At 69.9% G+C, this 55,338-nt stretch carries 56 protein-coding genes (1 of these 56 only partly in view); 31 read left to right on the forward strand and 25 right to left on the reverse strand.

The features are described 5' to 3' along the window. The first annotated feature begins 379 nt into the window (after positions 1 to 379). From ASG80_RS15215 to ASG80_RS15225, 3 genes are read left to right on the forward strand one after another with little or no spacing between them, the layout of a single operon-like run. Entirely contained in the window at positions 380 to 1,222 is an 843-nt protein-coding gene (locus ASG80_RS15215) for a DUF4253 domain-containing protein (RefSeq protein WP_056732210.1), read from the forward strand. Between the two features lie 42 nt (positions 1,223 to 1,264). Then, on the forward strand, positions 1,265 to 1,528 hold the full coding sequence (locus tag ASG80_RS15220) for a type II toxin-antitoxin system VapB family antitoxin (protein WP_056732211.1): 264 nt from the start codon (positions 1,265 to 1,267) through the stop codon (positions 1,526 to 1,528). Then, complete coding sequence (locus ASG80_RS15225) at positions 1,525 to 1,953, forward strand: type II toxin-antitoxin system VapC family toxin (protein ID WP_056732213.1); 429 nt, start codon at positions 1,525 to 1,527, stop codon at positions 1,951 to 1,953. Before ASG80_RS15220 ends, ASG80_RS15225 begins: the two co-directional genes overlap by 4 nt. Positions 1,954 to 1,979: 26 nt before the next feature. On the opposite strand, the gene ASG80_RS15230 is transcribed toward ASG80_RS15225, so the two are convergent. Then, positions 1,980 to 2,582 carry a DUF1697 domain-containing protein gene (locus ASG80_RS15230; RefSeq protein WP_056732214.1) on the reverse strand — a complete coding sequence of 201 codons (603 nt, stop codon included), beginning with the start codon at positions 2,580 to 2,582 and terminating at the stop codon, positions 1,980 to 1,982. A 321-nt stretch (positions 2,583 to 2,903) separates the two neighbouring features. On the opposite strand from ASG80_RS15230, the gene ppk2 reads away from it, so the two are divergent. Next, positions 2,904 to 3,719 (forward strand): polyphosphate kinase 2, encoded by an 816-nt coding sequence (gene ppk2 / locus ASG80_RS15235; RefSeq protein WP_235508350.1) that lies wholly within the window; start codon positions 2,904 to 2,906, stop codon positions 3,717 to 3,719. Positions 3,720 to 3,769: 50 nt separating this feature from the next. Here the strand turns inward: ppk2 and ASG80_RS15240 are convergent, their stop codons facing one another. After that, the gene (locus tag ASG80_RS15240) at positions 3,770 to 5,971 is read right to left on the reverse strand and encodes a S8 family serine peptidase (RefSeq protein ID WP_056732216.1); all 2,202 of its coding nucleotides are present in this window, start codon (positions 5,969 to 5,971) and stop codon (positions 3,770 to 3,772) included. A 267-nt stretch (positions 5,972 to 6,238) separates the two neighbouring features. On the opposite strand from ASG80_RS15240, the gene ASG80_RS15245 reads away from it, so the two are divergent. Then, positions 6,239 to 7,018: an alpha/beta fold hydrolase gene (locus ASG80_RS15245; RefSeq protein ID WP_056732221.1), complete on the forward strand. Its 780-nt coding sequence runs from the start codon at positions 6,239 to 6,241 to the stop codon at positions 7,016 to 7,018. A gap of 8 nt (positions 7,019 to 7,026) precedes the next feature. Here the strand turns inward: ASG80_RS15245 and ASG80_RS15250 are convergent, their stop codons facing one another. Then, positions 7,027 to 7,431: a hypothetical protein gene (locus tag ASG80_RS15250; protein WP_056732223.1), complete on the reverse strand. Its 405-nt coding sequence runs from the start codon at positions 7,429 to 7,431 to the stop codon at positions 7,027 to 7,029. Positions 7,432 to 7,970: 539 nt separating this feature from the next. Then, on the reverse strand, positions 7,971 to 9,110 hold the full coding sequence (locus ASG80_RS24165; protein WP_200952589.1) for a hypothetical protein: 1,140 nt from the start codon (positions 9,108 to 9,110) through the stop codon (positions 7,971 to 7,973). A gap of 310 nt (positions 9,111 to 9,420) precedes the next feature. On the opposite strand from ASG80_RS24165, the gene ASG80_RS15260 reads away from it, so the two are divergent. Continuing rightward, a complete protein-coding gene (locus tag ASG80_RS15260; RefSeq protein WP_056732225.1) occupies positions 9,421 to 9,876 on the forward strand; it encodes a hypothetical protein in 456 nt (151 codons plus the stop codon). Positions 9,877 to 9,898: 22 nt separating this feature from the next. Here ASG80_RS15260 and ASG80_RS15265 read toward each other — a convergent pair whose 3' ends face one another. After that, the gene (locus ASG80_RS15265; RefSeq protein WP_056732227.1) at positions 9,899 to 10,264 is read right to left on the reverse strand and encodes a helix-turn-helix domain-containing protein; all 366 of its coding nucleotides are present in this window, start codon (positions 10,262 to 10,264) and stop codon (positions 9,899 to 9,901) included. 100 nt (positions 10,265 to 10,364) lie between these two features. Here ASG80_RS15265 and ASG80_RS15270 point away from each other — a divergent pair, with 100 nt between their 5' ends. Continuing rightward, on the forward strand, positions 10,365 to 11,234 hold the full coding sequence (locus ASG80_RS15270) for an SDR family oxidoreductase (protein WP_056732229.1): 870 nt from the start codon (positions 10,365 to 10,367) through the stop codon (positions 11,232 to 11,234). Here ASG80_RS15270 and ASG80_RS15275 read toward each other — a convergent pair. Further along, positions 11,220 to 11,972, reverse strand: coding sequence for a DUF429 domain-containing protein (locus ASG80_RS15275; RefSeq protein WP_056732231.1), 753 nt, complete (start codon positions 11,970 to 11,972; stop codon positions 11,220 to 11,222). The genes ASG80_RS15270 and ASG80_RS15275 overlap by 15 nt on opposite strands. A 203-nt stretch (positions 11,973 to 12,175) precedes the next feature. On the opposite strand from ASG80_RS15275, the gene ASG80_RS15280 reads away from it, so the two are divergent. From ASG80_RS15280 to ASG80_RS15310, 7 genes are all read left to right on the forward strand, one after another. Beyond that, positions 12,176 to 12,448 carry a DUF86 domain-containing protein gene (locus tag ASG80_RS15280; RefSeq protein ID WP_235508351.1) on the forward strand — a complete coding sequence of 91 codons (273 nt, stop codon included), beginning with the start codon at positions 12,176 to 12,178 and terminating at the stop codon, positions 12,446 to 12,448. 109 nt (positions 12,449 to 12,557) lie between these two features. Beyond that, positions 12,558 to 13,973, forward strand: coding sequence for a hypothetical protein (locus ASG80_RS15285; protein WP_156401879.1), 1,416 nt, complete (start codon positions 12,558 to 12,560; stop codon positions 13,971 to 13,973). Between the two features lie 76 nt (positions 13,974 to 14,049). Continuing rightward, complete coding sequence (locus ASG80_RS15290) at positions 14,050 to 14,667, forward strand: nucleotidyltransferase domain-containing protein (protein WP_056732233.1); 618 nt, start codon at positions 14,050 to 14,052, stop codon at positions 14,665 to 14,667. Then, the gene (locus ASG80_RS15295) at positions 14,664 to 15,080 is read left to right on the forward strand and encodes a hypothetical protein (protein WP_156401880.1); all 417 of its coding nucleotides are present in this window, start codon (positions 14,664 to 14,666) and stop codon (positions 15,078 to 15,080) included. The genes ASG80_RS15290 and ASG80_RS15295 overlap by 4 nt, the downstream gene beginning before the upstream one ends. A gap of 76 nt (positions 15,081 to 15,156) precedes the next feature. Beyond that, positions 15,157 to 15,513, forward strand: coding sequence for a helix-turn-helix transcriptional regulator (locus ASG80_RS15300; RefSeq protein WP_056732235.1), 357 nt, complete (start codon positions 15,157 to 15,159; stop codon positions 15,511 to 15,513). Further along, positions 15,510 to 16,040 carry an SRPBCC domain-containing protein gene (locus ASG80_RS15305; RefSeq protein WP_056732238.1) on the forward strand — a complete coding sequence of 177 codons (531 nt, stop codon included), beginning with the start codon at positions 15,510 to 15,512 and terminating at the stop codon, positions 16,038 to 16,040. Before ASG80_RS15300 ends, ASG80_RS15305 begins: the two co-directional genes overlap by 4 nt. Positions 16,041 to 16,104: 64 nt before the next feature. Continuing rightward, positions 16,105 to 16,911: an alpha/beta fold hydrolase gene (locus tag ASG80_RS15310; RefSeq protein ID WP_056732242.1), complete on the forward strand. Its 807-nt coding sequence runs from the start codon at positions 16,105 to 16,107 to the stop codon at positions 16,909 to 16,911. Positions 16,912 to 16,975: 64 nt separating this feature from the next. Here ASG80_RS15310 and ASG80_RS15315 read toward each other — a convergent pair whose 3' ends face one another. After that, positions 16,976 to 17,659: a M23 family metallopeptidase gene (locus tag ASG80_RS15315; RefSeq protein WP_056732244.1), complete on the reverse strand. Its 684-nt coding sequence runs from the start codon at positions 17,657 to 17,659 to the stop codon at positions 16,976 to 16,978. Positions 17,660 to 17,746: 87 nt separating this feature from the next. On the opposite strand from ASG80_RS15315, the gene ASG80_RS15320 reads away from it, so the two are divergent. Further along, complete coding sequence (locus tag ASG80_RS15320) at positions 17,747 to 18,859, forward strand: epoxide hydrolase family protein (protein WP_056732246.1); 1,113 nt, start codon at positions 17,747 to 17,749, stop codon at positions 18,857 to 18,859. A 27-nt stretch (positions 18,860 to 18,886) separates the two neighbouring features. On the opposite strand, the gene ASG80_RS15325 is transcribed toward ASG80_RS15320, so the two are convergent. The 3 genes from ASG80_RS15325 to ASG80_RS15335 all read right to left on the reverse strand — a co-directional run bounded on the left by ASG80_RS15325 (position 18,887) and on the right by ASG80_RS15335 (position 21,018). Then, positions 18,887 to 19,324, reverse strand: a complete 438-nt coding sequence (locus tag ASG80_RS15325; protein ID WP_056732247.1) for a hypothetical protein — start codon at positions 19,322 to 19,324, stop codon at positions 18,887 to 18,889. After that, entirely contained in the window at positions 19,321 to 20,259 is a 939-nt protein-coding gene (locus ASG80_RS15330; RefSeq protein WP_056732248.1) for an NAD(P)-dependent oxidoreductase, read from the reverse strand. The genes ASG80_RS15325 and ASG80_RS15330 overlap by 4 nt, the downstream gene beginning before the upstream one ends. A 111-nt stretch (positions 20,260 to 20,370) precedes the next feature. Then, positions 20,371 to 21,018: an NADPH-dependent F420 reductase gene (locus ASG80_RS15335; protein ID WP_056732250.1), complete on the reverse strand. Its 648-nt coding sequence runs from the start codon at positions 21,016 to 21,018 to the stop codon at positions 20,371 to 20,373. 76 nt (positions 21,019 to 21,094) lie between these two features. On the opposite strand from ASG80_RS15335, the gene ASG80_RS15340 reads away from it, so the two are divergent. Further along, the gene (locus tag ASG80_RS15340) at positions 21,095 to 21,619 is read left to right on the forward strand and encodes a GNAT family N-acetyltransferase (protein WP_056732252.1); all 525 of its coding nucleotides are present in this window, start codon (positions 21,095 to 21,097) and stop codon (positions 21,617 to 21,619) included. Positions 21,620 to 21,629: 10 nt separating this feature from the next. Here ASG80_RS15340 and ASG80_RS15345 read toward each other — a convergent pair whose 3' ends face one another. After that, positions 21,630 to 22,208, reverse strand: a complete 579-nt coding sequence (locus ASG80_RS15345; RefSeq protein ID WP_056732254.1) for a TetR/AcrR family transcriptional regulator — start codon at positions 22,206 to 22,208, stop codon at positions 21,630 to 21,632. A 106-nt stretch (positions 22,209 to 22,314) separates the two neighbouring features. Between ASG80_RS15345 and ASG80_RS15350 the strand changes: the two genes are divergently transcribed. Together ASG80_RS15350 and ASG80_RS15355 are read left to right on the forward strand one after the other, a co-directional pair. Further along, entirely contained in the window at positions 22,315 to 23,508 is a 1,194-nt protein-coding gene (locus tag ASG80_RS15350; protein ID WP_056732256.1) for an FAD-dependent monooxygenase, read from the forward strand. A gap of 91 nt (positions 23,509 to 23,599) precedes the next feature. Further along, positions 23,600 to 24,139, forward strand: coding sequence for a PaaI family thioesterase (locus ASG80_RS15355; RefSeq protein WP_082590451.1), 540 nt, complete (start codon positions 23,600 to 23,602; stop codon positions 24,137 to 24,139). A 30-nt stretch (positions 24,140 to 24,169) separates the two neighbouring features. Here the strand turns inward: ASG80_RS15355 and ASG80_RS15360 are convergent, their stop codons facing one another. After that, a complete protein-coding gene (locus tag ASG80_RS15360) occupies positions 24,170 to 24,721 on the reverse strand; it encodes a dihydrofolate reductase family protein (protein WP_056732258.1) in 552 nt (183 codons plus the stop codon). A 207-nt stretch (positions 24,722 to 24,928) separates the two neighbouring features. On the opposite strand from ASG80_RS15360, the gene adhP reads away from it, so the two are divergent. Then, entirely contained in the window at positions 24,929 to 25,951 is a 1,023-nt protein-coding gene (adhP, locus tag ASG80_RS15365) for an alcohol dehydrogenase AdhP (RefSeq protein WP_056732260.1), read from the forward strand. 18 nt (positions 25,952 to 25,969) lie between these two features. Here adhP and ASG80_RS15370 read toward each other — a convergent pair whose 3' ends face one another. The 4 genes from ASG80_RS15370 to ASG80_RS24805 form a co-directional block, all read right to left on the reverse strand. Next, on the reverse strand, positions 25,970 to 26,929 hold the full coding sequence (locus tag ASG80_RS15370) for a DMT family transporter (RefSeq protein ID WP_056732262.1): 960 nt from the start codon (positions 26,927 to 26,929) through the stop codon (positions 25,970 to 25,972). Positions 26,930 to 27,080: 151 nt separating this feature from the next. Then, positions 27,081 to 28,079 (reverse strand): type I glyceraldehyde-3-phosphate dehydrogenase, encoded by a 999-nt coding sequence (gene gap / locus ASG80_RS15375; RefSeq protein ID WP_056732264.1) that lies wholly within the window; start codon positions 28,077 to 28,079, stop codon positions 27,081 to 27,083. Between the two features lie 98 nt (positions 28,080 to 28,177). Next, positions 28,178 to 28,357, reverse strand: coding sequence for a hypothetical protein (locus tag ASG80_RS15380; protein ID WP_162256640.1), 180 nt, complete (start codon positions 28,355 to 28,357; stop codon positions 28,178 to 28,180). 62 nt (positions 28,358 to 28,419) lie between these two features. Next, positions 28,420 to 29,376, reverse strand: coding sequence for a GlxA family transcriptional regulator (locus ASG80_RS24805; protein ID WP_056732268.1), 957 nt, complete (start codon positions 29,374 to 29,376; stop codon positions 28,420 to 28,422). 75 nt (positions 29,377 to 29,451) lie between these two features. Here ASG80_RS24805 and ASG80_RS15390 point away from each other — a divergent pair, with 75 nt between their 5' ends. From ASG80_RS15390 to ASG80_RS15415, 6 genes are all read left to right on the forward strand, one after another. Next, on the forward strand, positions 29,452 to 31,065 hold the full coding sequence (locus tag ASG80_RS15390; protein ID WP_056732270.1) for a LuxR family transcriptional regulator: 1,614 nt from the start codon (positions 29,452 to 29,454) through the stop codon (positions 31,063 to 31,065). A 136-nt stretch (positions 31,066 to 31,201) separates the two neighbouring features. Then, a complete protein-coding gene (locus ASG80_RS15395; protein WP_056732273.1) occupies positions 31,202 to 32,314 on the forward strand; it encodes an NAD(P)/FAD-dependent oxidoreductase in 1,113 nt (370 codons plus the stop codon). A 198-nt stretch (positions 32,315 to 32,512) separates the two neighbouring features. Next, positions 32,513 to 34,813 (forward strand): immune inhibitor A domain-containing protein, encoded by a 2,301-nt coding sequence (locus ASG80_RS15400; RefSeq protein ID WP_235508352.1) that lies wholly within the window; start codon positions 32,513 to 32,515, stop codon positions 34,811 to 34,813. A 125-nt stretch (positions 34,814 to 34,938) separates the two neighbouring features. After that, complete coding sequence (locus ASG80_RS15405; protein WP_056732277.1) at positions 34,939 to 36,918, forward strand: hypothetical protein; 1,980 nt, start codon at positions 34,939 to 34,941, stop codon at positions 36,916 to 36,918. Between the two features lie 149 nt (positions 36,919 to 37,067). Then, entirely contained in the window at positions 37,068 to 37,322 is a 255-nt protein-coding gene (locus tag ASG80_RS15410; RefSeq protein ID WP_056732278.1) for a hypothetical protein, read from the forward strand. A gap of 52 nt (positions 37,323 to 37,374) precedes the next feature. Beyond that, positions 37,375 to 38,403 carry an aldehyde reductase gene (locus ASG80_RS15415; RefSeq protein ID WP_056732280.1) on the forward strand — a complete coding sequence of 343 codons (1,029 nt, stop codon included), beginning with the start codon at positions 37,375 to 37,377 and terminating at the stop codon, positions 38,401 to 38,403. Positions 38,404 to 38,702: 299 nt separating this feature from the next. Here the strand turns inward: ASG80_RS15415 and ASG80_RS15420 are convergent, their stop codons facing one another. The 4 genes from ASG80_RS15420 to ASG80_RS15435 all read right to left on the reverse strand — a co-directional run bounded on the left by ASG80_RS15420 (position 38,703) and on the right by ASG80_RS15435 (position 43,847). Continuing rightward, positions 38,703 to 40,622, reverse strand: a complete 1,920-nt coding sequence (locus tag ASG80_RS15420) for a glycoside hydrolase family 127 protein (RefSeq protein ID WP_056732282.1) — start codon at positions 40,620 to 40,622, stop codon at positions 38,703 to 38,705. Positions 40,623 to 40,624: 2 nt separating this feature from the next. Beyond that, on the reverse strand, positions 40,625 to 41,551 hold the full coding sequence (locus ASG80_RS15425; protein WP_082590453.1) for a carbohydrate ABC transporter permease: 927 nt from the start codon (positions 41,549 to 41,551) through the stop codon (positions 40,625 to 40,627). Next, entirely contained in the window at positions 41,551 to 42,477 is a 927-nt protein-coding gene (locus ASG80_RS15430; RefSeq protein WP_056732284.1) for a carbohydrate ABC transporter permease, read from the reverse strand. Before ASG80_RS15430 ends, ASG80_RS15425 begins: the two co-directional genes overlap by 1 nt. Before the next feature lie 77 nt (positions 42,478 to 42,554). Beyond that, positions 42,555 to 43,847 (reverse strand): sugar ABC transporter substrate-binding protein, encoded by a 1,293-nt coding sequence (locus ASG80_RS15435; protein ID WP_056732286.1) that lies wholly within the window; start codon positions 43,845 to 43,847, stop codon positions 42,555 to 42,557. A gap of 171 nt (positions 43,848 to 44,018) precedes the next feature. Here ASG80_RS15435 and ASG80_RS15440 point away from each other — a divergent pair, with 171 nt between their 5' ends. Then, complete coding sequence (locus ASG80_RS15440; RefSeq protein ID WP_056732288.1) at positions 44,019 to 45,047, forward strand: LacI family DNA-binding transcriptional regulator; 1,029 nt, start codon at positions 44,019 to 44,021, stop codon at positions 45,045 to 45,047. Positions 45,048 to 45,063: 16 nt separating this feature from the next. On the opposite strand, the gene ASG80_RS15445 is transcribed toward ASG80_RS15440, so the two are convergent. Beyond that, positions 45,064 to 45,570 carry a nucleoside deaminase gene (locus tag ASG80_RS15445; RefSeq protein ID WP_056732290.1) on the reverse strand — a complete coding sequence of 169 codons (507 nt, stop codon included), beginning with the start codon at positions 45,568 to 45,570 and terminating at the stop codon, positions 45,064 to 45,066. Positions 45,571 to 45,770: 200 nt separating this feature from the next. On the opposite strand from ASG80_RS15445, the gene ASG80_RS15450 reads away from it, so the two are divergent. After that, positions 45,771 to 46,223, forward strand: coding sequence for a pyridoxamine 5'-phosphate oxidase family protein (locus tag ASG80_RS15450; RefSeq protein ID WP_056732292.1), 453 nt, complete (start codon positions 45,771 to 45,773; stop codon positions 46,221 to 46,223). Here the strand turns inward: ASG80_RS15450 and ASG80_RS15455 are convergent. Then, on the reverse strand, positions 46,210 to 47,919 hold the full coding sequence (locus ASG80_RS15455; RefSeq protein WP_156401883.1) for a DUF885 family protein: 1,710 nt from the start codon (positions 47,917 to 47,919) through the stop codon (positions 46,210 to 46,212). The two genes, ASG80_RS15450 and ASG80_RS15455, sit on opposite strands and share 14 nt — an antisense overlap. Before the next feature lie 99 nt (positions 47,920 to 48,018). Continuing rightward, entirely contained in the window at positions 48,019 to 48,456 is a 438-nt protein-coding gene (locus ASG80_RS15460) for an Hsp20/alpha crystallin family protein (protein ID WP_056732296.1), read from the reverse strand. A 218-nt stretch (positions 48,457 to 48,674) separates the two neighbouring features. On the opposite strand from ASG80_RS15460, the gene ASG80_RS15465 reads away from it, so the two are divergent. Then, the gene (locus ASG80_RS15465) at positions 48,675 to 49,325 is read left to right on the forward strand and encodes an NAD(P)H-binding protein (RefSeq protein ID WP_056732297.1); all 651 of its coding nucleotides are present in this window, start codon (positions 48,675 to 48,677) and stop codon (positions 49,323 to 49,325) included. A gap of 95 nt (positions 49,326 to 49,420) precedes the next feature. Continuing rightward, the gene (locus ASG80_RS15470; protein WP_056732299.1) at positions 49,421 to 50,449 is read left to right on the forward strand and encodes an aromatic acid exporter family protein; all 1,029 of its coding nucleotides are present in this window, start codon (positions 49,421 to 49,423) and stop codon (positions 50,447 to 50,449) included. An 84-nt stretch (positions 50,450 to 50,533) separates the two neighbouring features. Here ASG80_RS15470 and ASG80_RS15475 read toward each other — a convergent pair whose 3' ends face one another. Next, positions 50,534 to 51,034: a hypothetical protein gene (locus tag ASG80_RS15475; protein ID WP_056732301.1), complete on the reverse strand. Its 501-nt coding sequence runs from the start codon at positions 51,032 to 51,034 to the stop codon at positions 50,534 to 50,536. A gap of 511 nt (positions 51,035 to 51,545) precedes the next feature. Here ASG80_RS15475 and ASG80_RS15480 point away from each other — a divergent pair. After that, on the forward strand, positions 51,546 to 52,079 hold the full coding sequence (locus ASG80_RS15480) for a hypothetical protein (RefSeq protein ID WP_056732303.1): 534 nt from the start codon (positions 51,546 to 51,548) through the stop codon (positions 52,077 to 52,079). A gap of 141 nt (positions 52,080 to 52,220) precedes the next feature. Beyond that, on the forward strand, positions 52,221 to 55,220 hold the full coding sequence (locus ASG80_RS15485) for an aminotransferase (protein WP_056732305.1): 3,000 nt from the start codon (positions 52,221 to 52,223) through the stop codon (positions 55,218 to 55,220). A gap of 1 nt (position 55,221) precedes the next feature. Here the strand turns inward: ASG80_RS15485 and ASG80_RS15490 are convergent, their stop codons facing one another. After that, positions 55,222 to 55,338, reverse strand: partial view of a helix-turn-helix transcriptional regulator gene (locus ASG80_RS15490; RefSeq protein WP_082590537.1) — the end only. It continues 2,436 nt past the right edge of the window; 117 of the gene's 2,553 nt are visible here — the last part of the coding sequence; its start codon lies off the right edge, out of view; the stop codon is at positions 55,222 to 55,224.

Here is a 55,338-nt window from a genome sequence, read left to right on the forward strand (position 1 = left end):
CCCCCCGTCGGGAGGCTAACGCGCCCCACGGACACGGGCAGGACATGCGATGGAAAGCGACAATACGCTCTTTCACGATTCGCGATGGTGCATGCGTTCTGCATGCCACCTAACAGATCGACAGTCATCCATCTAACAGATGGACGATGTTCCATCCTGTGGATGGACGAAACGGAAACTCTCGCTCCTCTGATGGTTCGATTGGACAGGGGCGAGATCGACATCGCGCCCCTTTACTTGGCATTCGGTTCTGAGCCGGCGGGACCTGTCCCCAAGGGCACGCGGAATTCGCGAACCATCCCCAACTGGCGCGCTTCCAGACTCCCGCGACGACGCGTCGCGTAGCTTCCCCTTCACACACGGAACGGGGAAGGCCAGCATGATGTACCGACCGCACTACGAACGCCTCACGGATCCGGTAGACGTCGGAAGCGCCGACCGACCAGGGGAATTTCCGCCAGATGACGAGACGGTCGATGTGGCCGGCGTCGAGCTTCCGCCCGGCAGGTCGCGTTACTACACCCGCGACGGGACGACGACCGGCATCCGACTGGGATGGGAGACTGCCGAACCGATCGACGATGCATACCGGGTCTGGCTCTCACTCGTACGTGTCTTCTCGACTACTGGCCTCTGGCCTGTCGTCGGGCGTCTCGGCTATGGAACAGCCCGTCCTTGGGAGCAACACCATCATTGGAAGCGAGAGACCGCCCAAGACCGACCGAACACGATCGAGCGGGTTCTGGCCGAGGCCTGGGACGGCCAGGCGTGGTGCGATGCCCGAACCGGAGCGCGGCTTCCGGAGACCCGGCCGCCCTTCGGTGGACTGGCGCCGGGAACGGCGGAGACGGGCACCAATCTGTTTCCATCGACGGATGCCTGGTGGTACCGCCCGGGAGTGATCACGCTGATCGCGGTCAAGTATCCGTGGGAAGCGCCGGGCGTGGGCGGCTGGGATCTCGCCCTGAACCAGTCGCTGATCGGTGCGGACTTCTCGGCCGTCCTGAAGTCGTGGCAGGAGCGGTTCGGTGCGCACATGCTGTCGGCCGCCGAACTCGTCGTCACTCGACCCCCGCAAGACTCCGATCAGGCGGTGCGGCTCGCCGAGGAACACCGGCTCGTCTGCCCGTATGACAGCCAGTTCCATGACCCCGATGAACGCCCGGGCGAATACGCGGATGGACTGATCGGCTCGACGCGATGGCAGTTCTGGTGGGATTGAAGCGCTTCTATACTTCCGCCTTGCGGTAGGTAGAATTGGAGCATGGCATTGAGCATCAAGAGCACTGAAGCCGAGCGACTCGCGCGCCGGCTTGCCAGCGCGACCGGCGAGAGCGTCACGGGGGCGATCACCGCCGCCGTCCGCGAGCGGCTCGAACGCATCGAAGCGAGTTCCGGCGAAGCAACACGCGCGCGTGCCCAGCGGCTCTCCGCAATCGCGGCCGACGCGGCCCCACGGTGGACGGAGGCGCTCCGCGTGGCCGACCACGGCGACCTTCTCTACGACGAGAAGGGGCTCCCCCGGTGATCGTCGACACGTCGGCGCTCATCGCCATCCTCCGTGGAGAGCCCGAAGCGGAGGCGCTCGTGGACGCGCTGGCCGGCTCGACGGGTACTTCGATTTCGGCGGGGACGTACCTCGAGGCATCCATCGTGGTCGACGCGAACCGGGATCCCGTGCTCAGTGCGCGTTTCGACGAACTCGTCGAGGCGGCTCGGATCGAGATCGCGCCGGTCGATGCCGTGCTCGCCCGGGTCGCCCGGCAGGCCTACCGGGACTACGGGAAGGGCAGCGGCCATCCGGCGGCCCTGAACTTCGGCGATTGCTTCTCGTATGCGCTCGCCCGAACAAGTGGCGCGGCACTGCTCTGCAAGGGAGACGACTTCGTGCATACCGACATCCGTACGGTTCCCTTGGAGCGAGCGGCCGGAAGCGGACCGTCGCTCGGATGAGCGGGCGTCAGTCCAGATCGTGTCGATCAGTGCCGGGCTGTGTCGGCCGCGTCGAGCTTCTCGAGCAGCCGCATGCAGGTGCGCCAGGTGCGCACGGTCATCTGCTGGAAGATGGGCATGCCCATGAACCGCTGGATGCGGGTCTTCGTCGCGCGCGCCGCCACACGCGAGAAGTAGATCGCGCCGGGACCGGGCGCCACGGAATCGACTCCCTCGCGGAGCTCGGGCATCTCGGCGAGCGCTTCCTCGGAGGTGAGCGGGTGCTTGAGGAAGAAGATGTCGCTGCGCAGCTTCGGCGATCCGTGATCCGCGGGCGCGGCATCGATCGTCTGGGCCAGCTCGTCGCGTGACCGGATCACGACGCGCAGCGGCGTCCCGAACCGCTCCTCGAGCATCGCCTCCACCTCCGCCTCGAGCTTCGGTCCCTTCTCGTGGTCGGCGCTGAACAGCACATTGCCGCTCTGCAGGTAGGTGCTGACGTCCCCGTATCCGGCGTCGCGGAAGCACTCGACGAGTTCCGGCATGCGGATCGGATTCCGGCCGCCGACGTTGATGCCCCGCAATAGGGCGACGAACGAGGAGCCGGTGCGCGCGGCATCCGCTGACTTCTTCTGAGCGGCCGCGGTCATGTGCACATGGCTACCAGACCGAAGCGGATGCCGCGACTGGCGCAACGTGGGCCGCGCGGGTCAGAGGCCGGCACCCCAGTGGGCGAGCCCCGCGCCGATGTTCAGCAACGTCGGCCGAGATCGACATCACGACGAATCCGTCGTCGGAATGATGACGCGACCCGCCGATCCGGTAGCGAAGTACCCGAAGTACCGAAGTACCGGCAGTTTCGAGACCGGACTACGTCGCCTGCCACGCATGAGATGGGTCGGCATCGCGGCGAGCGCGGCGCGCCGCCAGCGGCATCCGCCCGTAGGCTTCGAACGCGGGGGAGGTGCCGAATGACGAAACGGATGCCGAAGGCGCTCTACGAGCGAGAGCTCGCGGCGCTGCAGGCGAAGCTCGTGGAAATGGAGGCGTGGGTGCAGCAATCGGGCGCGCGGGTCGTGGTGATCTTCGAGGGGCGGGATGCCGCGGGCAAGGGCTCCACGATCAAGCGGGTGTCGGAGTTCATGAACCCGCGCGTCACGCGCATCGTCGCGCTGCCGACGCCGAGCGCCCGCGACAAGACGCGGTGGTACTTCCAGCGGTACGTGCCCCACCTGCCGGCGGCGGGCGAGATCGTGCTCATGGACCGCTCCTGGTACAACCGCGCCGGCGTCGAGCGCGTCATGGGGTACTGCACGAACGATGAGTACAACCGGTTCCTGCACCAGGCGCCGATCTTCGAGCGGATGCTTGTGGAGGACGGCATCATCCTGCTGAAGTACTGGTTCAGCGTGTCGGACGTCGTGCAGGAGGAGCGGTTCCGGTCGCGCCTCGACGACCCGATGCGGCGATGGAAGCTCAGCCCGAACGACGTGCACTCGATCACCAAGTGGGAGGACTACTCCCGCGCGAAGGACACGATGTTCGTGCACACCGACATCGCCGAGGCGCCCTGGTACGAGGTCGAGAGCGACGACAAGCGGCGCTCGCGCATCAACATGATCGCCCACCTGCTGTCGAAGGTCCCCTGGCAGCATGTCGATCCCGAGCCGATCGTCATCCCGCCGCGTCCGGAGTCGACCGGGTACGAGCGGCCGCCACGGGAGTGGATGAATGCGGTGCCGGACTACGCGCAGCAGCTGATCGACGGCACGGCGTCGGTCGACTGAAACGGACTCGCGCACCTCGTGCCGGCCGCCCCCGACGACTCACTCAGTGATCAGTCGTTGTCCTCCAGCAACTCGGTGATGGGTTGCTCGAAGATCACGTCCTGCAACCCGAGCAGGTCGCGGATGCCACCGGTGACGGTCCACGCGATGCCGTACCAGGTCCACCCGGTGCCCGAGTACCGCCTGATCCGGATCGTGTACTCCTCGCCCCGACGAGCGTCGAACTCGGCGACCTCGTAGCTGTTGTCCCACGACTGGCTCTGCGCCACGAGTGATCCGTTCGAGTCGTAGACCTTGAGGTCGAGGTCCTGTTCGAGCGCTGATGCGATGGGGATGGTGATGCCGAAGAGGGAGAACTCCTTCACCTTGCTGTCCCAGGCCAACGCGACCTTGACGTGCCGTGGGCCCAGGATCCAGGCGGGAACCAGGACCCGGTACGTGAAGTCGGAGTCGCCCACGCGGTCGAAGTCGTCGTCGTCGAGGACTCCGACGTCCCATCCGCGGCGCGTCGCCGCGGAGTTCCGTGAGCGACGCTCCTGCACGATGCGGTGCGACTCGAGTGCGTTCACCGCGCCCGACCCGTCGGAGGCGTCGACGCCCGACGCGACATCGCTCCACCACGTGGCGTCGGAGACGTTCCGCGTGGCGCCCGCGAGCAGGATGGCGCGGCATCCTTCCGGCCATGAGCGCAGGAGCGTGTCTTCGCCTTGGAGGAGGGCGGCGATGCCCGCGACGGCCGGCGAGGCGAAGCTCGTGCCGCTGTCGCTCGTGCCGACCGCCGCGACGCCCGTGCCGTTGGCGCCGATCTCGGGGAGCTCCCGATCATCGTGCGATGAGGCCGGATTGCGGAACACCGACGTGCTCGAGATCGCCGACGCGTCGTCGTTGTGGTTGGCCACGGCGAGGCTGTTGAAGCCCTTGTGGTTGACGTACTCGTTGTCGTCGTCGCTGTTGCCCGCCGCCTGCACGATCGTCGGGTACGGCGGCCGCAGCACGAGCCAGTCCTTGTAGATGTCGTCGAACGACATTCCGCTCGAGGTCTGCTCGTCGTCGCGGTGGAAGCTCTGGTTGATCACCGTGCAGCGCTGATCGACCACGGCCCAGCGGAGCGCGTCGAGGTCGTAGGAGTTGGCCGAGAAGAGCGTGCAGCCGGGGGCGTGCCCGTTCGGGTTGTTCGTCTGGGTGTTCCTGATCACCCCGTGCACCAGGCGGGAGTGGGTCGACATGGCGCCGGATGCATCGTAGGTCCCCGCGATGGCGAGATTCGTCGTCGAGTCCGGCCCCCGTTCCCAGACCGCCACCCGGATGCCGCGACCGCGGGCACCGAGGGCGTGCACGTCGTCGCTGTTGGAGATGGCCATCGAGTCGTCGAGATCGTCGAACCCGCGCGGGTCGTACAGGAAGACGCCGGCGATCCGCGGGTTCTCCTGGAGGCGACGGATGCTCGCCTTGTCGAGACGGGCGTAGACGACCGGAGCCAGTTCGTCGGCACGCGCCTCGATGCCTTGCTTCGACAGGTCCTCGCGCAGCGCTCCAGTGGCCTCGCGAACGGCAGCGGTGACCCGGTCGCCGACCGACTTCGCCCTCGAGTCGTCGGGCGCATCCGGGGACTTGTCGCCGGGGTCGAGCACGTCGTCGGTCTGCGCCCAGATCGCCACCGACACCTTCTCGTCGTCCGAAGCGCGCCGGAGCACCCGATCGAGATCCTCGTCCAGCTTCCCGAAGCGCTTCACCCGAGCACTGAGGATCTCAGCCATCATCGCGTCGGGATCGATCCGCTCCCCACTCGAGTCGAATGCGAAGGTGCGGGGCTTCCCGGTCTTCCGATCGCTGGCCTTCATCAGCTCGATGTACTTGCCCTGTGGCCGATCGTCGAACAGCGGCATCCGCTGCACCTGCCAGCGGTCGACGCGGACTCGCGTCATGCTCTCGACCACGACGTTCGCCGGGACGCGAGCCGCGGTCCTGACCAGCCCGAAGCGGATGCGTCCGCCCGTGGAGATGCGCTTGTCGCCGCTGGTCAGCTCGTCGACGGCGAACTCGTACGATCCGGGAGTGGCGTCGTCGGACGGCGTCCACGTCACCCGTTTCCGGTCGCGGCTCACCTGGAGCGTGCCGGCGAGCCCCCGCACTCCGACGGCGCGTTCGACGCGCTCCCGATCGACGGGCTCCGACGTCTGCATCACCACCTTCGCACCGGTGAGCAGGATCTCGTCCGGGACGAGGTTGATGCTCTCGACTCCAGCGATCATGATGGACCTCCTGAGTTGCTCGATGGCAGGCGCTCGCATCGAGCCGCGTCGCGCGGATCAGCCGCGGTGCGCCGAAGGCCGACCGGCGGAGTCCGAGCCGGCTCGAGAGGTGACGTCCCCGTACACAGTCGTACTCGCGTCTTGCAAACCTGACAAGTCCTCACTTTGCGGGGTAGGCGTGCCCGAGGTCGGCCGCGCTGAGGGAGAAGGGAGACGTGATCGCAAGAAAGTACTCCGGTCTCTTCGCCGGGGCGTAGGGTCGACCGCATGGACGCCGTCGAGGTGGCCGGCCTTCTCATCGCGTATCGCCGGGCCGGTTCCGGAACCCCGCTCCTCCTCATGCACGGAGCACTTGAAGACTCACGCATCTGGGGCGCCGAGTTCGATCGATTCGCGACCCACGCCGACGCGATCGCCTGGGACGCGCCGGGATGCGGCGGTTCTGGTGACGTGCCCACGTCGTGGGACGAGCATGACTGGGCGAGCGCGGCCGCCGGGTTCATCGAGGCACTCGACCTGCGCCGACCGGTCATCGTCGGCTTCTCCCTCGGATCGGTTCTCGCGCTCCTGACCGCGCGCGACCACCTCGACCTGATCGGTGGGCTCGTGCTCATCGGCGCCTACGCCGGCTTGGCCGGCTCACTCGGGCCGGAGATGCTCGCCGAGCGCATCCGCTCCGTCGAGGCGACCATCGACCGCCCGATGAACGAGTGGGCTGAGGGGTTCCTCGACTCCGTGTACGCACCCGGTGCGGACCCGCGACGGCGAGAACTCGCACGCAGCCTGCTCGCCGACTGGCGACCCGCGACCACGAGGGCCGTTCTTCCGGTGCTTCAGCTCGACCTCCGTGCGGCGCTGCCTGCGATCACCGTCCCGACGTTGGTCGTGCGCGGAAGCGAGGACGCGCGGAGTCCGCGGTCAGCGTCACTCGCTATGACAGCCGCGATACCCGACGCGCGCTTCGCCGAGATCGAGGGCGCAGGGCACGACTGCGCAGGCCCCGAGCTCGATGCACTCGTGGCGGAGTTCATCGCCGAGCGCACCTGAGCGCCCACCTAGCGTCCGAGTCGGTAACGTTCCTGACCGATGAGACCCTGCAGGAATGCGGCCCGGTTGAGGACATCAGCTCGCTGTGCGGCGTTCCACACCGGCACGTTCTCCACGTACGAGAACCCACCCGCGAAGATCGTCACGGCGACGAAGCCCTGCACGCGCGTCTCGCGCGCGAGCAGGAAGAGCAGGCTCAGCAGGAAGAACCAGATGAAGATGACCACCATGACGATCGCCCACGTGGGCGTGTGAGTCGTGGTCGATGTCTGGTCGCTCGTCGTGACGTTGACGTCTGCGATCGGCCAGGTGCCAGCGGGTGTCACGACATGATGCTGCGTCGCGTGGAGGTTGCCGATGGAGACCAGAAAGGGCGCCGGCTGCGGCGCGGCGTGATAGTTGGCGATTGTCACGAGTCCTGAGAGTATCGGCGAATCCTTCCCCGAACCCGGCCCATGCCAGGCGTTGCAGCGGCGCGTCAGACCCCCATTTCGGGGGCACTCGTGGCTGACACGCGAACACCGTCACCGCGGAGCAGATGCCGGAACGGGGTCGAGCACGAAGAGGCGTTGCAGGTGCGCTCGCGATAGCCATCCACCGTCTGTCGCGCGGGCTTGTCGGGTTCGCCGGCGGTTGCCGCGTCGGGAATGGCGCTGTACGTGGCATCCGTCCATCTAACAAATGGACGAAACTCCACCTAACAAATGGACGACGTTCCATCTCACAGACGGACGAAGTCAGGACCATCTCTTCTCTCATATCTTCGGGCTTGTGTGCGGGTCCGCGATCTCGTCGGCACTTCGGCACTTCGGCACCGCCAAGAGCAGAGTGGATGTCACACGCCTCGCCTGCGGCCTCCGCCGACGTGGGTACCAGATCACGCAACTGGAATCGACTGCGCGGCATCCGCCCCCGCGAAGGATGCGAGCCGGCGCGAGCCGGAGCGTCAGCGTCAGTCGGGTCCGAGTGCCTGGCGCGCGTAGCGGTACTTCTCCACGAGGCGCAGCTGCGTGTCGTAGTCGAGACGGCGCAGGCGCCACCGCGCGGTGTTGTCATCGATGTCGGCGAGCTTCACGCGGCGCGCGACTGGATCCTGGCGAATGGCTGCGTAGTACTCGTCGGGACTGATGTCCGGGGTGCGCGTGAGCAGCTGCACGACGTCGATCACGTCGGGCAGCACTCCCGCCTCGAACAGTTCCTGTGCGGTGACGGGGGTGTCCTCCAGCACGTCGTGGAGCCACGCGGCCGCGGCCTCGACGGTCTGGGTCACCGGGTCGAAGCGCTCTGCGATCCGTCCGGGATGGTCGATGTAGGGAGCCCCGCTCCGGTCGTGCTTGCTGCGGTGCGCCACGAACGCGATGCCCTTCGCGAGCGCCACCTGAGCAATCGCGTCGACGGCCGAGATCGACGTGGCAGATGGTGCCGTGCCGGCATCCGGGGCATCGTCCATCACGGATGCCGCGGCGTCATCGCGCTCGAATGTCACCGTCGTCGACTCCATCACCATCTCCTCGAACTCCTCGGTCATCAGGTCGTCCACCCCGTCGTCCTCCGCTTCCTTCGCCGCCACCTCGCTCGCGACGTCGACCGGGACATAGGTCGCGCGGTGCGCGGGCGGCGGGTCCGCCTCGGTCTCGTCGACTTCCGCCTCCGCCTCGGCCTCGGCCTCGGCCTCGGCGATCGGATCGCGCCCGCGCACCGGCCGCACGAATGTCAGCTCGACCTCCAGCTCGCCGAGCTCGCGCTCATCGAGCTCGAGCATCGAGCGCGTTCCGCTCTCGCGGCGCCGCTCGAAGGAGGCCTCGTCGACCTCGATCAGGCGCGCGCCGTCGCGGGTCGTGAAGTACCGCCGCCGTCCGGCGTCGGTGACGGCCACGATGACGGCGTCGTAGTCGCCGCTCGGCTCGAAGCTGCTCAGGAAGTACCTGCGACGCTCGGGCAGCGGATGCCGCGGCACCTCGATCGACGGGCCCTCGAGACGCCGCGCATGCGCCCCCGCATGCGTGCCGTCGACCGGATCGGCATGTCGCGCGAGCTCCGCCGAGGGCGCGCCGAAGCCGGACACGTGCTCGTCGTCAGCGGGGGCGGTCACTCGGGCTCCAGGGGGCGGCCGATCCGTCGTGTCGGCGGACCGGGTCGGTGCGGTCGCGGGTGCGGAATTCGGATGCGGCGGGCGGGGCACCCACGCAGTCCGATGGTATGGCGAACGACCGGTCGCCGCAGCCGGGTGCCCCGGCATGGCAGAACTTCGGCGGGTGCCGACTCGCAACCGGCGACGGCGCTGCGGCTCCGGGGCATCCGTAGGCACGGGCAGGTCGCGGGGCGTTGCCGCGCGGTGGCGGCGGGAGTAGATTCCGCACCGACTGGAGTGCAGCGTTTCGCAGGCCGAGGAGGCGATCGAAGTGGCGGATGGAGACACGGGTCTCGAATCGACGATCGAGATCACTGGCGGCGACTACCCGGAGATCATGCGGATCGTGGCGTCCGACGGAGAGGTCGACACGTACCTGGAGAGCGCCGGCATCGCGCGGGACGTGTTCGGCGACGACACGGATTCGGGATCGACGCTTTGCGAGAGCGAGTGGGCGGCGCTCGGCAGTTCATTGCTCTACGCCGTGGAGGTCGGCGAGGTGACCGGAGCGTCCGAGTCCAACGGGACGATCATCGTGCCGATGTCGGCAGTCGTCTCGCTGATCGCATCCTTGACCGAGGTGAGCAACGAGGGCCTGCGGCTGGCCGACTGCCTGGAGGGCAAGGACCCTGACGCTGCCGCCCGACTTCGGGAGACGTTCGAGCTCCTCGGCTTGGACGACGACCGACTCCGGCGGGCGGTCGAGGAACGGTCTGCCGGCGCCTGAACCCAGCGTGCGCAACCGAACGTCAGTCGACGGGGATGACCCGTCCGGCGTTCGCCGCCACCCACTCCACCAGCGGCAGCATCCGCTCCATCAGCTCCCGCCCGAGCTTGGTCAGCGAGTACTCCACCCGCGGCGGCACCTCGGGGTACGACGTGCGCTCCACGAGCCCGTCGGCCTCGAGCGTTCGCAGCGTGGAGGCGAGCATCTTCTCGCTGATGCCCTCGACCTCGCGGCGCAACTCGCCCCAGCGGTGCGTGCCGTCGGTGAGCGCCAGCAGCACCAGCACGCCCCACTTGCTCATGATGTGATCGAGCACGACGCGCGTGGGGCATCCCTCGGTGAAGACTTCTCCAGACTTCTCCCGGATCTGCGCAAGACTTACCACCATGTGGGTACCTTACCTGAAAGTGGGTACCGAATCGAGGGAAGGTAGGCGGGCGGCATCCGGTTGGCCCTCGGTGAAGGCACACCGAAAGGACCACCATCCCATGACCATTCTCGTCACCGCCGCCTCCGGCCAGCTCGGCCGCCTCGTCGTCGACGCGCTGCTCGCGCGCGGCGCCCAGCCCGCCGACGTCGTCGCAGGCGCGCGCGACACGTCGAAGCTCGCGGATGTCGCGGCACGCGGCATCCGCACCGTCGAGCTCGACTACGCCCGCCCCGACACCATCGCGGCCGCCCTCGACGGCGTCGACACCGTGCTGCTCATCTCGGGCACCGAGTTCGGCCAGCGCGCCGCGCAGCACCAGAACGTGATCGATGCGGCGAAGGCCGCCCGCGTCACGAAGCTCGTCTACACGAGCGCCCCGAAGGCCACCACCGCCGACTTCGCGCTCGCCGCCGAGCACAAGGCCACCGAGGAGGCGATCGCCGCAGCGGGCGTTCCCGCCGTGATCGTGCGCCACAACTGGTACACCGAGAACTACGCAGCGGATGTCGCGCGCGCCGCCTCGACCGGCACCATCGCGGCATCCGTGGCCGACGGCCGCGTGGCCAGCGCCTCCCGCGCCGACTTCGCCGAGGGCGACGCCGTCGTGCTGCTCGAAGACGGCCACGTCGGCCAGGTGTACGAGTTCGGCGGCGACGTCGTGTGGGACTACTCCGAGCTCGCTGTGGTGGCGTCGGAGGTCGTCGGGCGCTCGGTGGAGTATCAGCGACTCACGACGTCGGAGCACGTGGCGGCACTCGAGTCGGCAGGGTTGGACGCGGGGACGGCCGGGTTCGTGGCTGGGATCGATGACGCGATTCGGCGCGGGGTTCTCGGGGATGCCGATGGGACGCTGTCGCGGCTCATCGGGCGCCCGACGACGCCGCTCGTGGAGGGGCTGCAGGCGGCCGTGCCGTCAGCGCTCGTCTGAGCCGACGATCGCCTCGAGCGCGACGGATGGCAGCGCGATCCATCCCTCGCGGTCGGCCTGTTCACGGAGGTTCGGCGGCACCGAGTGGGTGCCGCCGACCGCGTGGGCTCGCGTGATCAGGGCAGCGATGACCGCGTCGAACGCGTCATCCGAGCGGACGAGGTCGCGCTCCGTGGATCCGAGATCGAGCCATGGAGCCCGGTGGGTGAGGTCTTCGAGCGCCGCCTCCCGAACGGTGGGATCCGTCTTGTAGTTCGCGCGGTTCATGCCCCAGATGCGGAGGGCCGCACCGGGGTAGACCTCGACCACACGTCCCGAACCGCTGCGATGGATGGGTCCGAGCCGATCGGAGATCGCGTCGAGCAGCGCGGCGCAATGCATGGCGGTGAGTCCCAGCCGATCGGTCGCGACACTGAGTGGGCTGCGGCCGGTGCGACCCAGGATCTCGCGATCGGTCTCGCGGTAGGCGAGCCGACGTCGCCAGTCCATGCCGCTGTCGCGCGACAGGTCGACGCGCTCCCCCTTGGCGTGGCGACCGACGAACTCGACGAAATCGTCGGGCCAGCCGAAGGCGCAATCGATGCCGATCGCATCGACCTCCGCAGCGATGTCGACGATGAGGTCGTCGGATGCCCCGAGCACGAGTCGCTCCACGAACGCGCGTCCCGGTTCCCAGCGGATGACCGCGACCGCGGTCTTCTTCACGTCTGCGGCGAGGTCGACTCCGGCGGTGCGCACCTTCGAATCGTAGGGGGCGCAGTTGCGGTTTCATCCATCAGCCGGAGGACGCGCATGACCGTGGTGATCGTGCCCCGGGCGGCCTCGCGGGCCGGGGCATTCGTGTTTCGTTCCCACCGTCGGTGCCGAAGTGCCGAAGTGCCGCGCCCACGTCGCGCTGCCGGCGTATATCGCGGCGATTCGCGGTCACCGCGGCGCGTGTTGTGGCTCGCGGACGTGCGCGGTTCTTCGATCCCGATGATGACGACCAACGACGCATCGCGAAGTCGGTGGTGATCGACCCTTCGTCCGCCGCCGACCGGCTTCCGGAGAGCTTCCGCGACGCACGCCCCGACATCGATTGGGCCGGCATCCGCGCGGCACGCAACTTCATTGCACACGACTGCGACGGCACCGATGACGAGGTGCTCTGGCAGGCGATCGCCGTGCAGCTCCCGAAGATCGCCGTGCGCCTCGGCGTCGGTGCGACTGAGTAGGACTCGCCCCTCGGCGCACTCCTCCCTCACAGCCCGGCAATCGGGCGAATCGTTCACCGATTGAGGCCCTACGCGCCATCCGATGCCGCATACCCGGATGGTGGTCGGCATGACACCCCCGCCCGAGCTCATGCGACTTCGTTTCGAGATCCCTGACGTCGAGCCACCGGTGGTGCGCGTCGTCGACGTGCCGTCGACGCTCCGAGTGGTCGAGTTGCATGAACTCACCCAATCGCTGTTCGGCTGGGCAGGGCGCTTCGATCATCGGTTCGCCGATCGACCGTCTTCCGCACCAGGTCGCCGACGCGTCTGGGAGATGGAGCACTGGTGCCGCAATCGCGCCCTCGACCACATCAGTGAATGCTCGTGGAGCTCGAGCATCGGCGACGCGTTTTCGACACTCGAACCTGCCGAACGGCTCCGCCGCACCGCCAGCGGCACGCTGTACTACGAGTACGGCTACTCCGCGAACGACTGTTCCGACGACCGGCTTGATGCCCGGCGCGTCCGCTACTGGGACGAGTGGGACGCCGAGTCGGCTGGGCTCCGCGATGACGACCCGGGATGGAGTTGGGGCGCGGACGATGAGCGGTGCCTGGCGCGTTCGCTCGGCGTTGCCGACGATCATGAACACGGATGGCTCGTGGCCATCACGCCTGGGGAGGGCACGCCCCTGCAGGGAAGCCGTGCGGTCGGAGCGCACATCGTCGGCGGCCGCGGTCGAAGTCCGATCGAAGCCTGTCAGGGCGCTGCCGGCTACGCGGCCCTGCTCGCCGTGCTCGGCAACGCGGAGCATCCGCTGCACTCGCAGGTCGACGCGTGGACACGGCACCTCGTCGGGCCCTGGGCTGCCAGAGGCACGCAGCCGCTGGATTCGGACGCCTTCGACCTGGTTGCCGAACAGCTTGCACTCGAGTGGCGCCCGACCTATGCCGCGTACGGGCCCCCGTCGAGGCTCGACCGAGCCCTCCGCGTGACCGGCCACCGAACCGCCAACCGCGCCGAGCTGATCGCCGCCCTCCTGCGCGCGATGGGCGACCTTTCCGACTTGCCGACGGCAGACGACGCGGAGCACCTCACCGCAGCGCTTCGCGAGTCGCTCGCTGGGATCCCGAGTTCGCGTGCGCAACAGCCTGCGACGGTGGGCGTCGACATTCCGCCGGCGCACGAGGCGTTGCTGCGCGGCGGTCGCCTCGCGTACCGTCGCAATCGAGTGCTGGTGCGCAGCCGTGCAGGTGACGTCGCACTCGAGGAGCCCCTCGATCTGCTCAGTCGGGTCGCCTCCCACTACTGGTCGATCGGGTCCAGCGGCGAGCTTGCGCTGTATGCGGCGATGGCCACAGCAGACGGCCGCGCCGGCGACGACCTGCGAGCGTGGGTCTCGGCTGCCGCACGCAACCCCGACCTCGCGCTCGACGAGCTCGCGCCATGGTGCTCGTTCCTCGGCCGGTGCGGGGGGCTCGCATCGGACCCACTCGACGCGAAGATGTCACGAGCTTTGGCACGGCTCGTTCTGCGCACGTGAGCACCAAGATTGAGGCAAGTAGCCCACTATTGAACCAAATAACCCATTCCTGGGTCATTTGCCCTAGAATTGGTTCATGGACCTCTCGCATCCAGCCGCTGACCTGTTGGGCGAAAGCCAGGCGCGCATCCTTCATCGGCTGGCCGTGGTGAGCGATGGACTCACCGGCCGTCGCATCGGCGAACTGGCGGGGGTGCCTGTTTCGACAACGCAACGCATCCTGGCCGACCTCGAGCGGATCGGCCTCGTCACCGCGCGCACTGCGGGCGCCGCTCGCGTGTACACCCTGAACCGGCGGCATGTGCTGTGGGACCCTGTCGAGCGAATGTTCGCCGCGCCTGCGCGCATCGAGCAGATCATCAGTGAATCGGCCTCTGAGATCGTCGGCGACCGTGCGAGCGTGGCCCTGTACGGCTCAGCCGCCCGCGGGGAGGCCGATCGTGAGAGCGATGCCGACATCGTGATCGTCTGGAAAGACGACATCGACTCGACCGATCGCGAGGCCGTCCTTGCGACGATGAGCGAACGTGTGGCCGAGGCAACCGGGAACCGCGTCGAGATCGTAGATCTCACTCGGGACGACCTGCGCCGGCTGACCAACGCGAAGGACCCGCTCGTCGAGTCCTGGAAGGTCGATGCGAAGACCGTTGTCGGCCTCGACCTCAAGCGCCTGATCAGGCTGACCCTCGCATGAGCGCGCGAATCCAGCGGATGACTGCTGCGGATGTCGCCACCCGCGCGTCGCATGCGCGTGCCTTCATGGCTGCAGCGGAACTCGTCGACGCACTTGCCGACGACGCCGGCATCGAGTCGAAAGCCAACTTGCTCGGCTCACTTGCCGTTCTCGCCGGAATCGCGGCCTCCGATGCCATCTGCGGAGCGTCGCTCGGCGAACGCGCCGCCGGCGAGAATCATACCGACGCCGTCGTGCTCCTCAAGCGTGCGAGCCCACCCGAAGATTCTTCGTCCGCACAGCTGAAGCGTCTGCTCGACGCCAAGACGACCACCCAGTACAGCCCAATCCTTATCGGTGACACCAAGGCCGCTGATCTGCTTACCGCGGCACAACGCTTGCTGAAGACCATGGAGACCCGTCTCTCGGCGTGAGCCGGCCGGCACTTCGGCACCGTCCAAGACCGTATAGACGCTTGTGTGTATATACACGTAGGTGTATTCTCAAGACGTGGACATCGACCAGGTACAGCTTCGACTCAGCGCGATCGCCGAGCCGAACCGGTTCCGCATCGTGGAGCTGCTGCGGCAGGGCTCGCGGCCGGTCGGGTCGATCGTCGACGAGCTCGGCCTCGGCCAGCCCCAGGTGTCGCGGCACCTGCGCATCCTCGCCGAGGCCGGCATCGTCGAGTCCACCAAGCAGGCCCAGCAGCGCATCTACCGGCTGCGGCCTGAGCCGATCCGTGACCTCGGCGACTGGGTCGAGCGCTATGCGGCGCTGTGGTCCGAGCGCATGGATCGCCTCGGCGACCACCTGGCCGGCCCGAGTGAGCCGAGCCACACGAACGAGGACGGAGACGACCGATGACCAGCAACGGCACCAGCAACGACGACACCAGCACCGACAGCACCAGCACCGACGGCATCACCATCGACCGCGAGCACCAGACGCTCCACGTCGCCCGCACCTATCCGTTCCCGATCGACCGGGTCTGGCATGCCTGGACCGATCCCGTCGCCATCGCCGCCTGGTGGGGTCCGCACGAGTGGTCGACCACCGTGCTCGCCATGGACGTGCGCCCCGGCGGCGAGTGGCGATACCAACTCGGCCCCGACGATGGCTCGGTCGAGCCGAGCCGCAGCATCGCCACGTACCGGCGGGTCGAGCCGCACCTGCTGCTCGACTACGTCGACGCGCTGGCCGACGCATCGTGGACGCCCTCTGACCACGGCTGGGTCACCCAGGTGCGATTCACGGATGCCGCAGGCGGCACCGCCGTCGACATCGTCACCGTGTTCTCCGACGAAGACGAACTGCGGCGTGCCGTGGAGCTCGGCATGGCCGGGGGTTACGCCGAGGCGCTCGAGCGACTCTCGGCGGCGCTCGAACGCTGAGCCGCGGCATCCGCTGTCCGTATCACCCGACCAGAGAACACGACCAGAGAAGTGGAGTACCACCATGTCTGAACAGACCCTCACCTCGCGCGACGGCACCACGATCGCATACGAGGTCCATGGATCCGGCACCGCCATGATCGTCGTCAACACGGTCGCCGAGGACCGCACCAGCGCCGGCGGAATCGCCGGACTGCTCGCGCAGCACTTCACCGTGCTGAGTTACGACCGGCGCGGCCGCGGTGGCAGCGGCGACCCGCAGCCGTACGACCCCGCTCACGAGATCGAGGACCTCGCGGCCCTCATCGACGTCGTCGGCGGTCGCGCCGCGCTCATCTCGGGATCGGCCGGCGGCGTGCTCGCCCTCGACGCGGCATCCGCGCTCGGCGACGCCGTGACCGGCCTGTTCCTCTACGAGCCGCCGTTCATCGTCGACGACTCCCGTCCGCCGATGCCCGCCGACTACGTCGCGCACGTGGAGTCGCTCGTGGCCGACGGCAAGCGGAGCGAGGCCGTCGAGTACTTCATGACCGAGGCCCTGCAGATCCCCGCCGAATGGGTGGCGGGCATGAAGCAGGACCCATCGTGGGACGCGGCGGCCGCGCTCGCGCACACCTACGCGTACGACGGCCGGATTCTCGAAGGCCTCCAGGACGGCACGCCGCTGCCCCGCGACCGTTGGAGCATCGACGCACCCGTGCTCGTGCTCGTCGGCGCGAACAGCGAGCCGTTCTTCGTCTGCGCGGCGAACGCCCTCGCCGAGATCCTGCCCGACGTCACCGTCGAGCTGCTGCCCGGCCAGGATCACGCGGCGTTCTGGATGGCGCCCGGCGCCGTCGTCGACTCGGTCGTCGCGTTCGTGGGCCGTTGACGGCCTGCCGCGGTGCGCGCGACCACGACAGGTGCGGAATCGCCTACACCGCGACCGCCTGCGGTCAGGCCGACCTGATCCGCTCTCGGCTGCCTGGGATCCCGTTCTCCACACGCACCCACTCACCGCCGCGCTCGACCTCGTAGGCGCGGAACGCGCACGCGATCCCCTGGGCCGTCATCGGGTCCGCCGAGTCCATCAGCTGGAAGTGGAGGTGCGGCGAGGTCGAGTTCCCCGTGTGGCCGACGCGGCCGAGGAGGTCGCCGGTCGCGACGCGCTGGCCTTCTGCCACCGCGACCGAGCCCGGGGCCATGTGCACGAGGGCGGCGTACACGTCTCCGGATCGGAGGATCACGTGGTTGCCGAGGATCGACGGCAGCTTCTCGGGCCTGAACGTCACGGCGTTCTTGATCATGTGCGCAAGTTCTCGAGCCGGATGGATCCACTCCCGCTCGGGCATGCCATCGACGGCCCGCACGACCTCGGCATCGAACGGCGCGTGGATGGGCGCTCCCCAGGCGTACGACTCCCGGGTGCGGCCGCCGATGAGCTCGCCCCGCAGCATCCCCGCCGGATGGAAGTGCACGCCCTTGCGCCGATCGACCTTGAGGAAGTCGTAGGCGTACCGCTGCCCGAGCATGTCGGTGCCGTGGCTCGGCACACGGTGGGCGGGCGTCGTGACCGCCATCCAACCCTCCCCGCGCAGCGGGAACTCGACGACGACCGGGTTCTCGAGTGTGTGCTCCATCGAAGGCGAGCGTATCCGAGGCGCGGTCGGCAGCTACCGAGCGGATGCCCCGTGCCCGGTGTCGGCGGCCAGGGGTAGCTTCGGCCCATGACCGCGCTCCAGCCCTTCGAACTCCACGTGCCCGACGAGGTCCTCGACGACCTGCGAGCACGCCTCGAACGCACGAGGCTGCTCCCCGATTCACCGCGGAAGCCGGCGTCGGGCATGACCGCCGCGTACCTCCGCGAGCTCATCGACGCCTGGATCGCCTGGGACTGGCGGGCGCGAGAGACCTGGCTCAACGGGCATCCGCAGTTCATCGCCCAGGTCGACGATGCCGCGGTGCACTTCGTGCACCTGCGATCCAAGCGAGCGGATGCCCCGGCACTGCTCGTGATGCACGGCTGGCCACACACGTTCGCCCTGCAGCTCGACTTCGCCGACCGCCTGCCCGACTTCCATGTCGTCGTCGCGAGCCTGCCTGGATTCGCGTTCTCGTCGCCGTACGCGGAGGGCGAGATGTCCGAGAAGCGGCTGGCGGCGACGATGCACGAGCTCATGACCGAGGTGCTCGGCTACGAGCGTTACGTCACGTACGGCGAGGATGTCACGGCCAACGTCAGCGACCTCATCGCGGCGCGCCACGCCGAGCACGTCGCCGGCATCGTCGCCACGCACGCGCACTTCCCCACCGGCGACGAGCGCGACGACCTCACCGATCCGGCCGAGCGCGCGTTCTTCGACGAGCTCTCCGCCCGGCATGGGCCCGACGGCGCGTACGGGCACGTGCAGAACACCCGACCCGATACCCTCGCCGCCGCACTCAACGACTCCCCCGCGGGCCTGCTCGCCTGGCTGACCGAGAAGCTCGTCGAGTGGAGCGACACCCCGCCAGGCGACCCGTCAGCGGTGGAGCGACGCATCTCGCGCGACCGGATCCTCACCGAGGCGATGATCTACTGGATCACCCAGACGATCGGCTCGTCGTTCCGCCCGTACTACGAAGGCGCCGACCAGCCCGACCCCATCCCGCCCACGTCGGTGCCGGCAGCGGTCTTCATCCAACGGCACGAGGCCGGCTATCCCGAGTCGCTCGCGCGTCGCCACTACCTCGACCTACGCGTCTTCGACCGCCTCGACGAGGGGGGGCACTTCGCAGCGGGCGAGGTGCCCGACGAGATGGCCGCGCGGGTGCGGGAGTTCGTGCACTCGCTGAACTGACGGTCGCCGCCGACCGAGCTGAGGTGGTCAGCCCATCGTCACGCGGCGATGCCAGCTTCGCCAGGCGACGATGAAGACGACCGCCGCAATCACGCGGACCGCGATGTTCACGAGGAGCACCGCAGTCACCGGCGCGAACAGCAGGTACACGACCTCGAGGGCGGCGGTGGCGAGGTGGAAGACCACGAAGACCACGACGATGAGCCTCACAGCCGCCGGGTCGCTCAGTTGCGCGGCGCCCAGCGAGAGCAGTCCGATCGCGAGTTCGGCGGCCGCGAGGAAGTACGACAGCAGGAACGCGTCGGGGCCGACGTCGATGCCGACCGTCGCGGGGATCGCCGCCGGAAGCACCGCGAGCACGACCGCCGCCGCCAGCGTGATCACCCCATGGATGAGGAACACGACGCGCAACAGGCCCCGGACGCGCGGCGCCGCGGGCAGGGTTGCGTCCGGCTCGGCGGTCATGGCGCTGCGCCCTCGTCTCCGCCCAGCGCGGCGACCCCGTCGCGGTACGACGGGAATCGCGGCATCCACGCGAGTTCGCGCTTCGCCTTGGCGTTGGAGACGCGCATCGACACGTCGCCGAGCACGACGCCGCCGTACGGTGCGACGAGCTTCAGCAGCCATCCGGGCAGCACCAGGGGCTCCGGCGCATCCCGTGCTCCAGCGATCGACGTGATGAGGTCGCGGAACGTCGCCGGGGTGTCGTCGACGATGTTGTACGCCTCCCCGGCACGGCCGCGATCGAGGGCGGCGACCGTGGCCGCGGCGGCATCCTGATGGTGCACGAACGCCAGCTCCCCGCCGTGCCGCGGGACCGGGAGCGATCGACGGCGGAGCATCCGTTCGACGGTGTCGGCGTCCTCGCCGTAGAGCACCCCGTAGCGCAGCGCGATCCCGTCGATGCCGTCGGCGTGGAACGCCTGCTGCTCGGTGGACACCATCGCGTCGACGTGCGCGTCGAACCTGCTGCCGTCGGTGCGGCCGAACGGGGATTCCTCGGTGATCACCTCGTCGCCGTGGTCGGCGTAGCCGTACCCGAGCACGATCGACTGCGTCACGAACCGTCCGGCACCCACCTCGCGGGCCACGTCGAGCAGGTTGGTCGTGCCCTCGACGCGAAGCGCATCGGTCGCGGCCATCGCGCCGTGGCCGGCGGGCGCCTTCTTCAACGCGGTGAGCTCGTGCAGCACCGCGTCGGCCTCGACGCCGTCGGCGGCCCTCAGCAGGCGATCGCGATCCATGACGTCGGCGACGATCGCGGATGCCCCGACGCGGCGCAGTCGCTCGGCACCCTCAGCGGTCCTCGAGATCCCGACCACGGCGTGGCCGGCGTCGATCAGCTGCCTGACGATCGGCATGCCGAGCGTGCCCGTGGCGCCGGCGATGAGGACCTTCATCGGATGCTCCGTTCACCGCCGGCGCGGCTCGACACCGGCGGTCTCGGCCACCATCGTGCCACGCGGATGCCGCGCGCGGTATGCCACGGCATCCGCGCGGCATCGCGAGAGCTACGCCGCGAGCTGCCGCTGGGCCCTCGCGACGTTCGCCACGAGCTGGTCGCGCGTCTGCGGCGCGACGTACGCCGGCTGGTCGCGCTCGACGCGCCAGCTCTCCGAGAGCGGGCCGACGTTGACCGTGTCGAAGCCGAACTGGTCGTAGAGGTCGGTCACGAACGCCGCGGCATCCGCGAAGTCGCTCGCCGTGGCGAGGGCACGTCGGTCGGAGGCACCGGCCGGCCGGCCGTCGGTCGTGATGTCCTTCGCCATGATGTGGTTGAAGCCCTTGGCCACGCGGCTCGTGGGCAGGTGCTCCTGCAGCAGGCCCGTGACCGTGTGACGGCGCTCGTCGAGGGCGGGCACGTGGCCGTCGCGCTCCCAGTAGTAGTTGTTCGTGTCGATGACGATCTTGCCGGCCAGCGGCTCGACCGGGATGGACGCGTACGACTTGAACGGCACCGTCACGACCACGACATCGCCGGCAGCCGCGGCATCCGCTGCCGTCGCCGCACGCGCGTGCTCGCCGAGCTCCGCGACGAGGGCTGCGAGCGTCTCGGGCCCGCGCGAGTTCGCCATGACCACGTCATACCCCGCCGCGATGGCGGCCCGCGCGACCTGGCTGCCGATGTGTCCTGCTCCGATGATTCCGAGTGTCGTCATGCTGGAGGCCAACCGGGCGAGGGCGCGGGTTGTTCCCGTTTCCCGGCAACTGGGATCGACCTGCGAGGATCGCAGCATGCCCACCGAATCCGCCATCGAACCGGCCTCGGATCTGCCCCACGACGTCACCCTCCGGCGACCGACCGAGCACGACCACGCCGCGGTCGTCAGCGTCGTCGTCGACTGGTGGGGCCTGCCCGGCACCTCGCACCTGCCGCTGCTGCTGCCGCGCCTGTTCTTCCAGCACTTCGCCGACACGAGCTTCATCGCCGAGGACGCGGACGGCCTCGCCGGATTCCTCGTCGGGTTCCGATCGGCATCTCAGCCGGGCGACGCCTACGTCCACTTCGTGGGCGTCCGACCTGACCTGCGACAGGCCGGTCTGGCGCGTGCGCTGTACGAGACCTTCTTCGCCGAGTCGAAGACTGCCGGATGCCACCGCGTGAACGCGATCACCGGCCCGGGCAACCGGGGGTCGCAGGCGTTTCACGCGGCGATGGGCTTCGCGGCATCCGGGGACACCGAGATCGAGGGCGTGCTCGCGTGGCGCGACTACGACGGACCCGGCGAGCACCGCGTCGCGTTCACGCGCGAGCTCTGAGGCGACCGCGTCAGGCCGGGCCCGCGGCATCCGGCCCGGCTGCACCCGGCGGTGGGAGGAGCTGTCCGAGCTGCTCGCCGGAGGGCACCACCGAGGGGTCGATCAGCCAGACCACGGCGAGTCCGTTGACCAACGCGAAATAGTAGGCGGCGAGGGCGCGCCGCTGTTCGGTGGTGAGTTCGGGAAGCACCTCGGCGAGCATGTCGGCGATGCCGCTGATGGCGTCGCTTTGGGCCACTCGAAGCCGATCGGCGACGACCGGGAGCCGGTCGATCTGTGCCAGGTTCTCCATGCTGGCGGCGAGCAGCTCCCGCTGGTCCTGGAACGCGCGCAGCGACTCGTCCCAGATGCGACCCAGCAGTGCCGACGCGGGAGCGCCTCGGAGGGCGACATCGAGCGCGTCTCCGATCTGGATACCGGTGCCGAGCAGCGCCTCGGCCATCAACGCCTCCTTGCTGCCGAAGTGATAGCCGATCGCGGCCAGGCTCACACCCGCCGCGCCGGCGATGTCGCGTGCCGTCGTGCGCGCGTACCCCTTCTCGATGATGCAGCGCCGAGCGCCGTCCAGCAGGTCCTCCCGATTGCCCATGGATCGATCATACCGCCGATCTAGACATTTGTATTAGACATATGTCTCATACATGCGTACTCTCGATCTTGGCCGCGGGCGCGGCTGCACATACTGAGGAGGAATCATGAAGGTACTCATCTCCGGCGCCGGCATCGCTGGGCTGGCACTCGCCCACGTGCTCGCCGACGGCGGGCACGACGTGACGGTCGTCGAGATCGCACCGACGCTCCGCCCCGGCGGCCAGCTGGTCGACATTCGGGGCACCTCGCGAGACGCCGCCGCGCGGATGGGCCTGCTGGAACCGATCCGCGACGCCCAGCTCGCCCAGCAGGGCATGCGATACGTCGATGACCGCGGCCGCACGCTCGCCGAGCTCGGCGTCGAGATGTTCGGCGGCAACGGCCCCGTGGCCGACCTCGAGATCCTGCGCGGTGACCTCACCCGCGTCCTGTTCGACATCACCGCCGACCGCGTCGATCTTCGATTCGGCGATACGATCACCGCGCTCGAACAGGACGATGGCGGGGTCGATGTGACGTTCGAGGAGGCGGCCGCCGAGCGCTTCGACCTCGTCGTCGCGGCCGATGGCCTGCACTCACCAGTCAGGCGCATGGTCTGGGGCCCCGAGACCGACTACGTCCGCTCGCTCGGCGGCGTGATGTCGTTCTTCGACGTGCCGGAGCCCGAGCCGCTCGACGGCTGGTCGCTGATGAACATCCTGCCCGGTCGCCGCATGCTGCTGATCCGACCGGACACCGCGCCCGGCCGGGCCAAGGCGATCCTGACGTGGTTCGGCGACCACCAGCTCCCCCACTACCGCGATGTCGAGGCCCAGAAGGCACTCGTGAAGTCGGGCCTCGCCGATGGAGTCTGGCACCTGCCGGCCCTCGCGGACGCGCTCGACACCACGACCGAGTTCTACTTCGATTCGCTCGTGCAGGTGCACATGCCCGAGCTCGCGCGCGGGCGCGTGGTGTTGCTGGGCGACGCCGGCTACTGCGCCTCGCCCCTCAGCGGCCAGGGCACGGCACTCGCCCTGATCGGTGCCTACCTGCTCGGCAACGAGTTGTCGCGGCGCTCCGACCACGCGGCGGCGCTCCGGGCGTACGAGGACGCGATGGCGCCGCACATCACCGCCGGCCGGGAGCTGCCGCCGGGGTCGGGGTCGTTCGCCACACCCAAGTCCCGCATGGGCATCCGGGTGCTCCACGCCTACATCCGTGCCTCGGCGCGACGGCCGCTGCTGACGCTGGTGGAGAAGGCGATGAGCAGCCAGCACGACGTGCCGCTGCCCGAGTACGACCGCGTCTCGGTGTGACCTCCTCGGCCGGCGCGAGGCGCGGCGACCTGGTTGTGAACGATCGACAATCAGGTCGCCGCATCCGCTGAGATCGAGCAGGATCGTGCCCATGGTTATCACTCCTCGACGTCTCGCCATGGGCATGAACCTGTGGATCCCGAACCTCTTCAACGGCATCCGCGTGAAGCGTTTCGCACCCGACTGGACGAGCGCGACCGTCGAGCTGCATGTGAACGTGTTCACCCGCAACTACGTCAAGACCGCGTTCGGCGGCTCGATGTCGGCGATGACCGACCCGTACTACTTCATGCTGGTGCGGCACCAGCTCGGGCGCGACTACATCGTGTGGGACACCCGCGGCGAGATCGAGTTCCTGAAGCCCGGGCGCGGCGTGCTGACCGCGCACTTCGAGGTGCCGCCGTCGAAGGTGCAGGAGCTTCGCGAGCGTGCCCACCGCGGCGCGAGGGTGCTCGAATGGTTCGAGACCGAGATCACCGACCGCGAAGGCCACGTCGTCGCCCGGGTGCGGCGTGAGGTCTACGTGCGCGAGAAGCGGCGTGCGAGTGCGGCCGCGGGTGCACCGGAGGCCTCGGATGCAGCGGGTGCACGGGACGCCTCGGATGTCGCTGATGCCGCATCCGAGGCATGATCGCGGCCGCGCCGCCAATATGACGCTGGCTCAGTGCACCACGTCGTACACGGCCTTGACGACTCCGTTGGAGTAGGCCTCGTGCTCGACGAGCTGCAGCTTGCCGGTCTCACGACCGCTGAAGAGGCGCTTGCCATCGCCGAGGACGACCGGGAAGACGAGCAGGTGGTAGCGGTCGACCAGCCCGGCTTCGCCCAGGCCTTGAGCCAGCATGGCGCTGCCGTGCACGAGGACGTTGCCGCCCTCGCCCTCCTTGAGTCGCGCGACCTCGTCGATCGAGCGAAGCACCGAGGTGTTGTTCCACTCGGGGTCGCTCAGCGTGGTCGACACGACGTACTTCGGCATCGCGTTGTACTCCGCGAACTCCTCCATCGTCGGCCAGACGGGGGCGAACTCGTCATAGCTCACGCGCCCGATGAGCATCGCGCCGGCCTCGACCTGCTCGCGACCCTTGATCTCGTACGCCTCCTCGACGAACGGGACCTCCTTGAACGTCCACCCGGCCCGCGGGTGCGACCCGCCGCCGGGCGAGTCGATGACGCCATCGAGGCTGATGAATTCGGTGACGATGAGCGTGCGCATGGCGATCTCCTTGTTCTCCGAGGCGGTGTCTCCGTCTCATTCTGGACGTCGAACGAGGAGCGGGCGAGATCGACAGCGAGACCGAAAAGGGCAACGCGGATGCAGCGGGCCGGCGTCTCCGCAGGACCAAGGACCCGGGCAGCGGATGCCTCGCGACCAAGACTGGGGCACGGTGCATCCGGCACCACCACCCCAGGAGGAGTCAACATGCGTGCAGCCGTCGTGACGGCATTCGACCGGCCGGTGACGCTCGAGGAGCGCCCGATCCCCGAACCCGGACCGGGCCAGGTGCTCGTGCGCCTGGAGACCTGTGGCCTGTGCCACACCGACATCCATGCGATGCGTGGAGACTGGCCCGTGAAGCCCGGCCTGCCGTTCGTGCCCGGGCACGAGGGGGTCGGCATCGTCGACAAGCTCGGCGACGGCGTCACGTCGCGGTCGGTCGGCCAGCGCGTCGCCATGGCCTGGCTCGGTCAGGCGTGCGGGGAATGCCGCTACTGCATCGACGGCCGCGAGAACCTGTGCGAGCAGCAGCAGAACACCGGCTACTCCATCGACGGCGGCTACGCCGAGTACGCGATCGCCGACGCCAGGTTCGCGGTCCTCGTGCCCGACGGGATCTCGCCCCTGGATGCCGCTCCGCTCACGTGCGCCGGCGTGACCACGTACGCGGCCGTGAAGGCCGCGAAGGTGGTGCCGGGCGAGCGCGTCGCGGTCTTCGGCATCGGCGGGCTCGGGCACCTCGCGGTGCAGTATGCACGGCTCGTCGGCGCCGAGGTGATCGCGGTCGACATCACCGAGGAGAAGCTCGAGCTGGCGCGCGAGCTGGGCGCCGATCACGTCATCAATGCGAAGACGGTCGACCCGACCGCCGAGATCGCACGCCTCGGCGGCGCCGACGTCGCCATCGTGCTCGCGGTCGCACCCCAGGTGTTCGGCCAGGCTTTCGCTTCGCTGAGTCGCGGCGGACGGCTCGTGCTCGTGTCGCTGCCGGCCGAAGGCACCCTCACCGTGCCGATCTTCGACACCGTGCTCAAGGGCATCTCGATCATCGGATCGATCGTCGGCACTCGGCAGGACCTCGCGGAGGTGTTCGCACTCCACGCGCTCGGCCGTACCCGGGTGGTCGCGGTTCCGCGCGACCTGAGCGACGTGAACGAGGCCGTCGAGGAGGTGCTGAGCGGCGACGTCCCCGCCCGGCTCGTGTTCGCCTACGGCAGCGCGAACTGAGCCGACGGCTCGGGTCGTCTACCGCGATTCGGCGTCGGCCGACAACGGCCTCCGCCCACCCGATGGGGATCCGACCTGCTCGGCGCACGCCTCCTCCGTCCCCTCCGCCGCGACCAGCTCACGCCGTCGGCGGGTCACGAGGAAGGAGCCGGCGAGCACGAGGACGAATCCGACGATCGTCCACACCGTGACCCGCTCGCCGAGCACGACGGCGCCCGCGATGATGGCGACGGCGGGATTGACATAGGTGATCGCGGTCGCCTTCACGGGGCCGATCTCGGCGACCAGGCCGACCATCAGCAGGAACGCGAGGGCACTGCAGACCACGGCGAGCACGAGGATGGACACGATGACCGCCGTGGACGGCAACGCCGTCGGCCAGCCGCCGGTCAGCAGCACGAACGGCACGTAGACGACGGCGGTGGCGGCGAGGGACACGGCGACGACGCCGACGCCGGGGAGGTCGGACATCCACCGCGCGAGGATCGCCGGACCCAGCGCGTAGCCGACGACCACGACCGCCATCTCCGCGACGGCGATCAAGTCGGACCCTGCGATGTCCAGGCCGACCAGCGCCGCGACGCCGAGCATGCCGAGGGTGATCCCGAGCCAGTTCATCCGGGAGAGCCGTTCGGGACGGCCCATCGCGAACGCGATGGCCACTCCGGCGAGCGGCACGGTGGCCAGCAGCAGCCCCGCGGTCGAGCTGGGCAGGCGCTGCTCGGCCGAGCTCAGGAAGTACCACGGAAGGATGATCTCGACGACCGTGTAGACCAGCATGGGCTTCCACCGGCGCACCACCTGAGCCACCTCGCGCCGGAAGAACGCCAGCGGCAGCAGCAGGATCGCGGCCAGGGCCGACCGTGAGAGGACCACCATCGCGGGATCCAGCTCGCTCACCGCCACCTTGATGAACAGGTACGGGATGCCCCAGGCGATCCCGAGCGAGACGAACAGGATCAGCCCTCGACGAGTCACCTGCTCATTCTGGTCGCTGCCGCCGACAACCAGCGACGAGGTGCTGCCGAGTCACCGCGATTTCCTGCCGACTGCGGACCCACCGCGAAGGCGACCGCGGAGGCGACACCGACGTCCCGGCGTCGCCTCCGCTGGTCGGCGGCGTGACGGATCAGCCCTGCGCGAGCAGCTCCAGCGTGTCGACGACGCGATTCGAGAAGCCCCACTCGTTGTCGTACCACGCGACGACCTTGACGTGCTTGCCGTCGACGCGGGTGAGCGCGACGTCGAAGATCGACGACGCCGGGTTGCCCGTGATGTCGGACGACACGAGCGGGTCCTCGGAGTACTCGAGGATGCCGGCCAGCGGGCCGGACGCGGCAGCCTGGTACGCCGCGAGCACCTCGTCGCGCGTCACCTCGCGCAACACCGTCGTGTTCAACTCGACGATCGAGCCGACGGGCACGGGCACGCGGATCGAGTCGCCCGAGAGCTTGCCTTCGAGGCCCGGCAGCACGAGGCCGATCGCCTTCGCGGCGCCGGTGGTCGTCGGCACGATGTTCACGCCGGCGGCACGGGCGCGGCGCGGGTCGCGGTGGGGGCCGTCCTGCAGGTTCTGCTCCTGGGTGTACGCATGCACGGTCGTCATGAAGCCGTGCTCGACGCCGGCGAGGTCGTCGAGCACCTTCGCGAGCGGGGCGAGCGCGTTCGTGGTGCACGAGGCGTTCGAGACGATCGTGTGCGCGGCGGGATCGTACGCGTCGGTGTTCACGCCGTAGGCGAGCGTCACGTCGGCGCCGTCGGCGGGGGCGCTCACGAGCACCTTCTTGGCCCCGGCATCGAGGTGGGCACGGGCAGCGGATGCCGCGGTGAACCGGCCGGTCGACTCGAGCACGACGTCGACCTCGAGCTCGGCCCACGGCAGGTTCGCGGGGTCGCGCTCGGCGAGCACGGTGACGCGGCGACCGTCGACCACGAGGGTGTCTCCGTCGACCTCGACGGGACGACCGAGCCGTCCAGCGGAGCTGTCGAAACGGAGCAGCTGCGCGAGCGCCTTCGGGTCGGTGAGGTCGTTGACGGCGACGACCTCGAGGTCGGAGTCGCGCTCGAGCAGGGCGCGGAGCACATTGCGGCCGATGCGACCGAATCCGTTGACGGCGATGCGAGTCATTGAGGGGAGTCCTTTCGTTCCCCTCCACGGTCGTTGGTCGGCCCGCGGCGCGGCAGTGGCTGGAACGACAGGGTGCGCAAGATTCGCGCCAATCCTACTCAGCGCTCGACCGGCACCAGCGTCACCTCGCGCAGCTCCCCTGCATCCGCGACGTCGACCCAGTCGCCGCCGTGGATCACGACGTCGGCGTCGTCGATCGCGCGCCACACGGCATCGGGCAACCGCCGTGCCCGCGCGGGCACGAGCGTGTCGGAGATGAGCAGCAGCCGGGTCGCCACCGTCCCATCATCGCGCGCGCCCCGCGGCATCCGCTCGGCTCGCGGCATCCGCTCGGCTCGCTTCAGGCGGCCGGCTCCGCGAACGTGTGACGGTACTCGCTCGGCGACGTGCCGAGAATGCGGTGGAAGTGCAAGCGCAGGTTCGCGCCCGTGCCGAGGCCCACGCGGTCGGCGACCTGCTCGACCCCGAGGTCGGTGCGCTCGAGCAGCTCGCGCGCGAGGTCGATGCGGGCGCGGAGGATCCACTGCATCGGCGTGTAGCCGGTGTCCTCGAGGAACCGCCGCGAGAACGTGCGCGGCGACACGTTCGCGTTCCGCGCGAGGTCGGCGAGCGTCAGCGGCTCCTCGAGGCGCTCGATCGCCCACTGCCGCGTCGCCGCGAACAGCTCGCCGAGCGGCTCGGGCAGCGCGCGCGGCACGTACTGCGCCTGGCCGCCGCTGCGGTACGGCGCCGCGACGAGCCGCCGGGCGACGTGGTTCGAGAGCGCCACCCCGTGGTCGCGCCGCACGAGGTGCAGGCAGAGATCGATCCCGGATGCCGCGCCCGCCGACGTGAGCACGCGGCCCTCGTCGACGAACAGCACGTTCTCGTCGACGCGGACCGACGGGTGCCTCGTCTGCAGCGCATGCGTGTAGTGCCAGTGCGTCGTGGCCCGCCGGCCGTCGAGCAGACCGGTCGCGGCGAGCGCGAACGCGCCGGTCGAGATCGCGGCGAGGCGTGCGCCGCGATCGTGCGCGGCCCGTAGGGCATCGACGACCTCGGCGGGCGGATCCTCCTGGTCGGGATGCCGGTAGCCCGGGATGAAGATCGTCTCGGCCCACTCGAACGCCTCGAGCCCGTCGGCGACGTGGTACGAGAGGCCGTCGCCGCCGGTCACGGGCCCGGGGTGCGCGCCGCAGACGCGCACCTCGTAGGGCATGCTCTGCCGGGTCGTGAAGATCTGCGCCGGAATGCCGACGTCGAGTGGCTTGGCACCCTCGAGCACGAGCACGGCGACACGGTGGTTGCGGCGACTCATGCGGCCAGATTGCCATGCCTCGCAAGGATGCCGCCACCATTGCCGGGGTCACCCTCGCGGGCGGATACTGGCCCCATGTCCGGGGCAGGCGCGCTGAGCGTCGTCGACTGGGTCGCCCGCTACGACGAGCTGACGGCTCGCCGGCCGGAGCTCACGGCCTCGGAGCTCGACGACCTGGGGCTGGCGGCGTGGTTCCTCGGGCGCGAGGCCGAGTGCGAGCGCGCATGGAACGCCGCCCACCTCGCCTACCTCGACGCCGGCGAGACGGATGCCGCGATCCGCTGCGTGTTCTGGCTGGGCTTCACCCGCGCCGATCAGGGCGACACCGTGCGAGCGGGCGCATGGATGTCGCGCCTGTTCGAGCTGTGCGGCCTCGCCGGGCGGCCGCCGCAGAGCGAGGCGACCGCGGTGCTCGCGCAGGCCGACGCGGCATTCGGAGATGGTCGCCTCGAGGAGTCGGTGGACCTCGGCGAGCGCGCGGTCGCATTGGCGCAGGCCGCGCGCGACCCCGACATCGAGGTCCTCGCCACGATGACCCTCGCGCGCTCGCTCATCTTCAACGGCCGCATCATCGAGGCATTCGCCTGCATGGACCGCGTCATGCTGGCCGTCTCGTCGGGTCGGGTGGGCGTCCGCGCCGCGGGCCCTGTCTACTGTGCGGTGATCGCGAGCTGCCTCGAGCGGTGGGACGTCGAACGCGCCCGTGTGTGGACCCGCGATCTCAGCGAGTGGTGCGACGCGCAGCGGGGACTCGAGCCGTTCCGCGGGGAGTGCTCGGTGAACCGTGCGAGCGTGCTGCGGCTGCTCGGTGAATGGGACGAGGCCACGACGACCCTCACGGAGGTCTGCGATCACGAGCGGGATGCCCACACCCTCGAGTACGCGTACTACGGGCTCGGCGAGCTCTGCCGTCTCGTCGGTCGCCGGGCGGAGGCCGAGGCGGCCTACCGGCACGCGGCCGAGCTCGGGCGCGAAGTGCAGCCCGGCCTCGCGCTGCTGCGGCGGGATGCCGGCCGGTTCTCCCCGGCGCGCTCGGGCATCGCGCGGGCACTCGAGGCGTCGCCCACGCCGGGCACCCGCGCCGAACTGCTCGCCGCGCAGGTCGAGCTCGAGGTCGAGCACGGGGACTGGGACGTCGCCGCTCGCGCCGCAGCCGAACTGCGCGCGATGGCGGACACGCTCGGCACGATCTACCTGCAGGCGCAGGCCGACCGCGCCGAGGCCTGTCTGCTGATCGGCACGGATGCCCCTGAGCAGGCGCTCCCCCTGCTGCGCAGCTCCTGGGCGGTCTGGCGACGGCTCGAGGCTCCATACGAAGCGGCCGTGACTCGCGTGCTCATGGGCCGCGCGAACCGCGCGTTCGGCGACGAGGAGGCCGCGCAACTGGAGTTCGACGCCGCCCGCACCGTGCTGGGCGAACTCGGGGCGGTCGCCGACCTCGACCGGCTCGAGCGGATCGCGGCCGAGCCCGGCCGGCCTGCGGCATCCGCTGGGCTCACGAGGCGGGAGCTCGAGGTGCTGCGCCTCATCGCGAGCGGCCTGTCGAACCGGCAGATCGCGACCGAGCTCTTCCTCAGCGAGCGCACGGTGGCGCGGCACGTCAGCAACATCCTCGGCAAGCTCGGCCTCGCCAACCGCGCCGCTGCGACGGCGTTCGCCTTCGAGCACGGGCTGAACGCCATGGCCTGACGCCGGGCGACCCGACGCCGGGCGACCCGACGCCGGGCGACCCGACGGCGCAGGTCCTGGAATTGGTCATTTCTGCCGACGCGGCCCCGCAGCGGCATCCGTAGCGTCGCCCGCATCAGCCACGCAGGAGGCCATCATGTCCACCACCCTTCTCGACACCGCCGTCGTCGGTGCCGGCGCCGCCGGGCTCATGGTCGGCAAGCGCCTGGCCGAGCGCGGGGTGCGGTTCGAGCTGTTCGACGAGCACCCGCGCGTCGGCGACTCCTGGCGCGAGCGCTACCGCTCGCTTCGACTCTTCACCCCACGCCCCCTCCTCAGCCTGCCGGGACTGCGCATCGACGTCGGCCGGTTCGCGTACCCCACCGGCGCGCAGATGGGCGACTACCTCGAGCAGTATGCGGAGCAGTTCCGCCTGCCGGTGCGCACGTCGGCGAGGGTCGTCGAACTGACGCGGCTGGCCAACGGCCGATTCCGCCTCGAACTCGCCGACGGCTCCGAGGTGCTCGCCGGGCACGTCATCGTGACCACCGGCGCGCATCGCCTCCCGATCGTGCCGGCGTTCGCGTCGGAGCTCGACCCTTCGATCCGCCAGCTCCACTCCGTGGAGTACCGCGGACGGGAGCAGTTCGCCGACGGGCCGGTGCTCGTGGTGGGGGCGGCGAATTCCGGCACGGATGTCGCGCTCGACGCCGCGCGCGCCGGTCATCCCGTGACGCTGGCCGGGCGGCATCCGGGCCACGTGCCCGTCGACATCGACACGCCGATCAGCAACCTCATCGGCGGGATCTTCGTGCGCTACATGCGAGGCATCACCATCGACTCCGCCAGGGGACGCGCGATGAAGGCGCAGGAGCTCGAGCACGGGGTCATGCTGGTGCGCAACAAGCCCGCCGACCTCGAACGCGCCGGCGTCGTGCGCGTCGGGCGCATCGACCGCGTCGAGGCGGGGCGCCCTCTGACGGAAGACGGCACGGTCATCGACGCGGCGACGGTCGTCTGGTGCACGGGGTCGCGTCCCGACCTGGGCTGGATCGACATCGAAGGCGTCGTGGGCGTCGACGGGCACCCGATCGAGTACCGCGGTCTCGTGAGCGGATGCCCCGGCCTCGCGTTCGTGGGCATGCCGTTCCAGTACTCGGTGGCGTCGTCGACGCTCGTGGGCATGGATCGCGACGCCGAATACGTCGTCGAGGCGCTCGGCGCGGCACCGGCTGACGTGCCCGTCGGCTCGTCGGAGATCGCCGCTTGAGCCGGCGGATCCTAGCCTGAGGGCGCGTCCAATTGAAGGGTCGCGCCCTCGAATCCGTTGCGTCGAAGGGCGTCGAACGACGATGCCGCGCGTCGCCGAATGATGACCCTCGTCAACCATTCCGCCGGCGCGAATCCGGTGCTACGTTTTCCGCACTGTGCCCGGCGATCCCGGGCGTTGCCTATGTAAGGAGAACCCGTGAAACGACGCACGCGCGGCATGCTCGCCGTGGCTGCGGCGAGCGTGACGGTGGTGTCCGGTGTCGCATTCGCACCGGCCGCGATCGCCACACCCGCTGAGGACTCGAACCCATCCGCCGCCCAGCGCCTCGACAATCGTCCCGGCCCGCTGACCGAACGCCAGAACGAACGGCGCAAGGCCGCACAGAAGCTGATCCTGTCGGGCCAGGCCGCGCCCGGCGAAGACGGCGTCGTGCAGCTGGCCGGCGACAAGTACTACCAGGCCGCCGTCACCGGAACCGGCCGCGTGTTCACGGTCCTGTCCGAGTTCGGCGACCAGGGCAGCGGCAAGCTCGGCTCCACGCCCGGCCCGCTGCACAACGAGATCGTCGAGCCCGACCGCACCGTTGACAACAGCACCCACTGGGTCGCCGACTTCGACCAGGCGCACTACGACGATCTGCTGTTCGGCGCCGGCGAGTCCTTCGCCGACTTCTACTCCAAGCAATCGTCGGGCAATTACACCGTCTCGGGGTCTGTGACCGACTGGGTCACGGTGCCCGGCAACGCCTCGGTGTACGGCGACAACACGGTCGAGGAGTCCGGCGGCGCCTGGCAGTTCATCGAGGACTCCGGAAACGCCTGGTACGACGCGCAGGTCGCGGGCGGCACGAGCCCCGACGAGATCAAGGCGCAGCTCGCGACGTTCGACGTGTGGGACCGCTACGACTTCGACGAAGACGGCGACTTCGACGAGGCCGACGGCTACCTCGACCACTTCCAGGCGGTGCACGCCGGTGAGGGCGAGGACGCCGGAGGCGGCCCTCAGGGCGAGGACGCGATCTGGTCGCACCGCTGGTACGTCAACCCGACCGACTACGGCGTCACCGGCCCCACCGTCGACGGCACGCTGGTGAAGCTCGGCGGCGCCCAGATCGGCGACACCGGCTACTGGATCGGCGACTACACGGTAGAGGCCGAGAACGGTGGCCTCGGTGTCTTCGCACACGAGTACGGCCACGACCTCGGCCTGCCCGACTTCTACGACACCTCGGGCGGCGGTGAGAACGACACCGGGTTCTGGACCCTCATGTCGAGTGGTTCGTGGCTCAACCACGGCATCGAAGACATCGGCACCACGCCGAACCACTACGGCCCGTGGGAGAAGCTGCAGCTCGGCTGGCTCGACTACTCGATCGTGAACCAGGGTGCGAGCGGCAGCTTCACCTTGAGCCCGGCGGCCCTGCAGGTCGACGGCCAGGAGCAGGCGGTCGTGGTCGACGTGCCCGACCAGGGGATCGAGACGAACTACACGACACCGAGCTCCGGCGCCGGCGCGTGGTGGACCTCGAGTGCCGACGACCTCAACACCACGCTCACCCGCACCCTCGACCTCACCGGCGTGCGGTCGGCGACGGTGACGGCGAAGGCCTGGTACGAGATCGAGGCCGGGTTCGACTACCTGTTCGCCGAGTACTCGACCGACGGCGGCGCGAACTGGACCCAGATCGGCACCCCGGTCGACGGCTCGTCATCCGGTCACTGGTCGACGCTGCGGTACACCGTGCCCGGAGGCGGCCCGGTGGACTTCCGCTTCCGTTACCAGAGCGACGGCGGCGTGCACCTCGCGGGCGCGTTCATCGACGACATCGTCGTGAAGTCGGGCGGCACCACGCTGCTCACCGACGACGTCGAGTCGGGCGCGGACGGATGGGATGCCGATGGCGGCTTCAAGATCAGCACCGGCACCGAGACCTCCTCGGGCGACCGGTACTACCTGCTCGAGAACCGCACCTACGTGGGCTACGACGCCACCCTCGAGGTGGGTCCGTACCAGTTCTCGAACGGCATCACGAGGCCCGACTGGGTGGAGCACTTCCGATACCAGGACGGCCTGCTCGTGTGGGCGGTCGACGAGACCTACGGCGACAACAACACGAGCGAGCACGTCGGCCACGGCCAGGCGCTGCCGGTGGACTCGCACCCGGCGAAGTTCACCTACCCCGACGGCTCCGCGCCGAGCAACCGGCGCCAGCCGTTCGACGCGACCTTCGGCCTGCAGGTGATGGATGCCGTGTCGCTGCACAAGGAGATCGTCGTCGGCAAGGGTCAGAGCCAGACCGTGCAGACGGTCGAGGCGGTCGGTTCCGACGGCACGAAGCAGCAGACGGCGACGTTCTCGGACCTCGACCCGAACGCGTTCTTAAGCACGACGAACCCGCTCGGCGGCGTGTACGTGGCCGGCCACGGTGTGACGGCGACGGTGACGAGCCAGAACACCGGCGGCACGATGACGGTCGACGTCACGAACCCCAAGTGAGCTGATCGCGGACCACGGTGGGCCCGTCTCCTCGGAGGCGGGCCCACTCGCGTTTCCTTCCCGCCGAAGGGGAGGGCGGTGCGAAGATGTGATGGTCGCCGCCGAAGGTGGCAGAGGAGTCGTCAATGCGTGATTGGACCCAGTTCGAGTTCCCGGCCAGCGTGCCCGGTCCGGCGGCGGACCGCCCGAGCACGGGATTCTCTCGATGGCTCTTCCAGCACACCGTTCCGCCCGTCGGTCCCGAGGTCGAGGAATCGACCGTGGAGCACCACTCGTGGTGGAAGGTGATGAGCCTGACGGGCGTCGACTACTTCTCGACGCTGTCGTACCTTCCCTCGATCGCCGTGCTCGCAGCCGGTGCCGTCTCTCCGATCGCGACGTTGCTGATCGTCGCCCTCACCCTGTTCGGCATGCTGCCGATGTACCGGCGGGTCGCCCACGAGAGCCCCCACGGGCAGGGCTCGGTCGCCATGCTCGAGCGGCTGCTCCCCTTCTGGCGGGGGAAGATCTTCGTCCTCGTGCTGCTCGGGTTCGTCGCGACATCCTGGATCATCACCATCACGCTGTCGTCGGCGGATGCCACGGTGCACCTCATCGAGAACCCGCTCTGGCCCGAGGCACTGCAGGGGCAGGCGGTGGCGATCACGATCGTGCTGCTCCTCGTGCTCGGCGGGGTGTTCCTGCTCGGATTCACCGAGGCGGTGAATGTCGCCATCCCGCTCGTGGCGGTCTTCCTCGGGCTCAATGCGATCGTCATCGTCACGGGCCTGATCGACCTGTCGGCCAACCCGGTGGCGGTCGACGACTGGTGGGCGGCGCTGACCGCGACCGGTGGAGGCTTCTCGGGCATCCTGCTCCCAGCCCTCCTCGCATTCCCCCTGCTCGTGCTCGGGCTCTCGGGGTTCGAGACCGGAGTCAGCATGATGCCTCTCGTCAAGGCGACCGGTCGGACGCCCGAGGAGCGGCTCGCCTCGCGCATCCGGAACACCCGCAAACTCCTGACCGCGGCCGCGGTCATCATGAGCGTGTACCTGATCACGAGCAGCATCGTGACCACGCTGTTGATCCCGCCGGCGGAGTTCGAGCCGGGTGGGGCGGCGAACGGCCGAGCACTCGCGTACCTCGCCCACGGCTTCTACGGTGACGTGTTCGGAACCGTCTACGACCTCAGCAGCGTGCTGATCCTGTGGTTCGCCGGGGCATCGGCGATGGCCGGTCTGATCAACATCGTGCCACGCTACCTCCCGACGTACGGCATGGCCCCCGACTGGAGCCGCGCGGTTCGCCCTGTCGTGCTCGTGTACACCGCGATCAGCGTGATCATCACCATCGCATTCGAGGCGGATGTCGATGCACAGGCCGGCGCGTACGCCACCGGCATCCTGGCGATGATGGTGTCGGCCTCGGTGGCGGTGCTGATCTCCGCCATCCGCCGCCACCACTCACTCGCCACGGTCGGGTACTCCGTGTTGACGTTGATCCTCGGCTACGCGCTCGTGGCGAACGTGATCGAGAAGCCCGACGGACTCGCGATCTCGGCTCTGTTCATCCTCGGCATCATCGTCGTCTCGGTGATCTCACGGCTCGCGCGCACCACCGAGATCCGGGCAGATCGGATCGAGTTCGACGAGACCGCCCGTAGGTTCATCACCGAGTCGCTCGTGCACGACGGCAGGCTCAGCCTGATCGCCAACCGGCGCGGGGTCGGCGATGCCGCCGAGTACGAGGAGAAGGAGCGGGCGCAGCGCCGGCTCAATCCCGTTCCCGTGCCGGCCGACGTGCTGTTCCTCGAGATCAACGTGGTCGACCCGTCCGAGTTCCGGGAGGTGCTGCACGTGAGCGGGGTCGAGGTCGACGGGTATCGGGTGCTGCGCGCGGATAGCCCTGCCGCACCCAACGCCATCGCGGCGATCCTGATGGCGATGCGCGACGCCGCCGACGTGCAACCGCACGCCTACTTCGAGTGGTCCGAGGGCAACCCGCTCCTGCACATGGTCCGGTACATCCTCCTCGGGCGCGGCGACACGCCACCCGTCGTGCGGGAGATCATCCGAGAGGTCGAGAAGGATCCGGCCGAGCGGCCCGTGATCCACGTGGGCGGCTGACCGGTGGATCAGTGGATGGTGCGGGGCCGAGGCGACGCCGAGGGGATCGGTTGGGCGCGGTTCCTGGGGTGGTCCTCGTTCGGGATCGGCCTCACGACCACCGTGCTCTGCTTCGTGATCCCGCTCGCGGGTCGGTACGAGCGCACGGTGTGGCTGGTGCTCTTCGGCTCGGCCGCGTCTGGCTCGGCGGCATGTCGGTGTCGCGCTATCGCTCCCTCGGTCGCCGCTGGCCGGCGGTGCCGGTCAGCGGCATCGGACTCGGATGCCTCACCATCGCGATCATGATCTACGCGTTCACCGTGCTCGTGCTCGCCTCGTACGGCATCGAGTGGCCGGCGCCCGCGCACTGGCTGGGCCCACCCGGTGCACCCGGTCCGGCACTGCCGCCGGGCGTGGACGCCTGACCCGCTGACACCTGGGCATCCCCGGGAGTAGAGTGCCACCCGAAGGGGGCACATGAGCGGGGAGATCGTGCTGGTGACGGGCGGCACCGGCTTCATCGGTGCGCACTGCATCGTGGAACTGCTGCATGCCGGATACCGGGTGCGCACCAGCATCCGCTCGCTCGACCGCGCCGACGACGTGCGCGAGATGGTGCGCCTCGGCGAGGCCGATCCGGACGGCATCGAGTTCGTCGCCGCCGACCTCATGAGCGAGGACGGATGGCCCGAAGCGGTCGAGGGCGCGATGTTCGTACTGCACGTGGCATCTCCGTTCCCGGTGCGCCAGCCGAAGGAGGAGCGCGAGCTGATCACGCCCGCCCGCGACGGCGCGCTGCGCGTGCTGCGCGCCGCGGGCGACGCCGGCGTTCGGCGCGTGGTGCTGACCTCGTCGTTCGCTGCGATCGGCTACCGATCCGACCCGGGGCGGCTGTTCACGGAGGAGGACTGGACCGACCTCTCGATGCCGCACCTCACCCCGTACATCAAGTCGAAGACGATCGCCGAGCACGCTGCATGGGAGTTCGTCGAAGGGAACGGACGGGGCCTCGAGCTGGCGGTCGTGAACCCGGTACCGGTGTTCGGGCCGGTGCTCGGGAGCGACTTCTCGACGTCCGTCGAGATCCTGCGGGGCCTGCTCAACGGCCGGGCTCCCGCGGTGCCACCCGGCGCCACGACCGGGGTCGACGTGCGCGACGTCGCCGACCTGCACGTGCGGGCGATGACGCATCCGGATGCCGCGGGCGAGCGATTCATCGCGGTCGCGGGCGACCCCATCACGTTCCACGACCTCGCGATGCTGGTGCGCGACCGCCTCGGCGCCGACGCGAAGCGCGTGCCCACACGAGTGCTCCCCCGCTGGCTCGTGCAGGCCGGCGCCCTCGTCAGTTCGGACCTTCGTGCCATCGTTCCGCAGATGCGCCGGACGCAGGGTGCGTCGCACGAGAAGGCACGGCGGATGCTCGGCTGGGAGCCGCGCCCGACCGAGGACGCGATCGTGGCGTCGGCCGAGAGCCTTGTGCGGCTGGGGCTGGTGAACGCCTGAGCCGACGTCGCATCGCTCGGGCGGCGGCCAAGCTCAGGCGTCGGCCCACACCGCCGGCAATGCGCCCCAACGCACTCACCCTGGCGCCGGCCCCACGACATGCAGTCGCGAGCGAGTTCCTCGCTCCACGATCGGGTGCCGAAGTGCCGAAGTGCCGGAGTGCCGATCGGCACCGTGTCGCGCGAACGGACACTGCTCCGCGGCTGCTGCCCGATGACGCGTCAGCCCGCGAAGCCGTCGTTCACCGCGGTGCCTCGGGCAACTCTGGGCCCTGCCATCGCGACGGGCTCAGCCGCGCCTCACGCCCCCACGACCGGCAGCCACACCCGCATCTGCGACGGCCCGCGCTCGGCCCAGTCGTGGTACCGCACAAGCGGCACCTCGGCGCGCGCGTCCGTGCGTTCGTCGACGATCGTCGCACCGACCCCGCCGTCCGCGTCCTCGCGCAGCCCGGCCGCGGGGTCGACCCGCAGGTCGGCGAAGTCGGATGCCGCGAGCGGCGTGCCGGCGAGGTCGACCGATTCGAGGGCGAAGACCTCGGGCCCGCGTTCGACCACGAGGCATCCGCGCACCGCATCGACGCGCGGGTCGGGCGCGGTGTACCGCGGCTCCACCGGCAGCGACAGCTCGACGACGTCGCCGGCCGCGAAGGCGCGCTCCACGGTGGCGGCGCCGGGCCCGGCCGTCGAGTGCGAGACGACGGCGCCGCCCGCATCCAGCACCGTGAGCCGCGCACCCGATGCCCACGCCGGCACGCGCAGTGAGAGCGTCCAGGGCTCCGCGGCATCCGTCAGCACCGTCACGCGAACCGACCCCGACCGCGGGTACTCGGTCGCGACCTCGAGCGCGACCTCGCGGCCGTCGCCGAGCGTCGTCCGGATCGACGCGGGGGCGTACTGGTGCAGTTGCACGCCCGCGGCATCCGCGGTCGCCACGTACGCCGCGAGGCTCGCGAACGTACGCGCCACGTTGGGCGGGCAGCACGACACCTCGAACCACGGCGCGCGCAGCGACGACTCGGCCCTCCGCGACACCGTGTCGGCGTCGACCTCGGCGCCCGGCCGGCGCTGGTGCAGCGTGTTGGCGTAGTAGAACGCGGTGCCCGAGGTACTCGGCGACGTCTCGACCACGTTGAAGAGCGTGCGCTCGATGAGGTCGGCGTGACGAGGGTCGCCCTGCGCCAGCAGCAGGCGCCAGCTGAACATCATGGATGCCACGCCCGCGCACGTCTCGGAGTAGGCACGATCGGTCGGCAGCTCCCAGTCCTCGCCGAACGCCTCGTCCTGGTGGTGCGACCCCTGCCCGCCCGTGACGTAGGTGCGGCGCTCGACCGTGGTGTCCCACTGGCGGTCGAGCGCGTGCAGCAGCTCGTCGTCGCCGCTCTCGACCGCCACGTCGGCGGCGCCCGCGGCGAGGTAGTTCGCTCGCACCGCATGCCCGCGGAGCACCTCCGCGTCGCGCACGGCCACGTCGTCCTGGAAGTACGAACGGCCCCACTCGATGGCGCGCAGCGTGCCGCGGCCGTGACGCTCGATGAAGAGCCGCGCCTGCTCGAGGTAGCGCGGCGCGTCGAGCGCACGGCCGAGCTCGGCGAGCCCGACCTCGACCTCGGCGTGGCCGCAGATGGTCTCGATCCCGCCCTCGCCGAAGACCTCGCACACGAGGTCGGCCGCACGACGGGCGACGTCGACGAGTCCGTCGGAGGCGTCGGGGCGGGTGCGCGCGCGGGCGACGGCGGCCTGGAACAGGTGCCCGAGGCAGTACAGCTCGTGCCCCCACTCGAGCTCAGACCAGCGCGCGGGCTGGCCCGGCCGCCCGAACCGCGTGTTGAGGTAGCCGTCGGGCCCCTGCGCCGCCGCCACCCTCGCGACGACCGACCGGAACCGTGCTTCGAGCTCGTCGGTCGCCTCGCCCGCAGCGCCGCGACGCCCGATCTCCCAGGCGATCGCCTCGAGGTACTTGTAGACCTCGGAGTCCGAGAACTCGCGCCCCCGCCGCCCCTCGGGAAGGCCACCGGATGCCGCGAGGTCGAAGTTGGCGAGCCACCCCTCGCGCTCGAGCCATCCGCCGATGTGCGCGAGAGTCGCAGTGCCGTTGACCTCCTGGCGGCGGCCCCAGAACCCGCCGGTGATCGTCACCTCGTCGAGGCCGAGCGGGCGCAGCGCCCCCATCGTCGGCGCGACGGGCACGGAGTGGACGGTGGTCGTGGTGCGGGTCATGTTCATCCCTTGAAGGCGCCCGACATGAAGCCGCGCACGTAGTGTCGTTGGAGGATCAGGAAGAGGAGGATGCACGGCAGCGCGAGCACCACGACGCCGGCCTCGGTGGCGCCGTAGTCGACGACGCCCTGCACCTGGCCCCGCAAATTCGAGATGGCAAGCGGCAGCGTCATCCGGTTCGTGTCGTTGATGAGGATGAGGGGCGCGAAGAAGTCGTTCCATGCGGCGAGGAACGCGAAGAGGCCCACCGTGATGAGTCCGGGCTTCACCGCCGGGATCAGCACCCGCCACAGGGCGGTGAAGCTGGAGCATCCGTCGACCATGGCCGCCTCGTCGAGCTCGCGCGGCACCGCCTCGAACGAGATGCGCATCATGAACGTCGAGAACGGCAGCTGGAACATCGTGAGCACGAGCGCCACGCCGACGAGCGAGTTCGACAGGCCCACCTGGTTGAGCAGCACGTAGAGCGGGATCAGGAGCGTCGCGTACGGCACCATGAGGATCGCGAGCGTCGCGAGGAACAGCACGTCCTTGCCCGGGAAGCGGAAGCGCGCGAACGCGTACCCGCCGAGCAGCGACACCCCGAGGGTGAGCACCACCGTGAGCAGCGACACGAACACCGAGTTGAAGAGGTACACCCAGATGCCCGCCTGGTAGTTCGCGAGCGTCACGTAGTTGCCGATGCCCCACCCGTCGACCTGGTTCGTGCCTGCGCGCGGCGAGACCGACGACACCGCCGTCCACATCAGCGGGTACAGGAAGAGCAGCGCGAGGGCGCCCGTCACGACCCAGTAGGGGGTGCGCAGGGCGATGCCGGCGAACGAGGTCGGCGCGTGCCGCCGCGTCACGCCGAATCGTGCGCGCGAGCCGCGGTCGGGGGCATCCGTCACGATGGCCCGCGTGGAGTCCGGTGCGGTGTCGACGCTCATCAGTCCTCCGCCTTCTTCCCGAATGCGCGGATCTGGGCGATATTGATGACGACCAGGGCCAGCAGCACGATCACCGAGAGGGCGCCCGCGACCCCGAGGTCGTTCGGCCCCTGGAACGCGACGCTGTAGATGAGCTGCACGATCGTGATCGTCGAGTTGTCGGGGCCGCCCTTCGTGAGGATGTAGAACTGCTCGAACGCGAGCAGCGACCCGGTGACGCAGAGCACCGTGGTGAGCGCGAGGGTGGGGCGGAGCAGCGGGATCGTGATGCTGCGGAAGATCTGGCCCCGGGATGCTCCGTCGATGCGCGCGGCCTCGTAGACGTCGTCGGGGATCCCCTGCAGGCCCACGAGCATGAGCAGCATGTAGAAGCCCGCGTACCGCCACACGATGAGGAAGATCGTCGACCACAGCGCGCCGTCGGGCGTGCCGAGGAACGTGAAGCCCCACGTGGCCATGAGGTCGGCGAACGGCCCGGCGATGGGCGAGTAGAGCACGTAGAAGAGCAGCGACGCGGATGCCAGCCCGAGGGCGCTCGGGATGAGGAACGACGTGCGCAGCAGGCCCTTCCAGCGCGACGACTCCTGCACGAGCAGCCCGAGCCCGAGCGCGAGGGCGAGCAGGATCACGGTGGTGAGCACCGTGTACTTCAGGGTGAAGACCACGGAGTCGGTGAAGAAGCGGTTCGTCACCGCGTCCTGGTAGTTCTCGGGGAAGTTCCAGCCCTGGTTGCCGCCGAGCAGCGGCCAGTCCGACCCCGACATCTGCAGCACCAGGATCAGCGGCAGCACGAAGAGGAGCAGCACGAACAGGGCGGTCGGGGTGGCGTAGAGCCATCCGCTCAGCGCGCCGCCCTGCGGAGCACGTCGCCGGCGGCGTTTCGCCGGGGGCGCCTCCTTCTCGATCGGGGGAGCTAGGGCCGTCATGTGGGGAGCCTTTCAGGGGGAGCGGGTCGGCCGACCGGCATCCGGACGCATCCGAACGCCGGCCGGTCGTCGGGCGATTACTGCGAGAGCACCGCCGTGATCTCGTCGTTGTCGGCGTCGACGGATGCCCCGTCGCCGAGCACCGCGTTGCGCACGAGCGTGAGCCACGGGCTGTTCGGCGCGTTGAACGCCTGCTGGAAGTTGATCGCCACGGGGGTGTCGCCGTTGGCGGCCACCTCGTTGATCGTGACGAGGCGCGGGTCCTGGTCGGAGTACTCGTTGTTCGAGAGGTCGGCGCGGGACACCACGTCCTTGTTCTTCGCGAGCACGCCGACCTGCGCGTCCTCGGACATCATCCAGTTCAGGAAGTTCCACGCCTGTGCGGCCTTCTCCGAGTCCTTCGAGATGCCGATGCCGTCACCGCCGACGAACGTCGAGGCGCCGCCCTCGGGACCGGGGATGCCGGCAACGCCCGCATCGAACGGCGTCGAGGAGAGCAGGGTGGCCGGGTAGAACATGAGGCCGACCTTGCCCTCGGTGAATCCCGCGGTCCAGGTCGGACCGGCCTCGTCCTGCGACGAGGGGAGCACGGCACCCGAGTCCCACAGGTCCTTCCACGTGGAGTAGATGTCCTTCGCGGTGTCGCTCGCGAGCAGCGACTCGGTGCCGTCGTCGGAGAGCACCTCCTCGCCGTCGGCCCACACGCTCGGGAACCACGTGAACACGAGGCATCCGCCGCAGTTCAGGCCGGTGGCCGTGCCGTAGGTGTCGGGCTTGTTCAGCGCCTGGATGGCCTTCGCGGCCTCGGCGAACTCCTCGAGGTTGGCGGGCCCGACCTCGGGGTCGAGGCCGGCCTCGGCGAAGAGCTCCTTGTTCCAGAACATCATCGACAGGTCGAGCACGAACGGCAGCACGTACTCCTTGTCATCGAGGGTGCCCGCCGAGAGGTGGCCCGGGTTGATCTCGTCCTTGAAGTCGAAGCCGTCGATGTTCGTGGTGATGTCCTGGAAGAGTCCCTGCTCGACCCAGTTCGGCACGTAGACGATGTCGGCGGCGAACAGGTCGGGCAGGCCGTTCGAGCCGGCAGCCGCGCCGACCTTGGCGACGTAGTCGTCGTTCGGCACGACGGTGAGCTCGACCTGGTTCTCGTGGGTCTCGTTGTACGCGTCGACGAGCAGGTTCGCCTGCTTCTCGAGGGGCGCACGCGTCCACAGGGTGAGCGTCGAGCCGTCGTCGACGCCCTCGGGACCGATGCTCTCGGGTGCTGCGCTGCCGCCGTCGCCCGCGGCGCACGCCGACACGCCGGCGATCAACGCTCCGGCGATGAGGACACCGGCGATTCTTCGCATCCGGTGTGTGGTGCTGCTCATGGTCTCTCCTCTGACTCGTCGTTGAGCGGGCTGCGGGTGAGCCCGGGTGCTGCGACACTCCGGTGCAGAACTCGAAAATACCGAAATGCTTTTCGGTACGTTACTCTTGGGATTCCAGCGGCGTCAAGGGGCCAGTCCGGTAACGTTTACGGCACAGGGAAGGGGGTCGCGATGGTGCGGGTCGATGGTGCGGGAAACCCTCGTGCGGCGACGCTCAGCGACGTGGCGCGCCTCGCCGGCGTCTCCATCGCGACGGCGTCGAAGGCGATCAACGGGCGAGACGAGGTGGCACCGGCGACGCGGCAGCGCGTGCTCGAAGCCGCCGAGCAGATCTCCTTCACGCCCAACCAGCTCGCGAGAAGCCTGCTCGCCGGCCGCACCGGCACCGTCGGGCTGCTCACGAGCGACCTCGAGGGCCGGTTCGTGATCCCGATCCTCATGGGCGCCGAAGACGCGTTCGGTGCTGGGCAGGTGAACGTGTTCCTCTGCGATGCCCGCGGCGACGCCATTCGTGAGCAGCACCACCTGAAGGCGCTCCTCAACCGTCGTGTCGACGGCATCATCGTCGTCGGGCGGCAGACCGACCCGCGCCCCTCCCTCGGCCACGACCTCCCGGTTCCCGTCGTCTACGCCTACGCCCCGTCGGATGACCCGACCGACGTCTCGGTCACCCCCGACAACGTGGCGGGCGGGCGGCTGGCGATCGAGCACCTGCTGGCCACGGGCCGCCGCCGCATCGCGCACATCAGCGGCGATCCCGCGTATGCGGCGGCGCAGGACCGCGCCGTCGGGGTGCGCGCGGCGCTCGCGGACGCGGGCCTGGAGCTCGTGGGCGACGTCATGTTCTCGGAGTGGTCGGAGCACTGGGGCAGGGATGCCTCGGGGCTCCTGCTGTCGCAGCATCCCGAGGTCGACGGGATCTTCGCCGCATCCGACCAGATCGCCCGGGGCGTCCTCGATACCCTTCGCGACCTCGGCCGGCGGGTGCCCGAGGACGTCGCCGTCATCGGCTACGACAACTGGGAGATCCTCGCCACGAACTCCCGTCCCGAGCTCACGAGCATCGACGCGAACCTCCAGGAGCTCGGTCGCGTCGCCGCGAAGCGGGTCTTCACGGCCCTCGACGACGAGCGGCGCTCGGGCACCGAGTCCCTGCCGGTGCGTCTGGTGATCCGCGGGTCGACGATCCCGCGGCGCTGACGCGCCGCCTGCCGCGTCAGCCCCAGAAGTGGTCGTGGACCGCGATGGCCTCGGGCAGGTCGGCGGGCCCCGCCACCGCGACGGGGCGACCGCCGCGCGCGAACACCTCGCGACAGGGGAGGCGCATCGTGGGCACGCCCTCCTGCTCGACGACGATGTCGGCGAGTCCGTCCTCGGCCAGCGCATAGACGACGCGCGCGATCCCGCTCCAGTAGATCGCGCCCGCGCACATGGCGCACGGCTCCGTGCTCGTGTAGAGCGTGCTCGTGGCGAGCACGTCGGCCGGCAATGCCTCGGCCGCCAGGCGCACGAGGTTCGTCTCGGCGTGACCGGTGGGGTCGCTGCGCGTCACCACCGTGTTCATGGCCTCGATCGTGCGGCCGTCGGCGGTCACGAGCAGCGAACCGAAGGGATGGTCGCCGCGGTTGCGCGCCGCGGCCGCGAGCTCGACGCAACGACGCAGCCGCGCGAGGTCGAGGTCGGTCACCATGGTCGGGTCCTGCAACAATGTGTCCTGCGACATGGCCGGGAGTCTAGCGTCGCGCATCGCTTGCCACGCGCATCGGCCGCCACGCATCGCCCGACGGGGCGGGTCGGCACTGCGGGCTCGACAGCGTCGATGGCGCGACGTAGCCTGCGAACAGGGGCGCCCGAGTCGACCCCGCACAGCGCGCGGCATCCGATGCGACCCTCCGACCCGACCGACGACGACGGGAGGCCGTCATGACCGAATCGCAGACCGCAGCCGGGCTCTTCGACCTCGAAGAACCCGCGCACCGGATGGCCCTCGAGCAGTTGCAGTCCGAGCTGATCGCGTGGTTCACCACGGTGAACTCGAAGGGCGAGCCGCACGCCGTGCCCGTGTGGTTCCTCTGGCACGACGGCGAGGTGATCGTGCTGAGCGAGCCGGACGCGGCGAAGGTGAGTCACGTCCGCCACGGCTCGCCCGTGCTCCTGCACCTGCAGGGCGACCGGTTCGGCAATCAGGTCGTGGTGCTCAACGGCACCGCCGAGCTCTCCGACCGAAGCGCCACGGAGTGGCTCGACGAGATCGGCGACGCCTACGGCACCAAGTACGCAGAGGGGATGGAGGAATCCGGTGTGGGCCTCGAGCCGATCGCCGAGAAGTACAGCACCGTGATCGTCGTGACGCCGACGAAGCTCATGGCGTGGTGACGCTCGCACCCAGCGGGGGGCGCCCTGGCGGCGCCTGCCACCACGGGCCTGCGGCGTCGAGCGTGTCGACGTCGGCGCGGTCGCCGAGGAGCTCCCAGCGCTGCAGCGACATCGGCACGTTGCCGTTGCGCCAGACGAAGTCGTGGAAGTCGCGAACGGAGAACTCGGCGCCGTCGAGCTGGGCCGCGACCGCGGCATCCGCGAGCATGCGCTGCACCTCCTGCTTGCCGACGTGGTACGACATCGCGAGCCCGGGCGTGGCCACGTAGTAGGACGTCTCCTCGGTGGCGGTCCCGCCGTCCATCGGCACCATGCGTACGAAGAAGTCCACCGCCTCGGGCAGGCTGAACGCGCCCGTGGCGAGGTTCACGTCGACGACGACGCGCAATGCGCGAAGGCGGATGAAGTTGTGCACGATGGTCTGCGAGTGCGGGGCATCGGCGAAGAGTCCGGCCGTGAGCATGAGCTCCTCGTTGTAGTGCGCGATGCCCTCGTTCGCGACCGAGTCGATGAAGTGGCGCCGAAGCGGGTCGGGCTGCGCCCATGACAGCGCGAGCTGCTGGCTGTGGGCGCCCTCGTGGATGATGCCGAGCCGTGGGTCGCGCGCGCTCGCCGCGTCGAAGTACGGCAGGTCGGGGGACGGGGCGGGCACGTACGAGGTGGCATCCTCGCCGACCCGCCGGATGCTCGTGAGGTCGTCGGTGACCCCGAGGAACGCGACGGGCTCCAGGTAGTCGGGGGTCGGCGCGAACAGGTAGCGCCGCAGTGAGTCGGGCTGGCTGAGCAGGCCGGATGCCTCGGTGAACGCGCGCACCCTGAGCTCGTCCGCCGCCTCGTCGGCGGACTCCGCCTCGGCGCTCGCCGCCATCGGCCGCTCGGGAAGGCCGCGGAAGCGCGCGCGAAGCACCGTCTCGGCCACGACGCTGCGGCTCACGTCCTGCATCGCAGCGCGCACGAGCTCCTCGGGCTCGGCCGTGACGAGGGCGACGTGACGCAGGTACCAGACGAACGCGTCGCGTCCGACGATCACGTCGGGCCCGAGGCGGTCGGCGGATGCCTCGAGCCACGCCCGGTAGCGCCCGAGCGCGTCGCTCGCGGCGGGCTGGGCGGCGGCGAGCGCGGCGGCGGTCGCGGCATCCGTGTGCGGGACGACCGCAGCGACCGACGTCGAGAGGCGGGCGCCGATGTCTCGCAGGTCGCCGGCCGCGACCCGGGCGAGGGTCGCGACGCCGGCGCGCTCGAGGTTCACGATCGCCTGTTCGACCGCGCCGGGGATCGCCTCGAGCACGCGCACGAGGTCGGATCGTCGACGCGCGTCGAACGGCGGCGGCGCGAGCAGGAGGTCGAACCACGGGCCGAGCACCTGTGAGGTGAGGAACACGGCGTCGCGCTCCCAGTTGCGCAGCACCTCGAGCTCCCAGTGCCCACGGGCCATGGCGGCGCCGAGCAGGCGGTGATCGACCTGCGTCGCGACGGGCAGCGCGCCGATGCCCGCTGCGTCGATCGCCCGCCATCGCTCGGCGAACCCGGCGAGTGCGAGGCGGAACTCGTCGATCGCGGACCGATCGAAGCGCGGCAGCCACCCCGACGGCCGCTCGACGCGCGGGATGTCGTCGGAGGTGCGGAACGAGGTGGCGTCGCGCCACTCCCAGAACTCCGCGCCGAGACGTTCGAGGTCGTGTGCGAGCGACGTCATGACGACCACGCTAGACCCGCCCTCCGACGGAGCTCACCATCTGCAGGAAGCCCGCCCCGCCAGTGGCGGAGCGGGCTCCCGTCCTGTGACGTCCGAGCGTCAGCTCGACGTCTTCGTGGTCACCTGCTGCTCGATCTGCGGTGCGCTCTGCACCTCGATCTTGCGCGGCTTCGCCTGCTCGCTCACCGGGATGACGACGCTCAGCACGCCGTTGTCGTAGTGCGCGCTGATCGACGTGATGTCGAGACCTTCACCCAACGTGAGCTGGCGAAGGAACGAACCACTCGGACGCTCGTGCGCGAGCCACTGCACGTCGCTGTCGGAGCGCAGGGTGCGCTCGGCGCGGATCGTGAGCAGCTGGCCGTCGACGTCGACGTCGATCGAACCGGGGTCGACGCCAGGCAGGTCGGCCGAGAGCACGTAGTGGTCACCATCTCGGTGCAGGTCGATCGGCATCACGCGAGGCCCCTGTCTCGAATCGATCATGCCCGCGGCGAGGCGGTCGAGCTCACGGAACGGGTCCCAATACATGGCCATGACTTCTCCTCCCTGTTCGGCCGCTTTGGCGCCTGTTCGGCTTGGCGGCCTTTGGTTCAAGAGTTGAGTCACCTTGGCTCAACAAGCTCCAGATTAGCACTCTGCCATCGAGAGTGCCAAGGGGTCGGGGTGCCATCCGTCCGGAAATCGCGCGTGCGAGGAGCCGAGTCGACGCCGCCGCCCTTGCACCCACCGCCCATCGCGCGTTGACTGGTGCGATGCGCGTCGTCATCGCCGGAGGTCACGGCAAGATCGCCCTCATCCTGGAACGCCTGCTCGCCGAAGCCGGGCACGAGCCCGTCGCCATCATCCGCAATCCCGACCATCGCGCCGACGTCGACGCCACGGGCGCGGCCGCTGTCGTGCTCGATCTGGAGGAGGCATCCGTCGACGAGGTGGGCCAGGTGCTGAAGAACGCGGATGCCGCGGTCTTCGCCGCAGGCGCAGGCCCGGGCAGCTCGGCCGAACGCAAGTTCACGGTCGACCGCGACGCCGCGATCCTGCTCGCCGATGCCGCCGAGGCCGCGGGCGTGCCCCGCCTCGTCGTCGTGTCGGCGATCGCCACCGACCGCTTCGACCCCGATTCCGACGACATCTTCCAGCTCTACCTGCGCGCCAAGAGCGAAGCTGATGCCTCGGTGCGCTCGCGCGACCTCGACTGGACGATCGTGCGACCGGGCGGGCTCACGAACGAGCCCGGCACGGGACGCGTCCGCGCCGGGGCGAGCGTGCCCCGGGGACCGATCCCCCGGGCGGATGTCGCGGCGACGATCGCCGCGCTGCTCGAGACCGGTGCCGCCTCGCGCACCCAGTTCGAGCTCGTCTCAGGCGACCACCCGATCGACGAGGCGCTGGCCGCGCTCGTCTGACACGGTGGACGCGCCGCCGCGACGTGCCCGTCGGGCCGTCGAGTAGCACCGCACGTGCTCGTCGCCGCCGAACCGGCCGCCGCTAGCCTGAGACCATGGGCATCACGGCCACGTTCCGGGCCACCAAGCGCGTGCCGATCCTGCAGGTCGCGAAGGCGTCGGTCGCGACCATCGCCGCGTGGCTCGTCGCGAGCTGGCTGATCCCGGGGCCGCTGCCGGTCTTCGCCGCGATCGCCGCGCTGCTCGTGGTGCAGCCGAGCGTGAACCAGTCGCTCGGCAAGGCGGTCGAGCGGTCGATCGGGGTGATCCTCGGCGTGCTGATCGCCACGGGCATCTCGCTCGCGTTCGGCCAGAACACGTGGATCATCCTCGTGGCGATCGTCATCGCGATGCTCGTCGCGTGGGCGCTGAAGATGACGCCGGGCACGTCGAACCAGGTCGCGATCAGTGCCATGCTCGTGCTCGCGCTCGGGGCGTCCTCGCCGCAGTACGCCCTCGATCGCGTGCTCGAGACGCTCATCGGCGCGGCGATCGGCATCATCGTGAACGCGCTGATCGTGCCGCCGGTCGCGGTGGCCCCCGCGCGAGAGCAGCTCGCGGGACTCGGCGGCGAGCTCGCGGCATCCGTCGACCGCCTCGCCGACGCCCTCGAGCACGCGCAGTCGCCCGCGCAGGTCGAGTCGCTCATGATCGAGGCGCGGCTGCTGCGCCCGATGCGGGATGCCGCGGATGCCGCGATCGCGGCCGGGGAGGACTCGCTCACCCTCAACCCCCGCCGCTCCGCGCATCGCGAGGAGCTGGCCGCCCTGCGCGAGTTGCTCGCGCAGCTGGGCCCGATCGTGACGCAGGTGATCGGCATGACGCGCGCGTTCGCCGACCACTACGACGACGCGCTGCACGACGAGCCGACCGTGCGCGCCATCGCCGAGCAGCTGCGCCGCGTCGCCCACGACGTGCGCCTGGCGGTGCGGATCGCCGAACCCGAGCCGGAGCCGCTCACCTCGGAGACGCCGGCCCTCACGTCGGCGCTCGTCGTCGCCCCGCCGAAGTCCGGGCACTGGATCCTCGTCGGCTCGCTCATGGAGGACCTGCGGCGCATCCGCGAGGAGCTCGGCGCGCAGTGAGCGGGCGGAGTGATCGCGCGCCGTGAGCGCCCGCGCCGTGAGCGCCCGCGCGGGGCGGGCGTAGCCGATCCGCCGAGCCCCGAATCAATCGCCGCGCGGGGCCGCGTTGTAGTTGGCGATGACCTCGGTCGCTACGTCACGGGACATGACGCCGAATGTCAGCCAATCCGGTGCGCCGATGGTTCCTCCGACGATGCAGTTCGACGCACTGGCGTCGACCAGGCTCGGCTCGCGGTTCTCATCGTGCGCCTCGATATAGACGAACCATCGCCCATCGTCGCGAAGCAGCACGGGAGACGATTCGAAGGAAGCGAACTGCACCTTCGCGAAGTCGCCCGGGTAGTACACCATCGTCTGCGCCTTGCAGAGCGCGTACGCGTCGACGGCCTCGATCGGCGTCGTCGCACCGCGGGCGTTCGTTGCCGTGCCCGGCGGGCTCGACGGCGTTGCACTCGGGGCGGCCGGCGCGGCGGGCGTCGTCTCGGGAGCGAGTGTCGGCGCGGGAGTCGGGGTACAGCCTGCAAGGGCTAGCGCGGCGAGGATCGGAATGGCCCACGCGGCGGGCGCTGCGATTCGAATCGGCATGGCGCGAACGTATCGTGTGCAATGGTGCCAGCGCGATGCGGGCGAGCCCTGAGCAGGCCTCCTCATCGACCGCGGGAACCACTTCGTCTCCCCAGTCGTCCCGGCACTCCGCCACTCCGCCACTCCGCCACTCCGCCACTTCGGCACTCCGGCACCCCGACACTCCGGCACCCCGGCACTCCGGCACTCCGCCACTCCGGCACTCCAGCACCTCGGCACCTCGGCACCTCGGCACCTCGGCACCTCGGCACCCCGACACTCCGCCACTCCGCCACTCCGACACTCCGGCACTTCGGCACTCCGGCACTCCGCCACTCCGGCACTCCGGCACTCCGCCACTCCGACACTCCGACACTCCGCCACTCCGGCACTTCGGCACTCCGGCACCAGCGTGCCGAGAGGGACATTGCTGCGCCGCTGACCTGTCCTCGACACCTTGGTCCGGTCGTTCCATACCCACCGACCACCACACGCCGACCAGCCGGAAGTGCGTAGTGGGGAGGATGCGGGAGTGAACGCACGAGAGCACAGCGTGAAGGTGGATCCGGAGACGAGCGGAAGGATCGCCGACCTCGCCCACTTTCTCGGGAAGACACGGAAAGGCGTCGTCCGCGACGCGCTTTTGCTGCTCGCGGACCTGCACGCCCCCGCGGTCTCGCTCGGCATCACACGTTCGGCAGGGCGCGTCACAGCGGCATCCGGCTCTCTGGACGCAGCGAAGAAGCTGGCCGAGGTCGGCGGGGACATTCTGGCGTTGGCTCCTCGCGAGCGCGTGAGCGTGCTGCGCACTGAACTCATCGATCTGCTCGATCGCCATGGCGCTCGGAACCCGCGGATCGTCGGGGCACTTGCCCACGACGCCGATACCGAGCACCTGGAGCTGCTCGTCGAGAGCGACCTCATCGACGGGATCGATCACGCCGGGGCCATTCACGTCTCGCAGCGCCTTCTGGGGATGACGGTGACGCTGCACGATGAGACCGGCCTGCGCCTGTTCTCGCCCGAGAAGTTGCGAAGGCTGGAGCATGAAGCGGTGCCGCTCTGAACCGTCGACGCTGGTCGCGGGGCCGGCGCGAACGACACCGCACATTCGTCTCGGCGGCGAGGCGGCGGCCTCGCGTTCGACACGGCGGCCATCCCGGCCCCGCGCGGGGAGTGGCTATCGTCGAAGCGGAAAGGGGCGTCCATGTCGGATGGGAGCAGCAACGTGGCCGCGCGCGGATTCGACTTCTTCGACGCGGGCGAGCTGCCGGCACCGAGTCTCTCCGCCGACGAGGTCGCGACCATCGTGCACGACCATTGGCGGCTCGACGTCGAGCTCGAGCCGCTCGGCAGCCAGCAGGACCAGAACTTCCTCGCGCACGCCCACGGCGAGCCGATCGGGGTCGTCAAGGTCACCAATCCCGCATTCACTGCCGCCGAGCTCGAGGCGCAGGAGCTGGCCGCCGCACGCATCGCAGCGCACGCCCCGATGCTGCGCATCGCGACCACCACGACGGACGCCGCCGGCACGCCGCGGTCGGTCATCGCGACGACGAGCGAGGGCCCGCTCCGCATCCGGATCATCGAGTTCCTCGGCGGCGGCACGCTCACCGGCGACGCCTACCTCTCACCGGCCGTGGTGGCGCGCATGGGCGAGCTCGCCGCCCGCACGAGCCTCGCGCTCGCGGACTTCGACCACCCGGGCCTCGACCGCGTGCTCCAGTGGGATCCGCAGGCGGCCGACCGCGTCGTGGAGCTCCTCGCCCCGCACCACCCCGATCCGGCCAAGCGCCGACTGGTCACGGATGCCGCGGCGGCAGCCTGGGCGCAGCTCGCTGCCGTGGCATCCGCTCTCCCCATCCAGGCCGTGCACCTCGACCTCACCGACGACAACGTCGTGTGCACGACGGACCGCGGCATTCGCCTGCCCGACGGACTCATCGACTTCGGCGACGTGACCCGCAGCTGGGCGGTCGCGGAGCTCGCGATCACGATCTCCTCCGTGCTGCACCACGCCGGCGCCGAGCCGGCGTCGGTGCTGCCCGCGATCCGAGCGTTCCATGCGCTCCGCCCGCTGTCGGGGGCGGAGGTCGCCGCGATCTGGCCGCTCGTCGTGCTGCGCAGTGCCGTCCTCGTCGTGAGCGGTGAGCACCAGGTGCGGCTCGACGGCGGCTCGAACGCATATGCCGCGAGCGGCATCGGTCGCGAGTGGCGGATCTTCGAGCAGGCGACCACGGTACCCGCGCAGGTGATGGCCGGCGTCATCGCGACCACGCTCGGCGTTCCGCTCGACGAGATGCCCGGCCTCGTCGAGCACACCCGCCGACTGGCGCCCGACCTCGATGCGACCGGGCTCGTGGTGATCGACGCCTCCATCGCGTCGGACGGTGCCGATGGCGGCGCCTGGCTCGAGCCCGGATTCGACGAGCGGCTCGCACTCGATGCGCTCGATTGGGGCGCGACCGCCGCCGTCGCCGGCCGCGCGACGCCGCGGCTCTCGGAGACCCGCATCCACGCTCAGGCATCGCCTTCGACCGTGCCCACCGGCGTCGATGTGTGGTTCGCGACCCCCCAGCCGCTTGCGAGCCCGTCGCGCGGTCGCGTGACGGTGAGCTCGTCCGAGCGGATCGAGGTCGAGCTCGACGAAGGGGCGGGGCTCGTGCTCGACGGCGACCTGGCGAACGGCCCGAGCGAGGGTGCGCTCGTCGAGGCCGGCGCCCCGGTCGGCGAGGCGGCGGCGCGTTCGCGGCTGCGCGTTCGGCTCATCGGGAGCGGGGCACCGGACGTGCCGCACCTCGTCCGTCCCGAGTATGCCGCCGGGTGGCTCGCGCTCACCGCCGACCCCGCGCTGCTCCTCGGCATCGACGCGCATGCGCCCGCCGCGGCATCCGGCACCGCCGCGGCAGCCGACACCGCGGCCGACGCCGCCGCGCTCATCGCGCGCCGCGACCGCGCCTTCGCCGAGGTGCAGGAGCACTACTACGACGCCCCGCCCCGCATCGAGCGCGGCTGGCGCGAGCACCTCATCGGCATCGACGGGCGCGTGTACCTCGACATGGTCAACAACGTGACCCCGCTCGGGCACGGGCACCCGAAGCTCGCCGCCGCCGTGGCGAAGCAGCTGCGCACCCTCAACACGAACTCGCGCTTCAACTACGGCGCGGTCGTCGAGTTCAGCGAGCGGCTCGCGGGCATGCTGCCTGACCCGCTCGACACGGTGTTCCTCGTGAACTCGGGATCCGAGGCCACCGACCTCGCGATCCGCGTCGCCCTCGCCGCGACCGGCCGGCGTGACGTGGTCGCTTTCCTCGAGGCGTATCACGGCTGGACCTACGCATCCGACGCCGTGAGCACCTCGACCGCCGACAACCCGAACGCGATCGCCACGCGTCCGGATTGGGTGCACGCGCTCGACGCCCCCAACCCGTTCCGCGGCGTCCATCGCGGGCCGGATGCCGCGCGCTACGCGCCCGAGGCCGCTCGCCGCATCCGCGAGCTCGCCGCATCCGGCCGGCCGCCGGCCGCGTTCATCGCCGAGACCTTCTGCGGCAACGCCGGCGGCATCCCGTTGCCCGACGGCTATCTCGCGGAAGTGTACGCGGCCGTGCGCGAGGTCGGCGGACTCGCGATCGCCGACGAGGTGCAGGCCGGCTACGGGCGCCTCGGCCACTGGTTCTGGGGCTTCGAGCAACAGGACGTCGTGCCCGACATCGTCGCCATTGCGAAGGCCGCCGGCAACGGCTACCCGCTCGGCGCCGTGATCACCACCCGCGAGATCGCCGCGCGTTTCCGCACGCAGGGCACCTTCTTCTCGTCCACGGGCGGCAGCCCCGCCTCGAGCGTGGCGGGGCTCGCGGTGCTGGACGCGTTCCGCGACGAGCGGCTGCAGGAGAACGCCGCCGACGTGGGCGCACATCTGAAGGGCAGGCTCGAGGCGCTCGCCACGCGGCATCCGCTGATCGGGGCCGTGCATGGGCTCGGCCTCTACCTCGGCGTCGAGTTCGTGCGCGACCGCGCCACCCTCGAGCCGGCGACCGAGGAGACGCGGGCGATCTGCGACCGCCTGCTCGAGCTCGGCGTCGTCATGCAGCCCACCGGCGACCACCAGAACGTGCTGAAGACGAAGCCGCCACTGTGCCTCGACCGCGCCTCCACCGACTTCTTCGTCGACACGCTCGACCGGGTGCTCACCGAGGGCTGGTAGCTCAGGCCAGCCCGAACTCCTCGGCCCGACGGATCAGTTCCCGCCTGGTCGTGAAGCCGAGCTTCATGAGGATCGCCGAGACGTGGTGCCCTGCGGTCTTCGGCGAGATGTAGAGCCG

It is taken from the genome of Agromyces sp. Soil535 (assembly GCF_001428255.1).
Classification (GTDB): Bacteria; Actinomycetota; Actinomycetes; order Actinomycetales; family Microbacteriaceae; genus Agromyces.

What these genes read in the sequence shown, in the direction of transcription:
- ASG80_RS15245 (WP_056732221.1), top strand. Translation starts at nt 6,239, where the DNA reads ATGGACGCCGTCGAGGTGGCCGGCCTTCTCATCGCGTATCGCCGGGCC.
- ASG80_RS15390 (WP_056732270.1), top strand. Translation starts at nt 29,452, where the DNA reads ATGTCCGGGGCAGGCGCGCTGAGCGTCGTCGACTGGGTCGCCCGCTAC.
- ASG80_RS15360 (WP_056732258.1), bottom strand. Translation starts at nt 24,721, where the DNA reads ATGCGCACGCTCATCGTCACCGAATTCATCAGCCTCGATGGCGTCATC.
- ASG80_RS15230 (WP_056732214.1), bottom strand. Translation starts at nt 2,582, where the DNA reads ATGACCGCGGCCGCTCAGAAGAAGTCAGCGGATGCCGCGCGCACCGGC.
- ASG80_RS15315 (WP_056732244.1), bottom strand. Translation starts at nt 17,659, where the DNA reads ATGGAGCACACACTCGAGAACCCGGTCGTCGTCGAGTTCCCGCTGCGC.
- ASG80_RS15465 (WP_056732297.1), top strand. Translation starts at nt 48,675, where the DNA reads ATGCGCGTCGTCATCGCCGGAGGTCACGGCAAGATCGCCCTCATCCTG.
- ASG80_RS15305 (WP_056732238.1), top strand. Translation starts at nt 15,510, where the DNA reads ATGACCAGCAACGGCACCAGCAACGACGACACCAGCACCGACAGCACC.
- ASG80_RS15425 (WP_082590453.1), bottom strand. Translation starts at nt 41,551, where the DNA reads ATGAGCGTCGACACCGCACCGGACTCCACGCGGGCCATCGTGACGGAT.
- ASG80_RS15285 (WP_156401879.1), top strand. Translation starts at nt 12,558, where the DNA reads ATGACACCCCCGCCCGAGCTCATGCGACTTCGTTTCGAGATCCCTGAC.
- ASG80_RS15440 (WP_056732288.1), top strand. Translation starts at nt 44,019, where the DNA reads ATGGTGCGGGTCGATGGTGCGGGAAACCCTCGTGCGGCGACGCTCAGC.
- adhP (WP_056732260.1), top strand. Translation starts at nt 24,929, where the DNA reads ATGCGTGCAGCCGTCGTGACGGCATTCGACCGGCCGGTGACGCTCGAG.
- ASG80_RS15485 (WP_056732305.1), top strand. Translation starts at nt 52,221, where the DNA reads ATGTCGGATGGGAGCAGCAACGTGGCCGCGCGCGGATTCGACTTCTTC.
- ASG80_RS15420 (WP_056732282.1), bottom strand. Translation starts at nt 40,622, where the DNA reads ATGACCCGCACCACGACCACCGTCCACTCCGTGCCCGTCGCGCCGACG.
- ASG80_RS15310 (WP_056732242.1), top strand. Translation starts at nt 16,105, where the DNA reads ATGTCTGAACAGACCCTCACCTCGCGCGACGGCACCACGATCGCATAC.
- ASG80_RS15215 (WP_056732210.1), top strand. Translation starts at nt 380, where the DNA reads ATGATGTACCGACCGCACTACGAACGCCTCACGGATCCGGTAGACGTC.
- ASG80_RS15445 (WP_056732290.1), bottom strand. Translation starts at nt 45,570, where the DNA reads ATGTCGCAGGACACATTGTTGCAGGACCCGACCATGGTGACCGACCTC.
- ASG80_RS15450 (WP_056732292.1), top strand. Translation starts at nt 45,771, where the DNA reads ATGACCGAATCGCAGACCGCAGCCGGGCTCTTCGACCTCGAAGAACCC.
- ASG80_RS15340 (WP_056732252.1), top strand. Translation starts at nt 21,095, where the DNA reads ATGCCCACCGAATCCGCCATCGAACCGGCCTCGGATCTGCCCCACGAC.
- ASG80_RS15475 (WP_056732301.1), bottom strand. Translation starts at nt 51,034, where the DNA reads ATGCCGATTCGAATCGCAGCGCCCGCCGCGTGGGCCATTCCGATCCTC.
- ASG80_RS15335 (WP_056732250.1), bottom strand. Translation starts at nt 21,018, where the DNA reads ATGACGACACTCGGAATCATCGGAGCAGGACACATCGGCAGCCAGGTC.
- ASG80_RS15295 (WP_156401880.1), top strand. Translation starts at nt 14,664, where the DNA reads ATGAGCGCGCGAATCCAGCGGATGACTGCTGCGGATGTCGCCACCCGC.
- gap (WP_056732264.1), bottom strand. Translation starts at nt 28,079, where the DNA reads ATGACTCGCATCGCCGTCAACGGATTCGGTCGCATCGGCCGCAATGTG.
- ppk2 (WP_235508350.1), top strand. Translation starts at nt 2,904, where the DNA reads ATGACGAAACGGATGCCGAAGGCGCTCTACGAGCGAGAGCTCGCGGCG.
- ASG80_RS15270 (WP_056732229.1), top strand. Translation starts at nt 10,365, where the DNA reads ATGACCATTCTCGTCACCGCCGCCTCCGGCCAGCTCGGCCGCCTCGTC.
- ASG80_RS15320 (WP_056732246.1), top strand. Translation starts at nt 17,747, where the DNA reads ATGACCGCGCTCCAGCCCTTCGAACTCCACGTGCCCGACGAGGTCCTC.
- ASG80_RS15395 (WP_056732273.1), top strand. Translation starts at nt 31,202, where the DNA reads ATGTCCACCACCCTTCTCGACACCGCCGTCGTCGGTGCCGGCGCCGCC.
- ASG80_RS15460 (WP_056732296.1), bottom strand. Translation starts at nt 48,456, where the DNA reads ATGGCCATGTATTGGGACCCGTTCCGTGAGCTCGACCGCCTCGCCGCG.
- ASG80_RS15325 (WP_056732247.1), bottom strand. Translation starts at nt 19,324, where the DNA reads ATGACCGCCGAGCCGGACGCAACCCTGCCCGCGGCGCCGCGCGTCCGG.
- ASG80_RS15470 (WP_056732299.1), top strand. Translation starts at nt 49,421, where the DNA reads ATGGGCATCACGGCCACGTTCCGGGCCACCAAGCGCGTGCCGATCCTG.
- ASG80_RS15430 (WP_056732284.1), bottom strand. Translation starts at nt 42,477, where the DNA reads ATGACGGCCCTAGCTCCCCCGATCGAGAAGGAGGCGCCCCCGGCGAAA.
- ASG80_RS15265 (WP_056732227.1), bottom strand. Translation starts at nt 10,264, where the DNA reads ATGGTGGTAAGTCTTGCGCAGATCCGGGAGAAGTCTGGAGAAGTCTTC.
- ASG80_RS15290 (WP_056732233.1), top strand. Translation starts at nt 14,050, where the DNA reads ATGGACCTCTCGCATCCAGCCGCTGACCTGTTGGGCGAAAGCCAGGCG.
- ASG80_RS15355 (WP_082590451.1), top strand. Translation starts at nt 23,600, where the DNA reads ATGGTTATCACTCCTCGACGTCTCGCCATGGGCATGAACCTGTGGATC.
- ASG80_RS15330 (WP_056732248.1), bottom strand. Translation starts at nt 20,259, where the DNA reads ATGAAGGTCCTCATCGCCGGCGCCACGGGCACGCTCGGCATGCCGATC.
- ASG80_RS15350 (WP_056732256.1), top strand. Translation starts at nt 22,315, where the DNA reads ATGAAGGTACTCATCTCCGGCGCCGGCATCGCTGGGCTGGCACTCGCC.
- ASG80_RS15220 (WP_056732211.1), top strand. Translation starts at nt 1,265, where the DNA reads ATGGCATTGAGCATCAAGAGCACTGAAGCCGAGCGACTCGCGCGCCGG.
- ASG80_RS15435 (WP_056732286.1), bottom strand. Translation starts at nt 43,847, where the DNA reads ATGAGCAGCACCACACACCGGATGCGAAGAATCGCCGGTGTCCTCATC.
- ASG80_RS15455 (WP_156401883.1), bottom strand. Translation starts at nt 47,919, where the DNA reads ATGACGTCGCTCGCACACGACCTCGAACGTCTCGGCGCGGAGTTCTGG.
- ASG80_RS15240 (WP_056732216.1), bottom strand. Translation starts at nt 5,971, where the DNA reads ATGATCGCTGGAGTCGAGAGCATCAACCTCGTCCCGGACGAGATCCTG.
- ASG80_RS24805 (WP_056732268.1), bottom strand. Translation starts at nt 29,376, where the DNA reads ATGAGTCGCCGCAACCACCGTGTCGCCGTGCTCGTGCTCGAGGGTGCC.
- ASG80_RS15345 (WP_056732254.1), bottom strand. Translation starts at nt 22,208, where the DNA reads ATGGGCAATCGGGAGGACCTGCTGGACGGCGCTCGGCGCTGCATCATC.
- ASG80_RS15405 (WP_056732277.1), top strand. Translation starts at nt 34,939, where the DNA reads ATGCGTGATTGGACCCAGTTCGAGTTCCCGGCCAGCGTGCCCGGTCCG.
- ASG80_RS15415 (WP_056732280.1), top strand. Translation starts at nt 37,375, where the DNA reads ATGAGCGGGGAGATCGTGCTGGTGACGGGCGGCACCGGCTTCATCGGT.